We start from the raw sequence: 57671 nt of genomic DNA, 5'->3' as shown, positions 1-57671 counted from the left end.
AGCACGGCGGGAAGGGCGGCCGGAGCGGCGGCGGGGACCTCCGAGGGCTCCGAGGTGTCCGAGGCCTCCGGGGACTCCGGGGTCTCGTCGGTCCCGGCGGCCGGGTCCGGGGCCTCCTCCAGGATGACGTGGGCGTTCGTCCCGCTCACCCCGAACGCGGAGACACCGGCCCGCCTCGGCCGGTCCTCGGCGCGCTCCCACTCCCGGGTCTCGGTCAGCAGCCGGACCCGGCCCGCCGACCAGTCGACATGGCTCGACGGCTCGTCCACGTGCAGGGTCTTGGGCAGCACGCCGTGGCGCAGCGCCTCGACCATCTTGATGACGGAACCGACACCGGCGGCGGCCTGGGCGTGGCCCATGTTGGACTTGATGGAGCCCAGCCACAGCGGCCGGTCCTCCTCGCGCCCCTGGCCGTAGGTGGCCAGCAGCGCCTGGGCCTCGATGGGGTCGCCGAGCGTGGTGCCGGTGCCGTGGCCCTCGACGACGTCGACATGGGTGGCGGAGAGCCCGGCGTTGGCGAGGGCCTGGCGGATGACGCGCTGCTGGGCGCGGCCGTTGGGGGCGGTCAGTCCGTTGCTGGCCCCGTCCTGGTTGACGGCGGAGCCCCTGACGACGGCGAGGACGGGGTGGCCGTTGCGGCGGGCGTCGGAGAGCCGTTCGAGGACGAGCATGCCGGCGCCCTCGGACCAGCCGGTGCCGTCCGCGGCCTCGGCGAAGGCCTTGCAGCGGCCGTCGGGGGCCAGTCCGCGCTGCCGGCTGAAGGCGATGAACGGGGACGGGGTCGACATCACCATGACGCCGCCGGCCAGGGCCAGCGAGCATTCGCGCTGCCGCAGCGCCTGGGCGGCGAGGTGCAGGGAGACGAGCGAGGACGAGCAGGCGGTGTCGACGGTGACGGCGGGGCCCTCCAGGCCCAGGGTGTAGGAGATCCGGCCGGAGATGACGGCGGCGGCGTTGCCCGTCGTCATATAGGCCTCGGCGACCTCGCCCGCCGCGCCGACGATGTACTCGTAGTCCTGGATGCCGGAGCCCGCGAACACGCCGACGGGCTTGCCGCGCAGCGACGCCGGGTCGATCCCGGCCCGCTCGATGGCCTCCCAGGACACTTCGAGCAGCAGCCGCTGCTGCGGGTCCATGGTCAGGGCCTCGTTGGGGCTGATCCCGAAGAATCCGGCGTCGAAGTCCGCGACGTCCCGGACGAAGCCGCCCTCGTCGACGTAGCTGCCGCCCGAGGCGGTGCCGTCGTCCTCGCCGCGCAGCGCGTCCAGGTCCCAGCCCCGGTCGGTGGGGAAGGTGGAGACGGCGTCCCGGCCCTCGGCGACGAGCCGCCACAGTTCCTCGGGGGTGGTGACGCCCCCGGGGTAGCGGCAGCTCATCGCCACGACGGCGATGGGCTCGTGGTTCTGGCCCTCGGCCTCCTGGAGCCTGCGCCGCGTCTGGTGCAGATCCGCCGTGACCCGCTTGAGGTAGTCGAGAAGCCGTGCGTCGTCATTGGACATGTTGGGTCCCACCGAGTCCTTGTTCATGCCGGTTCATGCCGTGAGGTCGAGTCGGGTGCGGATGCGGGCGGAGGCCGGTGCCGGGTCCGGCACCGGCCGCGCGCGGTCGGGTCAGGTGAGGCCGAGTTCGTTGTCGATGAAGGCGAAGATGTCGTCGGCCGACGCGGATTCGAGCTGGTCGCCGACGCCCCGGCCGGTGTCGCCGGACCGGGCGTCGAGCGTGCCGGTCAGCGTGGCCAGCAGGGCCTGGAGCCGGGCCGTGATCCTGGTCGCCTCGATGTCCTCGGCGGCGAGCCCGGACGCCGCCTCCTCCAGGCGGTCGAGCTGGGCCAGCACCGGGAACTCGCCGACGCCGTCGTCCTCGCACAGCTCGGACCGGAGGTGGGCGGCGAGCGCCCCGGGGCTGGGGTGGTCGTAGATCATGCTGGTGGGCAGCGGGCGCCCGGTCGCCGCGACGAGCTTGGTGCGCAGGTCGACGGCAGCCACGGAGTCGAAGCCGAGGTCGGTGAAGCCGCGTTCGGGCGCGACCTCGGACGGTCCCTCGTAGCCGAGCAGGGCGGCCACATGGGTGCGGACCAGATCGAGCAGTACGGCCCCCTGCTCGGACGGGGACAGCGTGGCCAGCCGGTCCGCGAGTGCCGTGTCGCCTCCGGTGGACTCCGGGGCGCCGTCGGCACCGAGCGCGGCCCGCACCTCGGGCAGCGCGTCCAGGAGCGGGCGCGGCCGGGCCAGGACGTAGGTGGGGGCGAACCGCTCCCAGTCGAAGTCGGCGACGACCGCGTGCGATCCGCGCCCGGCGAGGATCCGGCGCAGCGCGGCGACGGCGAGGGCGGGGTCCATCGCGGGGGCGCCCATCCGGCGCATGACGGCGGCGAGTCCGGCGTCCACCATGCCGCCGTCCCAGGAACCCCAGGCCACCGACGTGGCGGCGAGGCCGCGGGCGCGCCGGCGGTGGGCGAGTCCGTCGAGGTAGGCGTTGGCGCTGCCGTACGCGGCCTGCCCGGCGCTGCCCCAGACGGCGGCGCCGGAGGAGAACAGGACGAACGCGTCGAGCGGGGTGTCGCCGAGGAGGGAGTCGAGGTGGCGGGCGCCGAGCACCTTGGCGGCGGCGACCTCCGCCAGATCGTCCGCGGTCAGTTCGGTGAGCGGGGCGATGCGCTGCGGGAGCCCGGCCGCGTGGAAGACGGCGGTGAGCCCGGTCAGCCCGTCGAGCAGGGTGCGGACGGCGTCCCGGTCCGCCATGTCGCAGGCGGCGACGGAGACCCGGGCACCGCTCGCGCCCAGCTCCTCGACGAGTCCGGCGACTCCGGGGGCGTCGGCGCCGCGGCGGCCGGCGAGGACGATGTGCTCGGCCCCGTCGGCGGCGAGCATCCGCGCCACATGGGCGCCGATCCCGCCGGTGCCGCCGGTGACCAGGACGGTGCCCCGGGCCTGCCAGGGGCCGGCCGGGTCGGGCCGGTCCGGGCGGACCAGCCGGCGGGCGAAGACCCCTTGGCGGCGGACCGCGATCTGGTCCTCGCCGGTGGCCCCGGCGAGGGTGTCGCAGAGCCGCAGGAGCGCCGCCGGGTCCGGGACCGCGTCCCCGGCCGGGAGGTCGGCGAGGCCGCCCCAGGTGTCGGGGGCCTCCAGGGCGAGGGCCGCGCCGAGCCCCCAGACGGCGGTCTGCGCGGGGTCCACGGGATGGGCCGCCGCGTCCCCGTCGTCGGTGGCGACGGCGCCCCGGGTCAGGCACCACACGGGCGCCGCCCACCCCCGTGCGGCGGTCTGCCGCAGCAGTTCCGCGGTGTCCGCGAGCCCCTGGGACAGGGCGGGGCGGCCGGGGTGACCGGTGGTGTCGAGCGCGAGCAGGCTGACGATCCCGGACGGGTCGGCCGCCGCCTCGGGGAGCCCGCCCCCGGTGATCAGGACCGGGGTGGCGCCCCGGGCGGTCAGGGCCTCGGCGAGGGCGTCCGCGAGGGGGCGCTCCGCCTCGGGGTGGACGACCAGCCAGTCTCCGGTGAGCGGGGCGGCCGGGACGGGGTCGGCGACCGGTGCCCAGGAGACCCGGTAGCGCAGCGCGTCCACGGCCGCGGCCTCGCGCCGGCCGGCGCGCCAGGTGGTGAGCGCGGGCAGCACGGGGGCGAGGTCGGCCGGGTCGATGCCGAGCCGTTCGGCCAGTCCGTTCGCGTCCTCGCGCTCCACGGCCTCCCAGAACCGGGCCTCGCCCGGGTCCGCCGCCGGGTCCGTCCCCGGGGTGCCGGGCTCCGCCGGGGCGGCCCAGTAGGTGCGGTGCCGGAAGGCGTACGTGGGCAGGTCCACCCGGTGCGGGCGGTGTCCGGCCGCGGTGAAACAGGCGTTCCAGTCGACGGGGACGCCGCGGGTGTGGGCGAGCGCGACGGCCTCGGTCAGGGACCGGACCTCGTCGCGGCCCCGCCGCAGCGCGGCCGTGAACACCGGCTGCTCGGCGCCCTCCACCACCTCGGCCGCACCGGCCAGGCAGTCCGGGCCGAGCGGGGTGAGCGCGGCGTCCGGGCCCAGCTCCAGGAAGGTGTGGACGCCCTTGGCCGCGAGCGTGCGGACCGCGTCGCCGAAGCGGACGCTCGCCCGGACGTGGCGGACCCAGTAGTCGGCGCAGCCCAGTTCGTCGTCCCCGGCCGGTTCGCCGGTGACGGTGGAGACGACCGGGATGCGGGCGGTGCCGTAGACGACGGACTCGGCCTCGGCGCGGAACGCGTCGAGCATCGGCTCCATCAGCGGCGAGTGGAAGGCGTGCGACACGGCGAGCCGCTTGGTGCGGCGGCCCAGGGCGGTGAAGTGCGCGGCGACGGCCAGCGCGTCGCTCTCCTCCCCGGACACGATCACCGCGCGCGGCCCGTTGAGCGCGGCGATCCCGGTGTCCTGGGTGAGCAGCGGCGTCACCTCGTCCTCGGACGCCTCGACGGCGATCATCGCGCCGCCCGCCGGCAGGGCCCGCATCAGCCGGCCGCGCGCGGCGACCAGCCGGGCCGCGTCCGCCAGGGTCAGCACCCCGGCGACATGGGCGACGGCGAATTCGCCGACGGAGTGCCCGGCCAGGAAGTCCGGGCGCATCCCCCACGACTCGACGAGCCGGTACAGGGCCACCTCGCAGGCGAACAGCGCGGGCTGCGCCAGCCCCGTACCGTCGAGCAGGTCCCGGTCCTCGCCCCACATCGCCGCGCGCAGCGAGGTGTCCAGGTGGGCGTCCAGCGCGTCGACCGCCTCGTCGAAGGCGCGCGCGAACACCGGGTACGCGGCGTGCAGTTCACGGCCCATGCCCAGGCGCTGTGCGCCCTGCCCGGTGAACAGGACCGCGCTCAGGGCGTCGGGCCGGGCGTCCCCGACGACCGCGCCCGCGGTCTCGGGGGAACCGTCGGCGAGGGCCCGCAGCGCCCGGACCAGCTCACCGGTCCCGGCCTCCGTGTCCGCGACGAGCACGGCCCGGTGTTCCAGGGCGGCGCGGGTGGTGGCCAGCGACCAGGCGGTGTCGGCGACCCCGTCGTCGGGGCGGGCCTCCAGGTGTCCGGCGAGCCGGGCGGCCTGTGCGGCCAGTGCCTCGGGGCGCCGGGCGGACAGCGGCACGGGCACGAACCGGGGGGCTCCGGCGGCGGCCCCTTCGGGCTCCGGGGCCTCCTTTGGGGCGGCGGGGGGCTCCTCCACGATGACGTGGACGTTGGTGCCGCTGAGCCCGAAGGACGACACCCCGGCGCGCTTGGCGCGGCCGAGGTCCGGCCAGGCGACCGGCTCGGTGAGCAGCCGTACGCTGCCGGCGCTCCAGTCCACGTTGTGGCTGGGCTCGTCCACGTGCAGGGTGCGGGGCAGCACCCCGGCCTTCATGGCCTGCACCATCTTGATGATGCCGCCGACACCGGCGGCGGCCTGGGAGTGCCCGATGTTCGACTTGAACGACCCCAGCCACAGGGGCTGTTCGGGCGAGCGCTCGCGGCCGTAGGCGGCGATGAGGGCCTGGGCCTCGATGGGGTCGCCGAGGGTGGTGCCGGTGCCGTGCGCCTCGACGGCGTCGACATCGGCGGGGGCGAGCCCGCCGGAGGCCAGGGCCTGCTGGATGACGCGCTGCTGGGAGGGGCCGTTGGGCGCGGTGAGTCCGTTGGACGCGCCGTCGGAGTTCATGGCGGAGCCGCGGATGACGGCGAGGACGGGGTGGCCGTTGCGGCGGGCGTCGGAGAGCCGTTCGACGAGGAGCATGCCCGCGCCCTCGGACCAGGTCGTGCCGTCGGCGGCGTTCGCGAAGGACTTGCACCGGCCGTCGGGCGCCAGGCCCCGGTCCTGGCTGAAGCCCACGAAGGAGTCCGGGCTCGCCATGACGGTGACCCCGCCCGCGAGCGCGAGACCGCACTCACCGCTGCGCACGGACTGGACGGCGAGGTGGAGGGCGACGAGCGAGGAGGAGCAGGCGGTGTCGACGGTGACGGCGGGGCCCTCCAGGCCCAGGGTGTACGCCACCCGCCCGGAGGCGACGCTCGCCAGGCCGCCGGTGCCGCCGCCGCCCGGGTAGTCGTGGTAGACGACCCCGGCGAACACCCCGGTCCTGCTGCCCTTCAGCGAGGTGGGGTCGATCCCGGCCCGCTCGACGGTCTCCCAGGACACCTCCAGGAGCAGCCGCTGCTGCGGGTCGGTGTCCCGGGCCTCGCGCGGGCTGATCCGGAAGAAGTCCGCGTCGAACTCCCCCGCGTCGTGGAGGAATCCGCCCTCCCGGCAGTACGTCCTGCCGGGCGTGGACGGCTCGGGGTCGTACAGGGCGTCCATGTCCCAGCCGCGGCCGTCCGGGAAGAGCGAGACGGCGTCCCGGCCGGAGTCCACCAGCTGCCACAGCTCCTCGGGCGAGGTGATGCCGCCGGGGAACCGGCAGCCCATCGCCACGATCGCGACCGGCTCGCTGCTCCGCGCCTCGGCCTCCGACAACTGACGGCGGGTGCGCTGGAGTTCGGCGGTGGCACGCTTCAGATAGTCCCGGAGCTTGTCGTCGTTGCTCATCGAACCTCAACCAATCTGCAGCTGATCGCTGGCTAGGAGATGCCGAATTCGCTGTCGAGCACGTCGAACAGCTCCTCGTCGGTGACCGTTTCGAAGTCGGGTCCGTCCCCGGCCGCGGCCGGGTCGCCCTGGGCGTCGCGCCAGCGCCGCACGATGCCCTCCAGCCGGGCGGTGATCGCGTCCGCGCGGGCGCTGACCGTCTCGGCGTCCCCGCCGGCGGCGGGGAACCCGCCGAGCACGTCCTCGATCCGGTCCAGTTCGGCCAGCAGCTCGGCGGCGCGGTCGCCGCCTCCGGCCTCGGACTCCAGCCGCTCCGCGAGGAACGCGGCGACGGCGCGCGGGGTCGGGTAGTCGAAGATCAGCGTGGCGGGCAGATCGCAGCCGGCGGCCGCGGTGAGCCGCTTGCGCAGTTCCACGGCGGCCAGCGAGTCGAAGCCCATGTCCCGGAACGCGAGGTCGGTCTCCACGACGGCGACGGAGTCATGGCCGAGGACGGCCGCCACATGCGTCCGCACCAGCCCCAGCAGCACCCGGCCCTGTTCGGCCGCCCCGAGCCCGTCGAGCCGGGCCCGCAGCCCGGCCGCGGCCCGCTGCGCCTCCTCGGCGGTCGGCTCGTCGTGGACGGGTACGGGGACGGGGGCGGCGGCCCCGGCGGCTCCGCCGCCCGCCACCCAGAAGCGGCTGCGCCGGAAGGCGTACGTGGGCAGCTCGACCCGGCGCGCGCCCGAACCGGCGAAGTACGCCGCCCAGTCGACGCGCACCCCGTGCGCGTACAGCCGGCCGGCTCCGCCGACCAGGGACTCCGCCTCGTTCCGGTTCCTGCGCTGGAGGGGCACGAGGGCGGTGTCCTCGTCGGTGACGGAAGCGGCGGCGAGCGCGGCGAGGACGGCGTCGGGGCCGATCTCCACGAAGGTGCGGGCGCCCAGCTCCTCGGCGGCCCGTACGGCGTCCGCGAACCGCACGGCTTCGCGGACCTGGCCCACCCAGTACTCCGGCGACCGCCAGTCCGACGCCGGCCCGCCGGTCACGGTCGACACGGCCGGGACGCGCGGCTCGGCGTACGTCAGCTCCTCCGCGACGCTCCTGAACGCGTCGAGCATCGGCTCCATCAGCGAGGAGTGGAAGGCGTGCGAGACGGAGAGGCGGCTCGTCCTGCGCCCGGCGGCGGCGAAGTGCTCGCCCACCGCCACGGCCTCCGTCTCCCCTCCGGAGACGACGACGGCCTCGGGTCCGTTGACGGCGGCGATCGACACCCCGTCGGTCAGCAGCGGCCGGACCTCGTCCTCGCCCGCCTGCACGGCGACCATCGCGCCCCCGGCGGGCAGCGCCTGCATCAGCCGGCCCCGGGCCACGACCAGCCGGGCCGCGTCGGCCAGGGACAGCACCCCGGAGACATGCGCGGCGGCCAGCTCACCGATCGAGTGCCCCACCACGACGTCCGGGGTCACGCCCCAGGCCTCCACCAGCCGGAACAGCGCGACCTCGAAGGCGAACAGCGCGGGCTGGGCGATCCCGGTCGCGTTCAGCGCGTCCGCGTCGTCCCCCCACACCACGTCCCGCAACGACGACCCGAGCTGCGCGTCGATCTCCGCGCAGACCGCGTCCCACGCGCGCGCGAACACCGGGAAGCCGTCGTACAGTTCACGGCCCATGCCGAGCCGCTGCGCGCCCTGTCCGGTGAAGAGGAAGGCGGTGCGGCCGACGCGTCCCGTGCGGCCGGTGACGACGGCCGGGTGCTCCTCGCCCGCCGCGAGCGCGGCGAGCGCGTCGGCCCGGTGGCCGAGGACGACCGCGCGGTGGGTGAAGGCGGTGCGTGTGGTGGCCAGGGAGAGCCCGATGTCCGCCGCATCGGCACCGGACTCCCCCAGGACCTGTTCCCGCAGGCGGGCGGCCTGGGCACTGAGGGAATGCCCCGACTTCGCCGACACCACCCAAGGAACCACGGGGAGCGCGGCCCGCACGGCCGTCTCCCCCGTCTCTTCCGGCGCCTCCTCGACGATCACGTGCGCGTTCGTCCCGCTGATCCCGAAGGAGGACACCCCGGCCCGCCGCACGGCGCCGCCCCGCGCCCAGGGCCGGGACTCCGCCAGCAGCTCGACCGCGCCGTCCGCCCAGTCGACCTTGTCCGACGGCAGGTCCGCGTACAGCGACTTCGGCAGGGTGCCGTGGCGCAGCGCCATGACCATCTTGATGATCCCGGCGACACCGGCGGCGGCCTGGCTGTGCCCCATGTTGGACTTGATGGAGCCCAGCCACAGCGGCCGGTCCGCGGAGCGCTCCTGGCCGTACGTCTCCAGGAGCGCCTGGGCCTCGATCGGGTCTCCGAGGGTCGTGCCGGTGCCGTGGGCCTCGACCGCGTCGACCTCGGCCGCCGTGAGGCCCGCGTCCTCCAGGGCGCGGCGGATGACGCGCTGCTGGGCGGGGCCGTTGGGGGCGGTGAGTCCGTTGCTGGCGCCGTCCTGGTTGAGGGCGGAGCCGCGGAGGACGGCGAGGACGGGGTGGCCGTTGCGGCGGGCGTCGGAGAGCCGCTCCAGGAGCAGCACCCCCGCCCCCTCCGAGAGGGCCACCCCGTCGGCGGAGGCGGAGAAGGACTTGGAGCGCCCGTCGGAGGCCAGCCCCTGCTGGGTGCTGAAGTACACGAACATGTCGGGGGTCGACATGACCGTCACCCCGCCCGCCAGGGCCAGCGAGCACTCGCCGTTGCGCAGCGACCGGGCCGCCAGGTGCAGGGCCACCAGGGAGGACGAGCACGCGGTGTCGACGCTGACCGCCGGGCCCTCCAGGCCCAGGGTGTACGCGACGCGGCCGGAGACCACGCTGCCGGCGGTGGTGCTGCCGGGCTCCGCGCCGAGCGCGTAGTCGTGGTACATCACCCCGGCGAACACCCCGGTGTCGGAGCCCTTGAGCGTCGTCGGGTCGATCCCGGCACGCTCGATGGCCTCCCAGGAGACTTCGAGGAGGAGCCGCTGCTGAGGGTCGGTGACCAGGGCCTCGTTGGGGCTGATCCCGAAGAGGACCGGGTCGAAGTCGGGGGCGTCGTAGAGGAATCCGCCCTCGCGGGCGTAGGTGCGTCCGGGGGTGCCGGGCTCGGGGTCGTACACCTCGGGGTCCCAGCCGCGGTCGTCCGGGAACGCTCCGATGGCGTCGGTCCCCTCGGCGACGAGCGTCCACAGCTCCTCGGGCGTGGTCACCCCGCCCGGATAGCGGCAGCCCATGCCGACGACGACCACCGGATCGTCGTGGTGCGCGGCGCGTCCGGACGGGCCGGCCGCCTCCAGGCGGCGCTCGGCGTCCGCCAGTTGGCGGCGCACCTCCCGCAGGTCGGTCGTGGCCCGCTTCAGGTATTCGAGAAGTCGCTCCTCGTTGCTCACCGAGACCTACTCCCTCTGGTCGACGATCCGTGGCGACTCACTCACGCGGCGTCCAACGCTGATCGGATGTGAACGCTACTGAGCGCTCCGAGGGGCGGCCTACCCTTAGCCCACCCCTGCCGGGGACCCCGGTCGGGCAGGGGAAAAGCAGGGGAAAGACAGCGGGAAACGCGGGCGCGCAGGGGCTTTCGAGCACCTCTCCGCACACGCGGAAGGCCGGGGTGCGCGGCGGCTGTGGTCCAGCTGCCGCGCGCCCCGGCCGGAGGCCGTGGATACGGGGCCTGTCAGGGGGTGGCGGAGGTGCCGAGCTCGTTGTCGAGGATGTCGAACAGCTCGTCCGCGGTGACCTCGCCGAGGTCCTGGCCGGGCTCCGGGATCTCCGGACCGGCATACCCCTCTTCCGCGCCGAAGAGTGGTGCGTCGAGCCGGCCGGCCAGCTCCCGGAGGCGCTGGACGAACCGGACACGCTCGGGCCCCTGCGGCGGGGCGTCGGTCGTCAGCAGGGCCTCCAGCCTTTCGAGGTCCGCCACCGCCCGGGACACGGTCACGGCGGGTGCCAGCCGCGCCACGATGTAGGCGGCGACCTCCGCCGCGCTCGGGTAGTCGAAGATCAGCGTGGCCGGGAGCCGCACCCCGCTGACCGCCGTGAGCTGGTTGCGCAGCTCCACCGCGCCCAGCGAGTCGAAGCCCAGCTCGCCGAAGGCCCGGTCGGGTTCGATCGCCTCGCCCGAGGCGTGGCCGAGGACGGCCGCCGCCTGGTTCCGTACGGCCTCCAGGACGAGCGCGGTCCGCTCCTCCTCGTCGCACCCGGCGATCCGGGCGGCCAGCCAGGCCCCCTTCGAGCCGCCCGCCGCACCGCGCTTACGGGCGGGCGGGGCGAAGGCCCGGAGCAGGGCGGGGAGTTCGTCGGTCCGGGCGCGCAGGGCGTTCGCGTCCACGCGCAGCGGCACGGTGGCCGCCAGGCCGGAGGCGAGCGCCGCGTCGAACAGCGCCAGCCCCTCCGCCTCGGAGAGCGCGGGCATACCGGACCTGCGCATCCGGTCCAGGTCGGCCTCGCCGAGGTGGGAGGCCATGCCGGTGTCGACGTTCCAGAGCCCGAAGGCCATCGCGGAGGCCACCAGCCCTTCGGACCGGCGCCGGGCGGCGAGGGCGTCCAGGAAGACGTTGGCGGCGGCGTAGTTGCCCTGCCCGGCGGCCAGGACGAGCCCACCGGCCGAGGAGAACATCACGAACGCCGACAGATCCAGGTCCCGGGTCAGCTCGTGGAGGTACCAGGCCGCGTCCGCCTTGGGCCGCAGCACCGCGTCGACCCGCTCGGGCGTCAGCGCCCCGGCCATGCCGTTGTCGGCGACCCCGGCGACATGGACGACACCGGTCAGCGGGTGCTCCGGAGCGACACCGCCGATCACGGCGGCCAGCGCCGCCCGGTCGCCGGCGTCGCAGGCGGCCACCTCGACGGCCGCGCCGAGCCCGGTCAGCTCCGCGACCAGCTCGGCCACGCCCGGGGCGGAGGCGCCCCGCCGCCCGAGGAGCAGCAGATTCCGCACACCGCGCTCGACGACGAGATGCCGGGCGACCCGGGCGCCGAGCCCCCCGGTGCCCCCGGTGATCAACACGGTTCCGTCGGCGTCCCACACCGGTTCGGCCTCCGCGTCCGGGGCCCCCGCCGGAACGAGCCGGGGGACGCGCACCTCCCCGTCCCGGACCAGCACCTCCGGCTCGCCCAGGGCGGCCAGCCGCTCCCAGGGCACCGACCCGTCCGAGTCGATCAGGACGAACCTGCCCGGGTTCTCGGCCTGCGCGGCACGCACCAGACCCCAGACGGGGGCCTGCCGCACCTCCACCGGCCCCCCGTCGTCCGCCACCGCGACGGCGTCGCGGGTGACGACGGCCAGCACCGCGCCCTCGGGACGCTCCTCGGACAGCCACTCCTGTACGGCGGCCAGGGCGTCCCCGACCGTGCCGCGCACCGCGTCCGGCACCTCCAGGCCCGGGTCCCGGACCTCGCTGACGAACACGGCGGACTCCGCGGCACCGGCCGCCGCCTCACCCAGCGGCACGGGCTGCCACTCCACCCGGAACAGCGCGTCCGACGCGGACGGCTGGTCCCACACGGGCCGGGAGAGCAGCGATTCGACCGACAGCACGGGGCGGCCGTACGCGTCGGCGACGGTCAGCGAGAGACCGTCCCGCTGGGCGACGGGCGTGATCCGCACCCGGAGCGCGGAGGCACCGGCGGAGTGCAGGGCGACCCCGTTCCACGCGAAGGGGAGCAGCGTCTGCCCGCCGTCCTCGCGGTCCGGTATCGCGAGCAGCCCGACGTGCATGGCCGCGTCCAGCAGCGCCGGGTGCAGCCCGAACCGGGCCGCGTCCTCGTGCGCCGACTCCGGAAGCCGGACCTCCGCGTACAGCTCCTCGCCGCGCTTCCACGCCGCCGTCAGCCCCTGGAACACCGGCCCGTAGTGATAACCGGCGGCGGCCAGCCCCTCGTAGGCCCCGTCGACCGTCAGCTCCTCGGCCCCGGCCGGCGGCCACTCCATGAGCCCGTCGGCCGGTTCCCGGTCCGCCACGGGCGCCAGCACGCCTTCCGCGTGCCGGGTCCACGGCAGGCCCGGGTGGTCGTCGGCCCGCGAGTGGACGGAGACCGTACGCCGCCCGGTCTCGTCCGCCGCCCCCACGGCCACCTGGACGGCGATCCCGCCGAGGGGCTGGAGGATCAGGGGGGCCTGAAGGGTCAGTTCCTCCAGCAGCCCGCAGTCGAGCAGTTCGCCCGCGCGGATGGCCAGTTCGACGAAGCCGGTCCCCGGGAGCAGCACGCTGCCGAGCACGTTGTGGTCGACGATCCAGCCGTGCGTCCCGGCGGACAGCCGCCCGGTCAGCACCGCCCCGCCGTCGTCCGGCAGCACGACCGCCGCCCGCAGCACCGGATGGTCGAGCGCCACCTGCCCGGACGCGGCGACCCCGCCACCGCCGGACACGGGCGCCTCCATCCAGTACCGCGACCGCTGGAACGCGTACGTCGGCAACTCGACCCGCCGCGCCCCCGCGCGGGCGTAGAACGCCTCCCAGTCCGTCCGGCCACCGTCCACGAACACCCGCCCCACGCCCCCGGCAAGGGAGGACGCCTCGGGACGGTTCCGGCGCAGCAGCGGCACGAAGACGCTGTTCTCGTCCTCGGCCGAGCCGGCTCCGAGGGCGGTGAGGACGGCGTCCGGGCCGATCTCGACGAAGGTGCGGGCGCCGAAGGACTCGGCAGCGCGTACGGCGTCCGCGAAACGGACGGCTTCGCGGACCTGGCCGACCCAGTACTCCGGGGACTGCCAGTCGGACGTCAGCTCGCCGGTGACCGTCGAAACGGCCGGGATACGCGGCTCGGCGTACGTCAACGAGGCGGCCACGGACCGGAACTCGGCCAGCATCGGCTCCATCAGCGAGGAGTGGAAGGCATGCGAGACGGAGAGTCGGCTCGTCTTACGGCCTGCGGTGGCGAAGTGCTCGCCCACCGCCAGAGCCTCCGCCTCCACACCGGAAACGACCACGGACCGGGGCCCGTTGACCGCCGCGATCGAAACACCGTCCGTCAGAACGGGAAGGACTTCGTCCTCGGTCGCCTGGACGGCCACCATCGCGCCCCCGGCAGGCAGCGCCTGCATCAGACGCCCGCGCGCGACCACGAGCCGCGCCGCGTCAGCGAGGGACAGCACCCCGGACACGTGCGCGGCAGCCAGCTCACCGATCGAGTGACCCACCACCACATCAGGCGTCATCCCCCACGACTCCACGAGCCGGAACAACGCCACCTCGAACGCGAACAACGCAGGCTGAGTAACCCCGGTCGCGTTCAGCGCATCCGCATCCTCACCCCACACCACATCCCGCAACGACGACCCAAGATGCGCGTCGACCTCCGCACAGACCAGGTCAAACGACTCCGCGAACACCGGGAAGGCGCCGTACAGTTCACGCCCCATCCCCAGCCGCTGCGCCCCTTGCCCCGTGAACAGGAACGCCGTCCTGCCCTTGGCCACGGCACCGCGTACGAGTTCCGGGTGATCCTCGCCGGAGGCCAGGGCGGCCAGTGCCTGAGCGGGGTCGGCGAGGACGACGGCCCGGTGCTCGAAGAGGGAGCGGGTCGTGGCGAGGGAGTGGCCGATGTCGGCGGGGTGGTGGCCGTCGGGGAGGGCGAGGAGGCGCCGGGCCTGCTCGGCCAGGGCGTCGGGGCTCTTCGCGGTCAGCACCCAGGGGGTGACCGGGAGTTCGGCGGCACGCTCCGGTGTCTCGGCGGGGGCGGCGGGGGCCTCCTCCACGATCACGTGGGCGTTGGTGCCGCTCAGGCCGAAGGACGAGATGCCGGCGCGGCGCGGGTGGCCGGACTGCTGCCATTCCCGGGCCTCGGTGAGGAGGGAGACATCACCGGCCGACCAGTCGATCTGGTCCGAACGCTCCTCCGCGTGCAGGGTCGGGGGCAGGACGCCGTGGCGCATGGCCATGACCATCTTGATGATGCCCGCGACACCGGCCGCCGCCTGTGTGTGGCCCATGTTGGACTTGATCGAGCCCAGCCACAGCGGACGGTCCTCCTCGCGCCCCTGGCCGTACGTGGCCAGCAGCGCCTGCGCCTCGATCGGGTCACCGAGACGCGTCCCGGTGCCGTGGGCCTCGACTGCGTCGACCTCGGCCGCCGACAGGCCCGCGTCGGACAGGGCCTGGCGGATGACGCGCTGCTGGGCGGGGCCGTTCGGAGCGGTGAGGCCATTGCTCGCCCCGTCCTGGTTGAGGGCCGAGCCCTTGACCACGGCCAGGACCGGATGGCCGTTGCGGCGGGCGTCCGACAGCCGCTCCAGGAGCAGGACACCGGCGCCCTCGCCCCAGCCCGTGCCGTCGGCCCCGGCGCCGAAGGACTTGCAGCGGCCGTCCGGCGAGAGGCCGCGCTGCTCGCTGAAGTAGACGAGCATGTCGGGGGTCGCCATGACCGTGACACCGGCCGCGAGGGCCAGGGAGCATTCGCCGGAGCGCAGGGCCTGGGCGGCCGAGTGCAGGGCGACGAGCGAGGACGAGCAGGCGGTGTCGACGGTGACGGCCGGGCCTTCGAGGCCCAGCGTGTACGCGACGCGGCCGGAGACGAGGCTGCCCGCCGTACCGCCCGCGTAGTCGTGGTACATCACCCCGGCGTAGACCCCGGTCCGGCTGCCCTTCAGCGTCACCGGGTCGACCCCGGCCCGCTCGATCGCCTCCCAGGACACCTCCAGGAGCAGCCGCTGCTGCGGGTCCATCGTCAGGGCCTCGCGCGGGCTGATCCCGAAGAACGCGGGGTCGAACTCGGCCGCGTCGTACAGGAATCCGCCGTCCCGGGCGTACGACTTGCCCGGCGTGCCCGGCTCGGGGTCGTAGACGTCCGGGTCCCAGCCCCGGTCGTCGGGGAGCGGGGCGATGGCGTCCACCCCGTCCGCGACGAGCGTCCACAGCTCCTCGGGCGTGGTCACCCCGCCCGGGTAGCGGCAGGCCATGCCCACGATGACGACCGGGTCGTCGTCGGCCCGGACGGGGGCGGCCGGCTGCTCCCGGTCCGCGTCCGGCACCCCGTCGAGCAGGGTCAGGACGAACGCGGCGACGGCCTCGGCCGTCGGGTGGTCGAAGATCAGCGTGGCCGGGAGCCGGAGCCCGGTCTCCGCGTCGAGCCGGTTGCGGAGTTCGACGGCGGTCAGCGAGTCGAAGCCCAGCTCGTCGAAGGCGCGGCCCGGTTCGATGGCGTCGCCGGAGGCGTGGCCGAGGACGGCGGCGATCTTCGTCCGGACCAGGTCCAGGACGGCGGCCGCCCGTTCGTCGCCGGTCAGGCCCGCGAGGCGGGTGCGCAGCACCGGGGAGCCGCCGCGTGCGGTCCGGCGGCCGGGACCGCGTACGAGACCGCGCAGCAGCGCCGGGGCCTCGTCGGCGTGGGCGCGGAGCACCCCGAGGTCGAGGCGGACGGGCACCGTGGCGGGGACGCCGGAGCGCAGCGCCGCGTCGAAGAGGGCGAGCCCCCGGCCGGCGGTGATGGCCGGGGTTCCGGCCTCGCGCATGCGGTCCAGTTCGGCGGGGCCGAGCTGCGTGCCCATGCCGCCGGGGGTGTCCCAGAGCCCGAAGGCGAGGGACGAGGCGGCGAGGCCGTCGGCGCGGCGGTGGGCGGCGAGCACGTCCAGGAAGGCGTTCGCGGCGGCGTAGTTGGCCTGGCCCGTGGAGCCGAGGGTGCCGGCGACGGAGGAGAACAGGACGAACGCGGTGAGGTCCAGGCCCCGGCTCAGCTCGTGCAGATGCCAGGCGGCGTCCGCCTTCGGGGCGAGGACTCCGTGGAGGCGTTCGGGGGTGAGCGAGGTGACCATGGCGTCGTCGAGGACACCGGCCGCGTGGACGACCGCGCGCAGCGGGTGGTCCGGGTCCACCCCGGCGAGCAGCGCGGCCACGGCGTCCCGGTCGGCGACGTCGCAGGCGGCGAACGCGACCCGGGCCCCCGACTCCGCCAGCTCCGCGCCGAGTCCGGCGGCTCCGGGGGCGTCGGCCCCCCGCCGCCCGACGAGCAGCAGATGCCGTACGCCGTGCTCGGCGACGAGGTGGCGGGCGACGAGCGCGCCGAGACCGCCGGTCCCGCCGGTGATGAGCACGGTCCCGTCGGCGTCCCACACCGGTGCGGGTCCGGCGGGCACGGTGACCCGGGCCAGCCGGGGTATCAGGGTCCGGCCGCCGCGGACCGCCGACTCCGGTTCGCCGTCGGGGGCGGCGGCCCCGGGAGCATCCGTGTCGAGCAGGGCGAACCGGCCCGGGTTCTCCGCCTGCGCGGCCCGCACCAGCCCCCACACCGGGGCCTGCCGTACGTCGACGGGGTCGCCGTCGGCCACGGCCACCGCGCCGCGTGTGACGACGAGGAGGGTGGCGGCGTCGAACCGCCGGCCGGCCAGCCACCGCTGGACCACGTCCAGGACGTGCGCGGTCACCGCGTGGGCGGCGGCCGTCACGTCGTCGGACGCCTCCGCGAGGGCGGCGCAGTCCAGCACGACGGTGCCGGTCACCGCACCCTCGGCGGGTACGTCCTCCCACCGCGTGACCTCGCCCGGAGCGGGCGGCCGCGCGGAACCGGCCGGCTGCCACACGACCCGGTACAGCGGGTCGGCGGCCGTGCCGCTCCCGGCGGGTGCCGCGTCCATGGCCCGGCCGACGACCCCGCCGACCGACGCGACCGGCGCACCGGAGGCGTCCGCGATCTCCAGGGCCAGGCTCTCCGGGGTGGGCCGGGTGAGGCGGACCCTGGCCGCGCCCGTACCGTCCGCGAACAGCCGGACGTCCTTCCACACGAACGGCAGCACCGTGCCGCCGTCCCCGCCCCCGGCACCGTCCACCAGCGCGGCGTGCATCGCGGCGTCCAGCAGGGCCGGGTGCAGCCCGTAGTCCTCGGCCGTGATGTCGTCACCGAGGACGACCTCGGCGTAGAGGGCGCCGTCGTGCCGCCAGGCGGCCGTCAGCCCCTGGAACGCCGGCCCGTAGGCCAGACCCTGATCGCGCAGCGTCTCGTACGCCCCGTCCAGGGCGAGGGGTTCGGCCCCCGCCGGCGGCCAGGCCGCCAGGTCGAAGGCGGGGGCCTCCGCGTCCTCGGCCAGGACGCCTTCGGCGTGCAGCACCCAGTCCGCGTCCGGCAGGCTCTCGTCCCGCGCGTACACCCCGACCGAACGCCGGGCCGTCCCGTCGGCGGCACCCACCACGACCTGCACGGCGACGGCACCGTCGGCGGGCAGCACGAGAGGCGCGTGCAGGGCCAGTTCCTCCAGCGCCGGGCAGCCCACGTGGTCGCCCGCGCGCACGGCCAGCTCGACAAAGCCCGCACCCGGGAACAGCACGGTGTCCCGCACCACATGGTCGCCGAGCCACGGCTGCGCTCCCACCGCCAGCCGCCCGGTCAGCACCGCGCCACCGGAGTCGGCCAGCGTCACCACCGATCCGAGCAGCGGATGGACGGGCCCCGCACCCCCCGGCCGCACCGCGTCCAGCCAGAAGCGGCTTCGCTGGAACGGGTACGTCGGCAGCTCCACCCGCCGCGCCCCCGCCCCGTCCCAGAACGCCTCCCAGCCGACCCGCACCCCGTCCGCGTACAGCCGCCCCACACCCGCGACCAGCGACTCCGGCTCCTCACGGCCCCGGCGCACCAACGGCACGAACGCACTGCTCACGTCCTCGGCCGAGCCGGCTCCGAGGGCGGTGAGGACGGCATCCGGGCCGATCTCCACGAACGTACGGGCCCCGAAGGACTCGGCCGCGCGTACGGCATCCGCGAAGCGCACGGCCTCGCGTACCTGACCGACCCAGTACTCCGGGGACTGCCAGTCGGACGTCAGCTCACCCGTCACCGTCGAGACCGCCGGGATACGCGGTTCGCTGTACGTCAACGAGGCAGCCACCGAACGGAACTCGTCCAGCATCGGCTCCATCAACGACGAGTGGAACGCGTGCGAGACCGACAGGCGGCTCGTCTTACGGCCTGCGGCGGCGAAGTGCTCGCCCACCGCCACGGCCTCCGCCTCCACACCGGAGACGACGACGGACTGCGGCCCGTTGACGGCCGCGATGCCGACGCCATCGGTGAGAACGGGAAGCACCTCGGCCTCGGTGGCCTGGACGGCGACCATCGCGCCCCCGGCAGGCAGAGCCTGCATCAACCGGCCCCGGGCGACCACGAGCCGGGCCGCGTCGCCCAGCGACAGCACACCCGACACATGCGCGGCAGCCAGTTCACCGATCGAATGGCCCACCACCACATCAGGCGTCATCCCCCACGACTCCACGAGCCGGTACAACGCCACCTCGAACGCGAACAACGCAGGCTGAGTCACCCCGGTCGCGTTCAGCGCATCCGCATCCTCACCCCACACCACATCCCGCAACGACGACCCGAGATGCGTGTCGACCTCCGCGCAGACCTGGTCGAAGGCCTCCGCGAACACCGGGAAGGACGCGTGCAGTTCGCGGCCCATGCCGAGCCGCTGCGCGCCCTGCCCCGTGAACAGGAATGCCGACTTCCCGAGGGTGCGCGTGGTGCCCCGGATCAGGCCGGGGTGGTCCTCGCCTGCGGCGAGGGCGGTGAGGGCGGCGGTGCGGTCGGGGCCGAGGACCACCGCGCGGTGGGTGAAGGCGGTGCGGGCGGTGGCGAGGGTGTGGGCCAGGTCCTCGGGGCGGTGGTCGTCGGCGACGGCCAGCAGGCGTTCCGCCTGGGCGGCCAGGGCGTCGGGGGTCTTGGCGGAGACCGGCCAGGGGGCGGCCGGGAACGCGGCGGCCGGGGCCTCCTCCGTCGCCGGGGCCTCGGGGGCCTCCTCGACGATGACATGGGCGTTCGTCCCGCTCAGCCCGAAGGAGGAGACGCCCGCGCGCCTCGGACGGCCCGGGGACTGCCAGGGGCGGGCCTCGGTGAGGAGTTCCACGCGGCCGGCCGACCAGTCGACCTGGTCCGACGGGGCGTCCACGTGGAGGGACTTGGGGAGGATGCCGTGGCGCAGGGCCATGACCATCTTGATGATGCCCGCGACACCGGCCGCCGCCTGTGTGTGACCGAAGTTGGACTTCACCGAGCCGAGCCAGAGGGGCCGGTCCTCGGGGCGTCCCCGGCCGTAGGTGGCGAGGAGGGCCTGTGCCTCGATGGGGTCGCCGAGACGGGTTCCGGTGCCGTGGGCCTCGACGGCGTCGACCTCGGCGGCGGTGAGGCCCGCGTCCGCGAGGGCGTGCCGGATGACGCGCTGCTGGGCGGGGCCGTTGGGGACGGTCATGGCGCTGGACGCGCCGTCCTGGTTGATGGCCGAACCGCTGACGAGGGCGAGGACGGGGTGGCCGTTGCGGCGGGCGTCGGACAGCCGCTCCAGGAGCAGGACGCCCGCGCCCTCGCCCCAGCCCGTGCCGTCCGCCCCGGCCGCGAAGGGCTTGCAGCGGCCGTCGGGGGCGAGGCCCCGCTGCCCGCTGAAGTACACCAGCATGTCCGGCGTCGACATGACGGTCACCCCGCCCGCGAGGGCGAGCGAGCACTCGCCGGAGCGCAGCGCCTGGGCCGCCGTGTGCAGGGCGACCAGGGACGAGGAGCAGGCGGTGTCGATGGTGACCGCCGGGCCCTCCAGGCCCAGCGTGTAGGCGACCCGGCCGGAGACGAAACTGCCCGCGGCCCCGTCCGCGTAGTCGTGGTACATCACCCCGGCGTAGACCCCGGTCCGGCTGCCCTTGAGCGTCGTCGGGTCGACGCCGGCCCGCTCGATCGCCTCCCAGGACACCTCCAGGAGCAAGCGCTGCTGCGGGTCCATGGCCAGGGCCTCGCGCGGGCTGATCCCGAAGAAGTCCGGGTCGAACTCGGCGGCGTCGTACAGGAACGCACCGTCCCGGGCGTACGACTTGCCCGGGGCGCCCGGCTCGGGGTCGTAGACGTCCGGGTCCCAGCCCCGGTCGGCCGGGAAGCCGGACACCGTGTCGACGCCCCCGGCGACCAGCCGCCACAGGTCCTCCGGTGTGGTGGCACCGCCGGGGTAGCGGCAGGCCATGGCCACGATCGCGATCGGGTCGTTCCGCTCGGAGGTGAGCCGGGCGTTCTCCTCGCGCAGCCGCTCGTTGTCCGTGAGCGACTTACGGAGCGCCGCCACGACCTGTTCCATCGATGTGCTGGTCACGTCATCCTCATCATCCGGCGTCGGGGTCAGCTGAGTTCGCCGCCGGCCAGGGCGGCCCGTACGAGGTCGTCGACGGCCATCTCCTCGATGGCGGGACCCGAGGCGTCCGCGGCGGCGGGACCGGGGTCCCCGGCCGGTTCGGTGCGGGCGAGTCCGAGGAGCGTGTCGAGCAGTCCGGACGCGCGCAGCCGCGCGGCCGGGATCGACAGCAGGGCCCGGCGCACGGCCTCGTCGTCCAGGGCGTCCCCGGCCGCGGACTCGGCCGCCGGTTCGGGGCGCAGTTCCTCGCCCAGGAATCCGGCGAGGGAGGCGGAGTTGGGGTAGTCGAACATCAGGGTGGCGGGCAGGCGGAGGCCGGTGGCCTTCTGGAGCCGGTTGCGGAGTTCGATCGCGCCGAGCGAGTCCAGGCCCAGTTCGGTGAAGCCCCGGTCGGCGGGGACCCCGGACGGGTCGCCGTGGCCGAGGACGGCGGCGGCGTGGCCCCGGACCAGCTCCTCCAGATAGCGGTCCCGCTCCGGGCCGGTCCGCAGTCCGGCCAGCTTGGCGCGGACCAGGGAGCCGTCCGTGTCTCCCGCGCCCGCGGCCGGGACGGCGGCGGGCCTGGGGGCCGTGCGCACCCGCGGACCGGCCAGGTTCCGCAGCAGGGCCGGGATCTCGTCGGCGCGTTCGCGCAGCGCCGCCCGGTCGAGCCGGACCGGCGCGAGCAGGGCCGCGTCCTGGGCCATGGCCCGGTCGAACAGCGCGGTCCCGTCCGCGAAGGACAGCTCCAGCACCCCCGAGCGGCCCATGCGGCGCAGGTCCGCGTCGGTCAGCTCCGGCCCCTCCCCGACCGTGCCCTCCCACAGGCCCCAGGCCAGCGAGGTGGCGGCGAGCCCGGCGGCCCGGCGTTCGGCGGCCAGGGCGTCGAGGAAGACGTTGGCCGCCGCATACGTGGCCTGGCCCGCCGGGAGGATCTGCCCGCCGGCCGAGGAGTAGAGGACGAACGCGGCCAGACCGAGGTTCCGGGTCAGTTCGTGCAGGTGCCAGGCGGCGTCGACCTTGGGCCGCAGCACCGCGCCGACCTGCTCCGGGGTGACCGCGCCGACGAGCGCGTTGTCCATGACACCGGCCGCGTGCACGACACCGGTCAGCGGGTGCGCGTCCGGGATCTCGTCGAGCAGTGCGGCGAGCGCGTACCGGTCGGCCGCGTCCACGGCCACGATCCGGACCGACTCCGCTCCCGCCCCGGCCAGTTCGGCGCGCAGCTCGGCCGCGCCCGGGGCGTCCTCGCCCCGGCGGCTGGTGAGCACCAGATGGCGGACGCCCTGTGCGGTGACGAGGTGCCGGGCGAGCACCGCGCCCAGCAGTCCGGTGCCTCCGGTGATCAGGACGGTGCCGTCCGCCGCCCACTCCAGGGGGGTCCCGGGGGCGTCGGCGGGTGCGTAGCGGGGCACCAGGACGAGGCCCTCCCGCACGGCGATCTCGGTCTCGCCCGAGGCCAGGGCGGCGGGCAGGGCCGCGGCCGAGGCGGCGGCGGTGTCGAGGTCGACGACGGTGAAACGGCCCGGGTTCTCGGCCTGGGCCGCCCGCACCACACCCCACAACGGGGCCTGGACGCAGTCGACTCGGTCCGCTTCGTCGGCGACGACGGCGTTCCGGGTGACGAGCACCAGCCGGGAGTCCGCGAAGGCGGGCTCGGCCAGCCACTGGCCGAGGGTGTCGAGGAGCCGGCCCACGCAGGTGCGGACCCGCTCGGGGACCCCGCCCGTGGCGCCGAAGACGTCGGAGACGTCCGGCGCGGTCAGCAGCACCGTGTCCGGCACCCGGTCCCGGGCGGCGGCCTCGGCGAGCGTGGACAGCGAGCCGATGCCCGGCAGCGGCGACCCGACGACGAGCCAGCCGTCCGTGGAGGCGTCCGGTGCCTGCGGTGCGCCGGCCCCGGGCGCCGCCCAGTCGACGCGGTACAGCCCGGCACCGCTGCCGCCTCCGTCGGCGGCGAGCTGGGCCGGCGAGACCTCGCGCACCACCAGCGACTCGACCGTGGCGACGGGCTCACCGGTCGGCGCGGTGATCCGCAGCGCGACGGCGTCCGGGCCCGGCTTCGTCAGCCGCACCCGCAGGGCGGTGGCACCGGTCGCGTGCAGGGTGACCCCGTTCCAGGCGAACGGCAGGGCGGCCCGCACGGGCCCCTCGTGGTCCGCGTCGAAGATCCGCTCCGCGTGCAGGGCGGCATCGAGCAGGGCCGGGTGCAGGGCGAACGCGGCGGCCTCGGTCCGGGCGTGATCCGGAAGCCCGATCTCGGCGAACAGCTCGTCACCGCGCCGCCAGGCCGCCGTCAGCCCCTGGAAGACCGGCCCGTACCCGTACCCGAGCCCGGCCAGGTCCTCGTACATCCCGCTCACGTCCACCGCCCGCGCACCGGCCGGCGGCCAGGACTCCAGGTCCTGCACCACGGGCGCCGGCTCGGGGGCCAGCACACCGCGCGCGTTGCGGGTCCACGGAGCACCCTCGGGCAGGTCCTCGGCCCGCGAGTACACGACGACGTCCCGCCGCCCCGACGCGTCCGCCTCGCCCACCGTGACCTGCACGGCCACCCCGGCCTTCGCCGGGAGCAGCAGCGGCGCCTCCTGCGTCAGCTCCTCCAGCCGCGCGCATCCCGCCTCGTGACCGGCGCGCAGCGCCATCTCGATGTAGGCGGTGCCCGGGAGCAGCACGCTCCCGTGCACGGCGTGGTCCGCGAGCCACGGGTGCGTGGCCACGGAGAGCCGACCGGTCAGGACCGGAGCCCCGCTCTCCGGCGACACGACCACGGCACTGAGCAGCGGATGCCCGGCGGGCACCTGCCCCAGCCCGGCCGCGTCCCCGACGGCGGCCGGGGCGTCCAGCCAGTACCGGGTGCGCTGGAAGGCGTACATCGGCAGCGCGACCCGCCGCCCACCGTTCCCCTCCAGGAACGCGCCCCAGCCGACCTCGGCCCCGCGCGCCCACACCGCCCCGGCCCCGGCCATCGCCACCCGGACCTCGTCCCGGTCGCGCCGCACCAGCGGCACGAAGGCACTGCCCTCGTCCTCGGCCGAGCCGGCTCCGAGGGCGGTGAGGACGGCGTCCGGGCCGATCTCGACGAACGTACGGGCCCCGAAGCGCTCGGCCGCGCGTACGGCATCGGCGAAACGCACGGCTTCGCGCACCTGGCCGACCCAGTACTCCGGGGACTGCCAGTCGGACGTCAGCTCACCCGTCACGGTCGAGATTGCCGGGATGCGCGGCTCGGCGTACGACAGAGACGCAGCCACCGCCCGGAACTCGTCCAGCATCGGCTCCATCAGAGACGAGTGGAACGCGTGCGAAACGGAGAGGCGGCTCGTCTTACGGCCTGCGGCGGCGAAGTGCTCGCCCACCGCCAGAGCCTCCGCCTCCACACCGGAAACAACCACGGACCGGGGCCCGTTGACCGCCGCGACCGAGACACCGTCCGTCAGAACGGGAAGCACCTCGTCCTCGGTCGCCTGCACGGCCACCATCGCGCCCCCGGCAGGCAGAGCCTGCATCAGCCGACCCCGGGCCACGACCAGCCGAGCCGCATCGCTCAGGGAGAGCACACCCGACACATGCGCGGCAGCCAGCTCACCGATCGAGTGACCCACCACGACATCGGGGATCACACCCCACGACTCCACGAGCCGGTACAGCGCGACCTCGAACGCGAACAACGCAGGCTGAGTCACCCCGGTCGCGTTCAGCGCATCCGCATCCTCACCCCACACCACGTCCCGCAACGACGACCCGAGATGCGCGTCGACCTCCACGCACACCGCGTCCCAGGCTTCCTCGAACACCGGGAAGGAGTCGTACAGTTCACGGCCCATCGCCAGCCGCTGCGCCCCCTGCCCCGTGAACAGGAACGCGGTCTTCCCGCTGGTGACGGTTCCGCGTGTGCCCTCGCCCTCGGCGAAGGCGGCGAGTTCGCGCAGGGCGCTGTCGGTGTCCGTGGCGAGGACGAGGCCCCGGTGTTCCAGGGTGGCGCGGCCGGTGGCCAGGGTGTGGGCGATGTCGCGGAGGTCCGTGCCGGGTGCGGTGAGCAGGCGGTCGCGGAGGGCGGCGGCCTGGCGGGCGGGGGCCTCGGGGTCCGCGCCGGAGAGGAGCAGGGGCACCGGGCGGACGAGGTCCGGACGGTCCTGCGGTTCGCCGGCCGGGTGCACCGGCTGCGGGGCCTCCTCGACGATTAGATGGGCGTTGGTGCCGCTGAGGCCGAAGGAGGAGACGGTCGCACGGCGCGGCCGGTCCTCGCGGCGCGGCCAGGGGCGCGCCTCGGTGAGCAGGCGGACGTGTCCGGCCTCCCAGTCGACCTCGGGCGAGGGCTCGTCCACGTGCAGGGTCCTGGGCATCAGCCCGTTGCGCAGGGCCATGACGGACTTGATGACACCGCTGACACCGGCCGCCGCCTGGGCGTGGCCGATGTTGGACTTGATGGAGCCGAGCCAGACCGGATCGTCGGCGGTGCGGCCCTGTCCGTAGGTGGCGAGGAGGGCCTGCGCCTCGATGGGGTCGCCGAGGCGGGTGCCGGTGCCGTGGCCCTCGACGAGGTCCACGTCGGAGGTGGTCAGGCCGCTCGCGGCCAGGGCGCGCTGGATGACGCGCTGCTGGGAGGGGCCGTTGGGGGCGGTGAGCCCGTTGGAGGCGCCGTCCTGGTTGATGGCGGTGCCCCGGATGACGGCGAGGACGTCGTGGCCGAGGCGTTCGGCGTCGGAGAGCCGCTCGACGAGGAGCAGGCCGACGCCCTCCGCCCAGCCGGTGCCGTCGGCGCCGGCCGCGAAGGCCTTGCAGCGGCCGTCGGCGGAGAGGCCGCGCTGCTGGGCGAACTCCACGTAGATCTCGGGCGTCGACATGACCGTGACGCCACCGGCCAGCGCCATGCCGACCTCACCGCGCCGCAGGGCCTGGCAGGCCATGTGGAGGGCGACCAGGGAGGAGGAGCAGGCGGTGTCGACGCTGACCGCCGGGCCCTCCAGGCCCAGGGTGTAGGCGACGCGGCCGGTGAGGATGGAGGCGGCGGTGCCGTTGCCGAGGTAGCCGGCGACGTCGTCGGGGATGTGCTGGAGGCGCGAGGCGTAGTCGTGGTACATCACGCCCGCGTACACACCGGTCTGGCTGCCGCGCATGGCCGTCGGGTCGATGCCCGCGTCCTCGAAGGCCTCCCAGGCCGACTGGAGGAGCAGCCGCTGCTGCGGGTCCATGGCCACGGCCTCGCGCGGGCTGATCCCGAAGAACGCCGGGTCGAACTCGGCGGCGTCGTAGAGGAATCCGCCGTCCCTGGCGTACGTCTTGCCGTGCAGTCCGGGCTCCGGGTCGTAGATGCCCTCGGTGTCCCAGCCCCGGTCCTCGGGGAATCCGGCGACGGCGTCGCGGCCCTCGGCGACCAGGTCCCACAGGTCGTCGGCGGAGCGCACCCCGCCCGGGAAGCGGCAGCTGATGCCGACGATCGCGATGGGCTCGTCGTCCGAGAGGCCCGTCGCGGGTGCGGGGGCCTCGGCGGGCGCCTCGTCCTGCCCGCCGCCGAACTCGCCGTCCAGGTAGTCCGCGACGGCCCGGGTGTTCGGGTAGTCGAAGACGAGGGTGACGGGGAGCCGGAGCCCGGTCGCGGCGTTGAGCGCGTTGCGCAGTTCCACGGCGGCCAGGGAGTCGAAGCCCAGCTCCTTGAAGGCGCGGTCCACACCGACGGTGTCGGCCGATTCGTGGCCGAGGACGGCGGCGACCTGTCCGGCGACCAGCTCACGCAGGGTCCGGGTCCGTTCGGCCGCGGTGAGGGAGGCCAGCCGGCGGGCCAGGGTGTCGCCGCCCGGTGCGGCCGCCGCGGTCCGGCGCTGCGCCGGGCGGGCTGCGGCGGCGGTGGCGCGCAGCAGCGGCGGTACGTCGGCGCCACGGGCGTGCAGGGCGGCCGGGTCGACGAGGAGCGGGGCGACCAGGGCGTGCCGGGTGCGCAGCGCCTCGTCGAAGAGGGCGATGCCCCGGTCGGCGGGCAGGGCGGGCAGGCCGAGCCGGTTCATCTTCTCGACGTCGGCGTCGGTGAGTTCGCCGCCGAGCCCGGTGTTGACGGCCCACAGCCCGTACGCGAGTGCGGTGGCCGGCAGGCCGAGGGTGTGGCGGTGGGCGGCGAGGGCGTCCAGGAAGACGTTGGCGGCGGCGTAGTTGCCCTGTCCGGCGGGCAGCACGAGGCCGCCGGCCGAGGAGAACATCACGAACGCCGACAGGTCCAGGTCCCGGGTCAGCTCGTGCAGGTGCCAGGCGGCGTCCGCCTTGGGCCGCAGCACGGTGTCGAGCCGTTCGGCGGTCAGCGCGCCGATCAGACCGGGGTCGACGACTCCGGCCGCGTGCACGACACCGCCCAGCGGGTGCGCCTGCGGCAGCGAGCCGAGGAGCGCGGCCAGGGCGTCCCGGTCGGCGGCGTCGCAGGCCGCGATCCGCACCTCGTCGGCACCGGCCGCGAGGAGCCGGTCCCGCAGTCCGGCCGCGCCGGGGGCGTCGGGGCCCCGGCGGCTGGTGAGCACCAGGTGGCGCACTCCGTGCCGCTCGACGAGGTGGTGGGCGACCCGGGCGCCGAGGCCGCCGGTGCCTCCGGTGACGAGGACGGTCCGCTCGCCGTCCCAGGGCGCGTCCGCCTCGGGCACGGCGGTCCGCACGAGCCGGGGGATCAGGAACCGGCCGTCGCGCAGCGCCAGTTCGGGTTCGCCCTGGGCCAGCGCGGCACCGACGGCGTCCGGGAGCCCCGCGGTGTCGATCCCGGTGGCGGGATCGGCGTCCAGCAGGACGATCCGGCCCGGGTTCTCGGCCTGCGCCGCCCGGACGACGCCCCAGACGGGCGCCTGGGTCAGATCGGGGGCCGAGGCTTCGTCGGTGGTGACGGCGCCCCGGGTGACGACGACGAGGGTGGTGGCGTCGAAGCGTTCGTCGGTCAGCCAGGTCTGTATCTGGTCGAGGACGTACGCGGTGGTCGTACGGACCGCCTCGGGCACCGGCCAGCCGCCCGGGGTGGGGCAGCAGGCCAGGACGACGGCCGACGGGTCGGAGAGGATCGCCAGACCGTACTCGTCCAGCACCGCCGGGGAGGACGGCAGCGGCGCGGCCGGCTGCCGCAGCGGCGTCCACTCGATGTGGTGCAGGGCGTCGGAGACGGGCCCCTCGGCCACCGCGAGCTGGTCGGGCGAGACGGGGCGGCAGATCAGCGAGGACACCGTCATCACCGGGCTGCCGGTCTCGTCGGCGACGACCATCGCCGACTCCTCCGCACCCCGGATGCGCCGGACGTACACGCGCAGCGCGGACGCGCCCGCGGCGTGCAGCGCGACCCCGCTCCAGGCGAACGGCAGCAGCGCCTCGGTGCCGCCCTCGCCCTGGTCGACCACCACGTCCACGTGCATGGCGATGTCCAGCAGCGCCGGGTGCAGCCCGTAGTCGGCGGCCTCCCCGCGCACCGTCTCCGGCAGGGCGACCTCGGCGAACAGTTCGTCGCCGCGCCGCCAGGCCGCCGTCAGGCCCTGGAACGCCGGGCCGTAGCCGTAACCGCGTTCGCGCAGCCGCTCGTACGCCCCCTCGACCACCACGGGGGTGGCGCCGCGCGGCGGCCATGTGGTCAGGTCCGCCCCGGGGACCTCCGCCGGGGCGCCGGTGGCGAGGAAGCCGGTGGCGTGCCGGGTCCAGGTGTCCTCGGGCGCCCCGTCCAGCCGGGAGTGGATGTGCAGCGGCCGGCGGCCGGAGGCGTCCGGGGCCCCGGCGGCGACGCGCAGGGACGCGCCGCCGTGCTCGGGCAGGACCAGGGGCGCCTCCAGGGTCAGTTCCTCCAGGAGGTCGCAGCCGACCTGGTCCCCGAGGCGCACGGCCAGTTCGACGAACCCGGTGCCGGGGAGCAGGACCGCCCCGTGCACCCCGTGGTCCGCGACCCAGGGCTGCCCGGCGGCCGACAGCCGGCCGGTGAGCACCACGGACCCGGACTCCGGCGCCACGACGGCCGCGCTGAGCACCGGGTGCTCGACCGCGTCCAGCCCCGCCGAGCCCACATCGCCCGCCTTCGCGGTGACGTCGAGCCAGTAGCGCTTGCGCTGGAAGGCGTACGTCGGCAGGTCCACCAGCGGCCCACCGGTCCCGAGCACGGCGGCCCAGTCCACGTCCGCCCCGCGCGCCCAGGCCGCCCCGGCCCCGGCCACCACCTCACGGACCTCGTCCCGGTCGCGCCGCACCAGCGGCACGAAGGCACTGCCCTCGTCCTCGGCCGAACCGGCTCCGAGCGCGGTGAGAACGGCATCCGGGCCGATCTCCACGAAGGTGCGAGCACCGAAGGACTCGGCAGCGCGTACGGCGTCGGCGAAACGGACGGCTTGACGGACCTGGCCGACCCAGTACTCGGGGGACTGCCAGTCGGACGTCAGCTCACCCGTCACGGTCGAGATTGCCGGGATACGCGGCTCGCTGTACGTCAACGAGGCAGCCACCACCCGGAACTCGTCGAGCATCGGCTCCATGAGCGAGGAGTGGAACGCGTGCGACACCGACAGGCGGCTCGTCTTACGGCCAGCGGCAGCGAAGTGCTCGCCCACCGCCACGGCCTCCGCCTCCACACCGGAAACCACCACGGACTGCGGGCCGTTGACCGCCGCGATCGAAACACCGCCGGTCAGAACAGGCAGGACTTCGTCCTCGGTCGCCTGCACGGCGACCATCGCACCGCCGGTCGGCAACGCCTGCATCAACCGGCCCCGCGCGACCACGAGCCGCGCCGCGTCGGCCAGGGACAGCACCCCGGACACATGCGCGGCGGCCAGCTCACCGATCGAGTGACCCACCACGACATCGGGGATCACACCCCACGACTCCACGAGCCGGAACAGCGCCACCTCGAACGCGAACAACGCAGGCTGGGTGATCCCGGTCGCGTTCAGCGCATCCGCATCCTCACCCCACACCACATCCCGCAGCGACGACCCGAGATGCGTGTCAATCTCCGCGCAGACCAGGTCAAACGACTCCGCGAACACCGGGAAGGAGTCGTACAGTTCACGACCCATCCCCAGCCGCTGCGCCCCCTGCCCCGTGAACAGGAACGCCGACTTGGCTTCCTGGACCGCGTCGGCGCCGGTGAGCAGGGAGAGGGCGGTGGTGAGGTCGTCGCGGTCGGTGCCGAGGGCGAGGGCGCGGTGTTCGAGGGCGGCGCGGCCGGTGGCGAGAGTGCGGGCGGCGGCGGTGAGTTCGGTGTCGGTGAGGTGGGGGAGCCGGTCGCGGAGGCGGCCGGCCTGGGCGTGCAGGGCCTCGGCGGTGGCGCCGGAGACGGGCCAGGCGAGGAGGGCGGGGAGCGCGGGGGCCGGGGCGGACGCCGTCGGGGCGGACTCCTCGGCCTGCTCGATGATGACGTGGGCGTTGGTGCCGCTGATGCCGAAGGAAGAGACGGCCGCGCGGCGCGGGTGGCCCGTCTGCTCCCATTCCCGGGCCTCGGTGAGCAGGGAGACATCACCGGCCGACCAGTCGACCTGGTCCGAAGGGGTCTCTGCGTACAGGGACTTGGGCAGGACGCCGTGGCGCATGGCCATGACCATCTTGATGATGCCCGCGACACCGGCGGCGGCCTGGGTGTGCCCCATGTTGGACTTGATGGAGCCCAGCCACAGGGGCCGGCCCTCGGGCCGCTCCTGGCCGTAGGTCTCCAGGAGGGCCTGTGCCTCGATCGGGTCGCCGAGGCGGGTTCCGGTGCCGTGGGCCTCGACGACGTCGACCTCGGCGGCCGACAGGCCCGCGTTGGCGAGGGCGCCGCGGATGACGCGCTGCTGGGCGGGGCCGTTGGGGGCGGTCAGGCCATTGCTGGCACCGTCCTGGTTGAGGGCCGAGCCCTTGACCACGGCGAGGACGCGGTGGCCGTTGCGGCGGGCGTCGGACAACCGCTCCAGGAGCAGGACGCCGGCGCCCTCGCCCCAGCCCGTGCCGTCCGCCCCGGCGCCGAAGGACTTGCAGCGGCCGTCGGAGGACAGACCGCGCTGGCGGGCCATGTCGAGGAAGGTGTCCGGGGTGGACATGATCGTGACACCGCCGGCCAGGGCGAGGGAGCACTCGCCCGCCCGCAGCGCGCGGGCCGCCATGTGCAGCGCCACCAGCGACGAGGAGCACGCCGTGTCGACGCTGACCGCCGGGCCCTCCAGGCCCAGGGTGTAGGCGACGCGGCCCGAGACGACGCTCGCGAGGCTGCCGTTGCCGTGGTAGCCCGCCACGTCGTCGGGGAGGGGGCCCAGGCGCAGCCCCCAGTCGTGGTACATCACCCCGGCGAAGACCCCGGTGTCCGTGCCCTTGACCGAGCGGGGGTCGATGCCCGCGCGCTCGAAGGTCTCCCAGGCGACCTCCAGGAGGAGCCGCTGCTGCGGGTCCATGGCCTGGGCCTCGCGCGGGCTGATCCCGAAGAACGCGGGGTCGAAGTGGGCGGCGTCGTAGAGGAAGGCGCCCTCGGTGGAGTAGGTGCGGCCGGGCTTGCCGATCTCCGAGTCGTACAGGTCGGTGTCCCAGCCCCGGTCCGTGGGGAAGGGGCCGATGGCGTCGGAGCCGTCGGCGACGAGCTGCCACAGCTCCTCGGGCGAGGTCACCCCGCCCGGGTAGCGGCAGGCCATGGAGACGATGACGACCGGGTCGTCGTCGGTGGCTCCGGCACGGGCGGCGGGGGCCTGCGGACCGGCCGCCGCGGACGCTCCGACGAGCTTGGTCACCAGGTATTCGGCGAGGACCGTGGCCGTGGGGTAGTCGAAGGTCAGGGTGGCGCTGAGCCGGAGACCGGTCGCGGTGGCGAGGCGGTTGCGCAGCTCCACGGCGGCCAGCGAGTCGAAGCCCGTCTCCATGAAGGCGCGGGTGGCGCTGACCTCGTCGGCGCTGTGGTGGCCGAGGACGGCGGCGGTCTCGGTGCGGACCAGGCGCAGGACGTGCGCGAGCCGGTCGGCGGCGTTCATCTCCGCGAGGAGCGCGGCGAGCGGGGCGGTGCCGGTCGCGGCGGCCGGGCCGGCCGCCGCACGGGCGGCGGGGGCCGTGCGGGGCCGGACGAGGGCGCGCAGCAGGGTGGGGGTGCCGTCCGTACGGGCGCGTACGGCGCGGGTGTTGACGCGTACGGGGACGACGGCCGGTTCGTCCGTGCGCAGCGCCTTGTCGAGCTGGGCCAGGTTCTCGGCGAAGGACAGCGAGTCCAGGCCGAGGCGTTCGATGCGGGTCAGGGCGGCGGCGTCCAGCGAGGCGCCCATGCCCCCTCCGCCGGCCCACAGGCCCCAGGCGAGCGAGGTGACGACCTGGCCGGCCGCGGCCCGGCGGGCGGCCAGGGCGTCCAGGAACAGGTTGGCGGCGGCGTAGTTGCCCTGGCCCGCGCCGTCGAGGACGGTGGAGGCGGAGGAGAACAGGACGAACGCGGCGAGCCCGAGGTCCGCCGTCAGCTCGTGGAGGTGCCAGGAGGCGTCCACCTTGGGGCGCAGCACGGTGTCGAGCCGGGCCGGGGTGAGCCGGCCGGTCAGTCCGTCGTCGATGACGCCCGCCGCGTGCACCACGGCGCGCAGCGGGTGCGCGTCCGGGACGGCGGCGAGCAGAGCGGCCAGGGCGTCCCGGTCCGCGACATCGGTGGCGGAGACGGTGACGTCGGCGCCGTGCTCCGCGAGTTCCGCGACGAGTTCGCGGGCTCCGGGCGCGTCGGTGCCGCGCCGGCTGGTGAGGACCAGATGGCGGACGCCGTGCTCGCGGACCAGGTGGCGGGCGAGTTCGGCGCCGACGCCGCCGGTGCCGCCGGTGAGCAGGACGGTGCCGGTCGCGTCCCAGGGCGCCGGGCGCTCCTCCTCGGGGACGGGCACGGCGGTGAGCCGGGGGACGTACATACGGTCGCCGCGCAGGGCGAGTTCGGGTTCGGCCGTGGCGGCCAGCGCCCGGCCGAGCCGGGCTTCACCGGCCTCGTCGGTGTCGACGAGGACGAACCGGCCGGGGTTCTCCGCCTCGGCGGAGCGCACCAGGCCCCAGACGGGTGCCTGGCCGAGGTCGACGTCGGTGCCGGGGACGGCGGCGCCGCCCCGGGTGACGACGGCGAGCCGCGACCCGGCGTTGCGGTCGTCGGCCAGCCAGGCCTGGACGGCGGCCAGCGCGTCGGCGGCGACGGCGCGGACGGCGGCGGGCACGTCCCCGTCCGGGGTGGCCGGGGCCCGGTACACGACGACGGCCGGGACGTCCTCCCCCGTCAGGGCGCCGAACTCGCCGAACTCCGCGACAGCGGCCGGAAGTTCCGCGTCGTGCCAGCGGACGGCGAGCAGCGGGTCGGATCGGTCGGCGGCGAGCTGGGCGGCGGTGACGGCGCGCAGTTGCAGCGATTCGACGCGGGCGACGGGGGCGCCGGTGGCGTCCGCGACGGTCACGTCCAGTTCGTCGGAGCCGTTGGCGGTGATGCGGACGCGGACGGCGGGCGCGCCCGCCGCGTAGAGGGTGGCCCGGTTCCAGGAGAACGGGACCCAGGTGCCCTCCGGCCGCTCGCCGGCGGAGGCGAGGGCGTGGTCGGCGGGGTGCAGGGCGGCGTCCAGGAGCGCCGGGTGCAGCCCGTAACCGGCCGCGTCGGCGCGTATGTGCTCCGGGAGTTCGACGTCGGCGTAGACGGCGCCGTCCAGGAGCCAGGCGGCCCGCACCCCGTGGAAGGCGGGGCCGTAGCCGTAGCCCTCGCCGGCCATGTCGGTGTACAGGGTGCTGACGTCGAGGGGGACGGCTCCGGCCGGGGGCCAGGCCCCGGCCAGGGCGGCGGTGTCCGGCTCCGGGGCCGCGGGGGCGAGGACGCCCGTGGCGTGGCGGGTCCAGGGGTCCTCGGCGTCCTCGGCGCCGTCCGGGCGGGAGAAGCACTCGACGGTGCGGCGGCCGGAGGCGTCGGCGGGGGCCACGACGACCTGGAGGTCGACGCCGCCGGTCGCGGGCAGCACCAGCGGGGCCTGGAGCGTCAGCTCCTCGACCGTGCCGCAGCCGGTCTCCGTCGCGGCCCGCAGGGCCAGTTCGACGAAGGCCGTGCCGGGCAGCAGGGTGACGCCCGCGATGGTGTGGTCGGCGGTCCAGCGGTGGGTGCGCGGCGCGACCCGCCCGGTGAGAACGGTGGTGCCGGTGCCCGCGAGGTCGCCCGCCGAGCTGAGGACGGGGTGCTGGGAGGCGAGCCGGCCGAGTCCGGTGGGGGCGGACGGTGCGGGGGCCAGCCAGTAGCGGCGGGTGCGGAAGGCGTACGTGGGCAGCTCGACGGGCCGGGTGCGGTGGCCGGCGTACAGGGCGTCCCAGTCGATGAGCGCCCCGCGCACCTGGGCGAGGGCCACGGCCCCCAGCACCTCGCGGACCTCGTCCTTGCCGGCGCGCAGCAGTGGGGCGAAGACGGTGTCGGCCTCGCGCTCCTCGGGCAGGCAGTTCTGGCCGAGGGCGCTGAGGACGCCGTCGGGGCCGAGTTCCAGGAAGGTGCGGGCGCCGCCGTCGGTGAGGAGCCAGTCCATGGCGTCGGTGAAGCGCACGGCGTTGCGGACGTGGTCGGTCCAGTAGTCCGGGGAGCACAGTTCGGCGGCGGTCGCGAGCCGCCCGGTGACCGTGGAGACGACCGGGATCACGGGCGCGGCATAGCTGAGAACCCCGGCGACGCGGCGGAACTCCTCCAGCATCGGTTCCATCAGCGGCGAGTGGAAGGCGTGGCTGACCTGGAGCCGCTTGGTCTTGCGCCCCTGAGCCGCGAAACGGGCGGCGAGCGCGACGGTGGCGTCCTCCTCGCCGGAGAGCACCACGGAGTCCGGCCCGTTGAGCGCGGCCACGGCGACCCGCTCGGTGAGCAGCGGGAGGACTTCCTCCTCGGTGGCCTGTACGGCGATCATGGCGCCGCCGGCGGGGAGTTCCTGCATCAGCCGGCCGCGCGCGGCGACGAGGATCGCCGCGTCCTCCAGGGTCAGGACCCCGGCGACGTGGGCGGCCGCGATCTCACCGATGGAGTGCCCGGCCAGGAAGTCGGGCCGCACCCCCCACGACTCGACCAGGCGGAACAGCGCCACCTCGACGGCGAACAGCGCGGTCTGCGCGTACCGCGTCTCGTCGAGCAGCGCCGCCTCCGGCGTCCCCTCCTCGGCGAACAGCACGTCCCACAGCGACAGGTCGAGCTGGAGGTCGAGCCAGCCGATCGCGTCCGCGAGGGCGTCCGCGAAGACCGGGTGGGCGTCGTAGAGGCGGCGGCCCATGGCGAGGCGCTGGCTGCCCTGGCCGGTGAAGAGGAACGCGAGTCGGCCGGCGGGCAGGGTGCCCGTCCGGGTGTCCGCGGTGTCCGTCCCCTCCGCCAGGGCGCGCAGCCCGGCGAGGAGTCCTGCGCGGTCGGCGGCGACGACCGCGCCCCGGTGCTCCAGCGCGGCCCGGCCGGTGCCCAGCGCGTGCCCGAGGTCGGCCGGGGTGAGGCCGGGGCGCTCGTCCAGGAAGCCGGCGAGGCGGGCGGCCTGGGCGCGCAGCCCGTCGTCGGAGCGGGCCCCGACGGGGACCAGCACGGGAGCGGAACCGGAACCAGCGTCGGCATCGGCGACAGGACCGGAAGCGGAACCTGCCTCGGAGCCGGCGTGGGCACCGGGGGTGCCGGGGGTGCCGTAGAAGGGCTCGCCCGCGTCCTCGGCGGGCGGTTCCTCCACGATCACATGGGCGTTGGTGCCGCTGATGCCGAATCCGGAGACACCGGCCCGGCGCGGCCGGTCCTCGGTCACGGGCCACGGGACGGGCTCGGTGAGCAGCCGTACGGTCCCCGCGGACCAGTCGACGTTGCCGGTGGGGGCGTCCACGTTCAGGGTGCGGGGCAGCACCCCGTTCCGCATCGCCATGATCATCTTCATGAGTCCGGCGACCCCGGCGGCGGCCTGGGTGTGCCCGAGATTGGACTTCACCGAGCCGAGCCACAGCGGCCGGCCGGCGGGCCGGTCCTTGCCGTAGGTGGCGATCAGCGCGCGGGCCTCGATCGGGTCGCCGAGGGTGGTGCCGGTGCCGTGCGCCTCGACCGCGTCGACGTCGCCGCCCGTGAGCCCGGCGTCGGCGAGGGCCTGGGTGATGACGCGCTGCTGGGCGGTGCCGCTGGGGGCGGTGAGCCCGTTGCTGGCCCCGTCCTGGTTGACGGCCGAACCGCGGATGACGGCGAGGACCCGGTGGCCGTTGCGGCGGGCGTCGGAGAGCCGTTCCACGACGAGCAGACCGACGCCCTCGGCGAAGGAGGTGCCGTCGGCGCCCGCCGCGAACGCCTTGATGCGGCCGTCCGGGGCGAGCCCCCGCTGCCGGCTGAACTCCGTGAACAGCCCCGGGGTGCTCAGCACGGTCACCCCGCCGGCCAGCGCCATCGCGCACTCGCCCCGGCGCAGCGACTGGACGGCCAGGTGCAGGGAGACCAGCGAACCGGAGCAGGCCGTGTCGACGGTCAGCGCGGGCCCCTCCAGGCCGAGCGCGTACGCGACCCGCCCCGAGGTGACGCTGAGCGCGCCCCCGGTGACGAGGTACCCGGTCAGGTTCTCCGGGGCGTCCTGGACGCGCGGCCCGTACTCGGAGGGGCCGGCGCCGATGAACACGCCCGTACGGCTGCCGCGCAGCGAGGTCGGGTCGATGCCCGTCCGCTCCAGCGCCTCCCAGGCGGTCTCCAGGAGGAGCCGCTGCTGCGGGTCCATCGCCAGCGCCTCGCGCGGCCCGATCCCGAAGAACTCGGCGTCGAACTCCGGGGCGTCGTGCAGGAATCCGCCGGTACGGGTGGAGCAGGTGCCGGGCACGGACGGGTCGTCGCCGAACAGCGCGTCGAGGTCCCAGCCGCGGTTCTCGGGGAACGGCCCCACCGCGCTCGCCCCGCCGTCGACCAGGTCCCACAGCTCCTCCGCCGAGCGGATGCCACCGGGGAACCGGCCGCTGATGCCGACGACCGCGATGGGCTCGCCGTCGAAGGCCGGGGCCTGCTCGGCGGCCGGCTCCACCCGGGCGGCGGGGGCGCCGAGCAGTTCCGTACGGACACAGTCGGCGAGCAGTTCGGGGCTCGGGTGGTCGAAGGCCGCGGTCACCGGCAGGGCGAGCCCGGTCGCCGCGTTCAGGCGCGCGTGCAGGTCGACCAGGGCGATGGAGTCCAGCCCCAGCTCCCGGAACGAGGTACGGGCGACGACCACCGGCTCCGTGTCGGGGCGGACCTTGCGCAGGCACGCCGCGGTCTGCTCGCAGACCAGATCGGTGAGGAGCCTGGTCTGCTCGCTCGACGGCAGCCCGGCCAGCACGCCGGCCAACGCGGCGGCGCCGGCGGCCTGTTCCGGACTGGTCTGCCCCTCCGTACCCCCCGGAGCGGCAGCCCCGGAAGTCTCCTCCGCACCACCCGGAGCGGCAGGGCCGGCGGCCTGTTCCGGGCCGGGAGTCCCCTCCGTACCCCCCGGACCCGACGGCCGGCCGGCCTCCGAGCGTCCCCCCGGGCGGACCTCCGCGCCGGACATGTCATCAGCGACAGGATCGAAGCCCGCGGACATCTGCACGCTCCCAGCTCGTATCGAATGCCCCGCGTCATTCCAGCCACGGGGTGTCCGCACGCTAGGTCGGCCCCGAAGGGCGGCGACACCCCTATCCCCCCAGGTGTTGACCCTGCTCGCGGCCGGTCCGCACGGACCGGAACCGGCCGGTCACGGCCGCTTCGTACGGTGAGATGCCTGCTGGGCCCGGGTGGCGGCGGATCCGGGTGCGGTCAGGGGGGTGGTCGGTGTTCTCCGCGCGCGCCCCCGGCCCCTTCAATGGCACGCACTGCCCAGGGCGCCGCCAACGGCGGGCCCGATGGCCGAGAGACGGGTGGAGCATGACCGTTGCCGATGTCAGTGTCCGAGTGGCCGAACGAGGAGCGATCAAGGAGGCCGTGGAGCTGGGCCCTTCGCCGAGCGCCACCGAGGCGCAGCGCGCGCGGGGCAAGCTGACCGTACGCGAACGGCTGGAGCTGCTGTTCGACCCCGGGACCTTCCGGGAGATCGAACAGCTGCGCCGCCACCGCGCCTCGGGGTTCGGACTGGAGGACCGCCGACCCCACACCGACGGCGTCGTGACCGGCTGGGGCCAGGTCGAGGGCCGGAAGGTGTTCGTGTACGCGCACGACTTCCGGATCTTCGGCGGCTCGCTGGGCGAGGCCCACGCGCAGAAGATCCACAAGGTGATGGACCTCGCCCTGGCGGCGGGCGCACCCCTGGTGTCGCTCAGCGACGGCGCGGGCGCCCGCATCCAGGAGGGCGTCACCGCGCTCGCCGGCTACGGCGGCATCTTCCGCCGCAATGTGGCGGCCTCCGGGGTGATCCCGCAGATCAGCGTGATGCTCGGCCCGTGCGCGGGCGGCGCCACGTACTCGCCGGCGCTCACCGACTACGTCTTCATGGTCCGCGACATCGCGCAGATGTACATCACCGGACCGGACGTCGTGCAGGCCGTCACCGGCGAGAAGATCAGCCACAACGACCTGGGCGGGGCCCAGGTGCACTCGACGGTCTCGGGTGCGAGCGCCTTCCTCTACGACACCGAGGAGGAGTGCCTGGAGGAAGTGCGCCACCTCCTCACGCTGCTCCCCTCCAACAACCGCGAACTGCCCCCGGTCCAGCCGTGCGACGACCCGGTCGACCGCCCCGGCGACGCCCTGTGCCGCCTGGTCCCGGCCGATCCGAACCTCGCGTACGACATGCGGGCGGTCATCGAGGAGATCGTCGACGACGGCGACCTCTTCGAGGTCCACGCCCACTGGGCGACCAACATCATCTGCGGTCTGGCCCGCCTGGACGGCCATGTCGTCGGCATCGTCGCCAACCAGCCGGCCTCCCTCGCCGGCGTCCTCGACATCCACGCCTCCGAGAAGGCCGCGCGCTTCGTCCAGACCTGCGACGCGTTCAGCGTCCCCCTGGTCACGCTGGTCGACGTCCCCGGTTTCCTCCCCGGCAGCGACCAGGAGCACAACGGCGTCATCCGCCACGGCGCGAAACTCCTGTACGCGTACTGCAACGCCACCGTCCCCCGCGTCCAGGTCATCCTCCGCAAGGCCTACGGCGGCGCCTACATCGTCATGGACTCCCGCTCCATCGGCGCCGACCTCTCCTTCGCCTGGCCCACCAACGAGATCGCCGTCATGGGCGCGGAGGGCGCCGCCAACGTCGTCTTCCGCCGCGAGATCGCCGCCGCCGACGACCCGGAGGCGGCCCGCGCCCAGCGCGTGAAGCAGTACCGCCAGGAGCTGATGCACCCCTACTACGCCGCCGAACGCGGCCTGGTCGACGACGTCATCGACCCGGCGGCCACCCGGCAGGTCCTGGCCGACGCCCTCGACGTCCTGCGCGCCAAACACGTCCCCCTGCCCGAACGCAAGCACGGCAACCCGCCGTTCTGACATGACCACCGACCCGTACGTACGCGCGGAGACCGGCTCCGCACCCCGCCTCCGCATCGAGCGCGGCACCCCGGACGCCGACGAACTGGCCGCCGTCCTCCTCGTCCTCCTGAGCGCGACCCGCACCACGGGGACCACCGAGGACACGTCGCCACCCCACCCCCGCTCCCCCTGGGGCCCGCCCCGGGGCTGGCGCCCACCAGGTACGTGGGCGGCACCGTGAGCAACACCAGGCCCGCCGGACGCGCGGACCGTGCACCGTGACCCGACGCCGCGCCACGCACCCGTACTCCGCACCCCGGACTCCGTAAGGACACATTCCCGCCCATGACCACAACAACAACGACAACAACAACGACGGCACCCCCCACCACCCCCTGGCTGCGCCGCTTCCACCCGGCCGAACGCGCCCCGGTACGCCTGTTCTGCCTCCCGCACGCGGGCGGCGCCGCCAGCTACTACTTCCCCGTCTCGCGCGCCCTGTCGCCCGCCGCCGACGTGGTGGCCGTCCAGTACCCGGGCCGCCAGGACCGCCGCACCGAACCCTGCGTGGACGACGTGCGCCGGCTCGCCGACCTCGTCACGGCCGAGATGCTTCCCTGGTGCGACCGCCCGGTGGCCCTCTTCGGCCACAGCCTCGGCGCCACGCTCGGCTTCGAGGTGGCCCTGCGCCTGGAGGCCGCCGGCACGGTCCCCGTGACCCTGTTCGCCTCCGGCCGCCGCGCCCCGTCCCGCCCGCGCGAGAACGAGCGCGTCCACCAGGCCCCCGACGCCCAGCTCCTCCAGACCATCCGCCGCATGAGCGGCACCGACCCGGCGGTCCTGGCCGACGAGGAACTCCTGCGCTCGATCCTCCCGGCGATCCGCGCCGACTACCGCGCCGCCGAAACGTACCGCTACCGCCCCGGCCCGCCCCTGACCTGCCCGATCGACGTACTCAACGGCACCGAGGACCCCGAGGTCACCGAGGACGAGGCGGCGGCCTGGACGACCCACACCACGGCGGCCACGACCTTCCACTCCTACGAGGGAGGCCACTTCTACCTGAACGACCACGCCCCGGCGGTCATCGCCCACATCCGCGCGCGCCTGGCGGAACAGGCGTAACGAGGGGTGTGAGGAGGGGGCGGGGCCGAGGCCCCGCCCCCTCCTCACACCCCTGTCAGTCCAACCCGTCCCATCCCCCCATTCCGGACCACTGCTCGTCGCCCCCATCGCGCTCCGCGCCCCACCCGGAGTCCTCCTGACCGGCGTCACGCACCACGCCGATCCGCAGACATCCGTCGACGCCGAACATGTCGATCAGCTGGGAGAGATGCGCACGGGCCGCACTGCGTCCGACCTCCTCGCTCCCCCTCACCGCCGAGCCTCCAGGGCCGCCCACACGACCTTGCCCCACCGTCGCTCGCACACACCCCAGTCCACGGTCAGGGCGGCGACAACCCGTAACCCTCGTCCGCCGGCTTCGTCCGTATCCGCCCGGCGGAGCACCGGCCGGAGCCGTGACCGGTCGGAGACGGCAAGGCGTACGGTGCGCTCGGCGGTGCGCTCGACCACGACACGGATCGAGCCGCGCCGGGCATGCCGGACCGCGTTGGTGACCAGCTCGGTGACGATCAGCGCACCGTCCCCAGCCAGTTCCTCCAGATCCCAGCAGGCAAGGGCGGTGCGCGTGAGGCGCCGCGCGGCGGCGGGACTCTCCGGGAGGCGCGGCAGGGTCTCGCTGTAGCCGGGATGCCCGGTGGGGCGGACCCTGGTGGCGGATGGTGGCATGGCTGTCCGTTCTCCCGGATCGGGTGGCCCCCAGACACCGGTCGAACGGCAGCCGCGGGCGTTGTGCCCTCATGCAAGCGCCAGACCCAGCACGCCGACAGGGGTGCAACGTCCCACTTTCACCACGTTAGGGAGTGACCCCCAGGAACTCGGCCAACGGGCGCAGTCCCGGCGGATGGTTGGGGAGCGCCCAGAGGTCGCGGACGATCGCCACGGCAAGGGTGTGGTGCCGCATCCACGTCGGGGCCACGCGACGCAGGGACTCCAGGGTCTTCACCGCGCCGGCCGCGTCCCCGATGTCCGTATGGGCCCGTGCCACGTCGAGCAGCAGCCAGGTGCGCCACGACGGGGGTGTGTCCTTGCTCAGCCGCATCCCCTTGGCCAGGGCGAGGGCGTCCCGGGGACGCCCGTACTGCACGGCCAGCCGCACGCGCTCGATACGCACCGACGAGGGGCTGAAGACGCTGGTCATGCGGGTGTCACCGCCTTCGGGCAGCTTCGCGACGCGGGCCGCCTCCTTCTCGGCCGTCTCCATCATCGAGGCCGCCCGTTCGTAGTCCCCGCTCCGCGCGGCGGACGTGGCGGCGCTCATGGTCAGCCCGCCCCACACCTTCAGGCCGTCGGCCGTGTCCGTGCGCCCCTCGCCGGCCATGCGCTCGGCGGCCCGGAGGGCGACGCGCAGTGCGTCCTCCAAACGCCCCTGACGCTGGTACGTCCACGCCATGGAGTTGGCGAGCATCGACACCAGCAGCGGGTCCGAGCACCGCCCGGCGGCCTCCACCGCCCGCTCCAGGGCGACGAGCGCGAGGTCCGTCTTCCCCATCCGCACGGCCACGTGTCCGGCGAGCTGAAGCACCTTGCCCAGGAGCACGGCTCCGTCCGCCCGGAGCCCGTCGTCGCCCGCCAGCGCCACCGCCCGCGCGTCCGCGATCAGATCCGGCAACGTCTCCATCACCGCGTCGAACTCGGCCCCGTGGTACCGCGACCAGCCCTCCGCGATCTCTTCCCGCAGTCCTTCCAAGGAGAACTCCGGCCCCGGCGGTCCGGGCTCCGGCCCCCACAACGCCGGCATGACCGCCCGCCGCACCGCCACGAATCGCGGCCCGTCGCTCTCCCCCGTGGACGCCACACCGGGCGGATCCCCCAGCAGGGTCGTCAGCTCCACTCCGAGCCCCTCGGCCAGCGCGTGCAGGGTGGGCAGCCGCGCCGACTGCTTCCGCCCCTGTTCCAACTGCCGGATCACATCCACGGACACCGCGGACCGCTCCGCCAACTCCTCCTGCGTCAGCGAAGCCAACCGCCGCAGCCGCCGCAGGGCCCGCCCCAGATCTTCAGTCGCCACCCGGCCCACGGTACGCGCGCGGGGAACCGCGCCAACCGGACTCCGAACGCGGTTCCCGCCTCCTCTCCCGTACGCCCCGTCGACAATTCCCGGTCGCGGCTGTCAACTGACCTCTGTCGTCAGGAGTTCTCACCGTGGAGGAACCATGCTGAAGGGCAGAACCGCCGTCGTCACCGGAGGATCCCGCGGCATCGGCCGGGCCATCGTCGAGCGCCTGTGCCGGGACGGCGCGGACGTGGTCTTCAACTACGCCGCCAACGAGGAGGCCGCGGCGGACGTCGTCCGCGCGGTCCGGGCCGACGGCGGCAGGGCCCGAGCCGTACGCACGGACCTCTCCGCACCGGACGGCGCGGAGGAGCTGATGCGGACCGCCGACGAACATCTGGGCGGCCTGGACATCCTCGTCAACAACGCGGCGATGCCGTTCACCCCCACCCCCCTCGCGGAGACCGACGTGGAGGTCTTCGACCGCGTCATGGCCGGCAACACCCGAGCAGCCTTCCTCACCCTGCGCTACGCGGCCCGCCACATGCGCGACGGCGGCCGGATCGTGAACATCTCCACGCTGAACACCCTCCGCGCCGCCCCCGGCATCACCCCCTACGCGGCCAGCAAGGGCGCCCTCGAACAGCTCACCGCCGTCGCCGCCCGCGAGCTGGGCCCCCGCGGCATCACCGTCAACACGGTCTCCCCCGGCGCGACGGACACCGACCTCCTGCGCGGCACCAACCCCCCGGAAGCCCTCCAGGCCGTGGTCGGCATGACACCCCTGGGCCGGCTCGGCGAGCCCGCGGACGTGGCCGACGCCGTCGCGTTCCTCGTGAGCCGGGACGGCCGCTGGATCACCGGCCAGAACCTGCGGGCGACCGGCGGGCTGACCTGAGCACGCCCGTACTCACCGGGCGATCTCCCACACATGGCCTGCCGGATCCACGAAGCTCGCCGTCCGTATCCCCCAGGGCCGGTCCATCGGACCGTTCAACAACGTCACCCCCCGCGCGGCCAGCACCTCGCACATCGCGTCCACATCCTCCACGGGCAACGTCAACTGCAACCGGGACCCGGCCTCCGGACCAGCCACCCGCGCCGGCCCGATCAGCTCGTGCGCCGCGTCGGACCGCAACAGGTTGATGATCGTGTTCCCGAAGTCGAACACCGCCGAATTCTCGTTCTCGTAGGTCACCGGCATACCGAACACCTCACGGTAGAACCGCTTCGTCGCGTCCAGGTCCTCCGCGAACAGGGTGATGGCACTGATCTTTCCGGGCCACGCGTTCTCGCTCGTCGTCTGAGTCACGCTCATCAACGATCTACGAGCGACCGCCCCCTGTACAGAGGCTGCCCGGCTGGCCTCCCGACGGTCAGCGCCCACCCCGCCGCCCCAACAGACGGGACTGCTCGCCCTTCAGGTGAGTGAACCCCTGGCGCGCGTACCCCGCGATCTCCTCACTGGGAAACGGAACCACCGACAGGTGCTGACCGAAGTCGCCCCGTTCCCAGCGACCAACCGTGATCTCGTACCCCGACACATGAGCACACAGGTCCAGCAGAATGGGCGGCATCACCGTCTCCCGCAACAGATCCGCATGCCCGATCACGAGATCACGCATGGCACGGATATTGGGCAGAAAGACCGCGGTCACCCACAGCCGCCACTCGGCCAACTCCTCCTCGGTGGGAGGTATCTCATGATCGAACGGCGATCTGCCGCCAGGACGGGCATGGCGCTCCGTGAACGCCCGGAAGCTGCGACTGTTCACCTCGGTGAGCGCGAACAGCGGCCCATAGAAGTCGCTGAGCTGACGATTCACCCGCGCAAGACGCTCCTGCCGCTGCGACAGGCGAACGCTGTTCAGGTAGGTGGCGATGTAGCCCGCAAGGGCAAGCCCGATGGTGACAACCAGAGCGATCATGCAGCGCGATGCTAACCAGGAGGCGCCGCCGTGTCAGCGAGACAACTGATCACTCGGGCTGCTCCGATCTTGTGTGCCTCTCACCTTCCCGATACAACCGTGCGGAGGGGGCGATTTCTGGTGCTGGGCTTGCTGGGGGATCTGTTGGGCGGGCTGGTCGGCGGGCTGCTGGGAAGACGGGGAGGGGATCGCATACTCCAGAGACGGGCCGAGCGGCTGGCCCAGGACGGGCAGGTCGACTGTGGCCTCCGCGTCCTGCAAGGCCGTCATCCCCGGGTGCCACCCGGGATGTGGATGCACAGCACCGCTCGGCTGTCACCGGGACTCATCATCATGGGTGGAATCGTCGTCCGCATCACGGAGCTCGACGCCACGGTGCCAAGACGGCCCAAGGGCAGGGAAACCTGGTCGCTGAGTCCCCACACAGCCATCGTGTGCGTGGCCGCCTCGACCGGAGCAGTCCTTGAATGGGCCGTGCCGGCCGACCAATTGCCGTGGGCCCTGGAGCAGGTGCACGCGGCCGCCTGAGCGCAGACGAAGCGCCACTCAACACCTGCAGATCGAACGACCAGGCCGCTGAGTGTTGTCAAGCGCTGTCTCCCCCGATCGTGACAGGATATTCAGCATGCCTGCTCGTGCACTGAGCTTCGGCGCAACCGCAGAAGCCTACGAAAGGTTCCGGCCGGGGTATCCCAAGGAGCTCTTCGACCTGGTGATGACATACGCGGGCCGGCCCCTCCGGACGGCCCTGGAGATCGGTGCGGGGACAGGCAAAGCAACCCGGCTGTTCGCCGCGCGTGGGGTCACAGTCACGGCGACAGAGCCCGACGCTGCCATGCTCGCCGAGCTGAACAAGACCGCGCCCACGAACGTAACGACCATGCAAGCCGCATTCGAGGACCTGCGGCCACGTGAAACCTATGCGTTGGTCTATGCGGCGGCAGCCTTGCACTGGACACGCCCGGAGGGCCGGTGGCCAAAGGTGTCCGCACTCCTGGAACCAGAGGGCGTGTTCGGCTCATTCGGTGGCCAGGTTCAGCTGGCTGACCCAGCTGTTGCGGAGTCCGTGCGTGCGGCGAGGGCGCCTTTCCTGGAAAGCGACGAGGTTCCGTCTCCCGACGGGACTGCTCCTGATGAGGAAATGCAGTGGCCGGGCACGGAGCTGCAGCGGTCCCCGTTGTTCCTCGACGTTCGGCAGGCGGTCGTGAGAAGGCGCTTGACGATGAGCGCTCCTGAATACGTCGGCTACCTGTCGACTGTTTCGGCGTATCTCCAACTGCCGCAATCGAAGCGACAGCAGGCGCTTGATGCGATCACGTGTGTCCTGCCCGAAACAGTCGAGATCGCCGCCGACGTCATGGTTCATCTCGCGCGTCGGCGACCCGAGTAGACGACCACGTACGCCGTCTTCTCACGCCCCGCATCCATCCTGGTCGCCCGAGAATGAGGCTCTTGTCCGAGCACCACCGCTCAAGATCCGGGCCGGCGACCCGGTCCGGTCAAGCCGCTGATCTGGCGGGGCGGCACCTCCCGGAGTCGGGCCTCGAACGCCACCGCGACCGGTTCCCGCCGGAAGGGCTCCAGCTGCTCGTACTCCCGCAGATGGCCGGCGACTCGTTGTGAACTGAAGGCGACCGCCGGAGCGGGGGCGTCCATAGTCGTGCGGCGTACCTCGTCGAGTCCGGGGCGCCGCAGCTGGGTGCGGGCGACCCAGAAGGCGTCTCCCCCCGGCTTCACCCACACCACGTCGGCCTAGCCGCCGCACACGCAAGCGACCCCTACAACGCAAGAGGCCCGGACTCTCGTCCGGGCCTCTCATCTATGTGCACTCGGCAGGATTCGAACCTGCAACCTTCTGATCCGTAGTCAGATGCTCTATCCGTTAAGCTACGAGTGCTCGTGCTTCTTGGGCTTTTCTGCCCCGTCGGCGTTGCGAGAACAACATTACATGACCTGCGCCGGGACGCGAAATCCATTACCCACACCCCGCCTGAGCTGGGCAGACACCGGGTGCACCCACCCGGGCGCACCGGGGTGGCCAGGGAATGGCCGAAGCCCCGGGCCGGGTGGGCTCGGGGCTTCGGTGGTGGGGCGGAGGCGGAGGGATTTGAACCCTCGATGGGCTTTAAGACCCAAACCGCATTAGCAGTGCGGCGCCATAGACCGGACTAGGCGACGCCTCCAGCACACCCACGCGAGCGCGGGTGGTGCGTGCAGATGATGACACAGCTGAGTGTTGCGTCACCAATCGACGCCTACGGTACTAGGCAGTCGGCCGCGAGGGCAAAGCGCCTGGGGTGCGCAACGCCGGGGCGGGCGGAGCGTTAGGAGGAGGGGGGCGTCCGCCCTCGCTGTTCCGTGCCGCCGGGGAGCCGGTGGCACGCTCGATCACAGGAGCCCGCAATGATGCGTCGTCTCGCTCTCACCGCCGTCGTGTCGCTGGCCGCGCTGTCGGCCGCCGCGCCCGGGGCGGTGGCTGCGGCAGGGCCGCTGCCGTTGCCGCTGGGGCTGCCCGTTCTGCAGGGGGACGACGGGGGCACGCGGTTGACGGTCGTCGTGTCGGGGTCGGGGGACCCGGCGGCCGACGGCAAGTACGAGCTGGAGTGCGAGCCGGCCGGGGGCAGCCATCCGGCGGCGCGGCAGGCGTGCGAGCGGCTGGGGCAGCTGGCGGAGGAGGGCGGGGACCCGTTCGCGCCGGTGCCGAGGGGGGCGATGTGCACGCAGCAGTACGGCGGATCCGCCACCGCGCGGGTCACCGGTACGTGGCGGGGGCGACGCGTCGACTCCGCGTTCGACCGGACGAACGGGTGCGAGATGGGGCGCTGGAACAACCTGAGGCCGGTGCTGCCGAACGTACGCTGACCTGCGACGGAACCCGTTCCGGGGCGGCCGGGAGGGGGCGGCGGGGGCCGGGTCGTACACCGTGCGCACAGAACCTTGGTGAGAGCTCCCCCTCATCCGCCGCCTCTTGCGCCTCCCCTGCCTTTAGACTCCTCCAGTGACAGTGTGCGGCCCGAGGGGCAAGATGGGGCCCGCTGTCCGCAAGGTGCAGTAATCAGGGAGGAAGCGTCGTCGTGAGCAGCAGGCCATCCCGAGGCGCTGCTCGCCTCGCAGCCATACTCGATGCTCTTCCGGACGGGCTCCTGCTCGTCAACTGCAACGGAACGGTCGTCAACGCCAACACCATCGCCCTGGAGATGTTCGAGACTCCGGGCACCGCCCTCGTCGGGCGCGGCCTGCTCGATCTGCTGCCGGAGTTCGACTCCAAGCTGATCCCCGGGTCGATGCGGCGGCCCGACGCGGCGGACGAGCGGGGCCGTACGAAGCCCACGCGGATGACGGCGCGGCGGACCGACGGCAACGAGTACCCGGTCGAGGTGACGAGCGCCAGCCTGGAGGACGGGCAGGCGGCGTACAACGACGTCCAGGGCGCCCAGGGCCCGTACGGCGGCAGCTACACCGGCGACGAGCTGCTGATGCTCGTCGTGCGCGACCTCTCCGGCACCGTCGACACCGAGGCCGAGCTGGCCCGCTCGCAGCGGCAGACCGAGATGATCCTGCGGGCCGCGGCCGAGGGCGTCGTCGGTACGGACACGGACGGCCGGGTCGTCCTGGTCAACCCCGCCGCCGCGCAGATCCTCGGCTTCCGCGCCAGCGACCTCGGCGGCCAGGAGCTGCACCCGCTGATCCTGCACTCGCGGGCGGAGGGCGAGCCGTTCCCGTACGAGGAGTCGCCGCTCGCCGACACGCTCCGGTCCGGGCGCAAGCACCGGGTGCGCGGGCAGGTCCTGTGGTCCAAGAGCGGCACGCAGGTGCCCGTCGACCTCACCACCGCGCCGGTGCGCGACGGTGACCAGCTGGTCGGCGCCGTCATGACGTTCACCGACCGGCGGCCCTACGAAGAACTTGACGCGCGTCACACGGCCGAGGTCGCCGAGCTGACCGCCGGCCACACCGCCGAGATCGCCGGGCTCACGGAGGCGCACACCGCCGAGGTGGCCTCCCTGACGGAGGCGCACGCCACCGAACTCGCCGACCGCACCGAGCGCCACTCCGCCGAGCGCGAGGAGCTGACCGAGCGGCTGACGGAGCTGTCCGCCCGCCACACCCAGCTCACCGCCGTGCTCGGCGAATCGCTGCGCGGCCCGCTGGAGGAGCTGCGCGGCGAGCTGTCCACGCTCGCCGCCGACCCGGCCGGCCAGCTGTGGCCCGAGGCCAACCAGATACTGCACCACCTCGCCGCCGGCTACGCCCGGATGACGACCCTCATCGACAACGTCCTCGGCTACCAGCGGCTGGACAGCGGCGCCGAGACCCTCGTCAAGACGAACGTGCTGCTCGACGGCATCGTGACCGCCGGTATCGACGCCGCCGTCGAGCTGATCGGGCCCGGCCGGGCCCAGTTCGCCGTGCACGCGCCGCCGATCGAGGCGGAGGTCGATCCGGCCCGGCTGGTGACCGCGCTCGCGCACCTGGTCGCGGATGTCGCCGGGGTCGACTCGACCGGCAAGACCCGGCTCGTCCCGGGCGGCGGATACGTGGACATGACCGTCGTCGTCGCGGCCGCGCAGCGCGGTGACGTCGTCCGCATCGAGGTGCGCGGCCCGTTCCCGGGCGGCGACCCCGTGCACGTCCCGATCGTGAGCGGGATCGTGCGGGCGCACGGCGGTGTGCTCCAGACGCACGAGATGCCGGGGATGAGCGGCAGCGCGTACGTCCTCGAAGTGCCGCTCGGCGCGGGTACGGGCACCGTCCCGCCGCCCGCTCCCGCCGAGCAGCCCGTGGTTCCGCAGGCTCCCGAGTCCGAGGCGCACTCCGGCGTGCCCGGGGACGCCCCGGCGCCCGAGCCGGGGCGGGGGCGCCGCCGCGCGCTCCGGTCCTCGACGGACGCGTTCCTGGAGAGCCCCATGGGCGGTTCCGACGGTACGGGCGAGCCGGGGGCGGCCGAACCCACCGGGCGCCGGCGCGCGCGCCGTGCGGCGGCCGCCGGGGACGAGAGCGGGGGCGTGCCGGCGACCGGCACCGGTGCGGCGGCCACCGTCGGTCCCGAGGGCGGTGTTCCCTCCGACACGGGGCCGCAGAACCTCCCGGCACCGCACGGACTCGTCCCGGCCCAGCAGGGCCAGGGCTCCGGGCGCCGGCGCGGGCGGCCCAGCCCGGCGGAGACCGGTGAGCAGAACGTGGCCGGGGCCCAGGGCCAGGCCCTCGCCCTGCCCGCCGCCCCGCCCTCTTCGTCCTCCGCCTCCGCCTCCTCCGAGGACACCGGGGCCGGCCCGGCCCCCCAGGCCGACGGCACCGGACGCCCGCAGCTCGGCCCCGCGGCCCCGCCGCACGGCGTGCCGGGGCAGAACGTGCCTCCGCACGGCCTGCCCGGTGAACACGCGCCCGCGCACGGCGTCCCCGGCCGGCCCACGCCCCCGCAGCCCATGCCCGGCCGGAACGTCCCGGCCCAGCACTCCCCGGCCCAGCACGCTCCGGCCCAGCTCTCCCCGTCCCAGAGCGGCGTCTCCCAGAGCGCCCCCTCCCAGGACGCCTCCGACCACGGCGTGCCCGACCTCGGTCAGGGCGTCCCGGCCCACGCGGTGCCCGAGCTGGGGCCGGTGGTGCCGCAGCAGGGCGCACCCGCCGAGGCTCCGGTGCCGGTCTCCGCCGGTATGCACCGGAATGCCGAGAGCCGGCTCGCGCTGCCCGCCGCCTCGCACGCGTCCACGGGACCGCAGCCCACGGGACCGCAGACCTCAGGACCTCAGCCCGTCGGGCCGCAGGCCACGGGACCTCAGCTCGTGGGACCGCAGGGCCTTGCCGGCCCCCAGGGGCCCACCGGCGCACCCGGCCGGCCGCCGCACGCTCCGGCGCCCTCCCAGGCGCCCCGGCAGGACGGGGCCGCCCCGGCTCACGCCCCGGCGCCCGCGGACGCCGCCGCTCCGGGGAACGCGGCGCACGCGCCCCACACACCGGCGTCCCCGTCCGGTTCCGCTCCCCAGCCGACCGGCCGGCGTGCCCGGCGGGCGCTCGCGGCGGCCCAGGACCGGGCCGCGCAGGCGGAGGCGGGGCCTCGGGTTCCGTTCGCGCTGCCGCCGGCCGACGCGGACCGGACGCCGGACGCGCCCGAGGCGGCCGATTCGCCGCCCGGCCGCCATGACGCGGTGACCGGTGCGCCGGACCTGGACCACACCCCGCCGCAGGCCCATCCGCTCCCGACCGGGCGCCGTCGTGCGCGTCCGGCCGACGCGCCCCACCAGGACGCCCCGTTCGCGCTGCCCGTGCCGGGCCGGCCGGACGACTCCTTCGACGCCTCCTCCGACGAATCGTTCGAGGACCCCTCCGACGCCTCGTTCGACGCTTCGTTCGACGAGGCCGCGCAGCCGCTCCCGGCCACCGGGTCCGGCGGCTGGGACGCGGACGAGCCCGGGGACGGGCCGGTGCCGCCCGTGGCCGGACCGACCACGCACACCACCGGGACGACACCCACGGGCGTCCCCGCCGAGACCGCGGAGACAGCCGAGACCGCAGAGGCCGCCGGTCCCGACGCCCCCCGGGTGCGCCGGCTCGCCCCCGGGCCGGACGCGCGGCGGCAGCCGCTGCCCGCCGAGGCCCCGATGCCCGGGTCCGACTCGACGCAGGGACGGGCGTTCAGCGTGCGCACCCTGGGCCAGGGCGTCCCGTTCGCCCAGCACCTCGCGCACCAGCAGAACCAGACGCTCGGTGGCGGCAGCGCCGGAGGTGCCGGCCGGCGCCGCAAGCTCGCCGCGCCGCCCGAGGACGACCGGGTCGCGCTGCCCCCGGCGGCCGCTCCCGCCCCGCCGTCCCCGCCCGCACCGTCCGCCCCGCAGCCGGCCGGCCCCGCAGCCGCCGGTGGCACGGTCCACGGACCCGGTTCGGGCCAGCTGATCGCCGCATCCTCGCCCGAGGGGCGCGCGTACGCGATCGGCGCGCCCGACGAGGACGCCGCCGAGGGCCCCGAGCCGCTGGACGGCCCCGGTGGCGCCGTCGAGGTCGCCAACCGGCCGCTGCCGCAGCCCGTGGACGACGAGCTGCCCCCGGAGCCGCTGGACAACCCGCGCCGGCTGCTCGTCTGGCCCGCGCCGGACGTCTCCACCCAGCAGGCGCTGAGCGACCGCGGCTACCGTCCGGTGATCGTCCACTCCCGCGAGGAGGTGGACGCGCAGATCGCCGCGTTCCCCGCCGCGCTCTTCGTCGACCCGCTGACCGGCCCCATCACCCGCAAGGCGCTCCAGTCGCTGCGCCAGGCCGCGGTGGCCGCCGAGGTGCCCGTCCTGGTGACGGCCGGTCTCGGACAGGCCTCGCGGGACGCGGCGTACGGCGCCGACCCCGCCGTCCTGCTCAAGGCCCTCGCCCCGCGCGACAGCGAGCAGCACCCGCCCCGGGTGCTGCTGATCGAGGAGCACGAGGACATCGCGTTCGCCCTGACGCAGACCCTGGAACGCCGGGGCATGCAGGTCGCCTGCGCGGCCACGGACAGCGAGGCCGTCTCGCTCGCCACCCGGATGCGGCCGAACCTGGTGGTGATGGACCTGATGCAGGTGCGCCGCCGCCGGGCCGGGATCGTCGACTGGCTGCGCGCCAACGGCCGGCTCAACCGCACCCCGCTGGTCGTCTACACCTCGGCCGACATGAACCACGCCGAACTGGCCGGGCTCGGCTCCGGCGAGTCCGTCCTCTTCCTCGCGGAGCGCTCCACGAGCGACGAGGTGCAGTCCCGCATCGTCGACCTGCTCGCGAAGATCGGCACGAACTGACGGGCACGAACTGACGGGCACGGGCGGCCCGGGGCCGAAGGCCCGCACGCACGCACGAGGGCGGTACGGGAACTCCCGTACCGCCCTCGTCGTCTGCGTATCCGACCGGATCAGAGCTGGGTGATGTCCAGCTCGCCCGCCGCGTACTGCTTGCGGATCACCTTCTTGTCGAACTTGCCGACGCTCGTCTTGGGGACGGACGGGATGACGGACCAGCGCTCGGGGAGCTGCCACTTCGCGATGCCGGACTCGGCGAGGAACGCCTTCAACGCCTCGTAGTCGGCACTCGCGCCGTCCTTGAGCACGACGGTGGCCAGCGGGCGCTCGCCCCACTTCTCGTCCGGGACGGCGACGACGGCGGCCTCGGCCACGTCCGGGTGGGCCATCAGGGCGTTCTCCAGTTCGACGCTGGAGATCCATTCGCCGCCGGACTTGATGACGTCCTTGGCCCGGTCGGTCAGGGTGAGGAAGCCGTCCTCGCTGATGACGCCGACGTCACCGGTCTTCAGCCAGCCGTCCTCGCTGAACTTGTCCTCGGGCCGCAGCGCCTCGCCGTCCGCCCCGCCGTAGTAGGCGCCGGCGATCCAGGGACCGCGCACCTCCAGCTCACCGGCCGACTCGTTGTCCCACGGCAGGTGCTCGCCGCCCGGACCGACCAGCCGCGCCTCGACACCGGCCGGGAAGCGGCCCTGCGTGATGCGGTACGGCCACTCCTCCTCCGCGCTCAGACCGGCCGGCGGGTTGGCCATCGTGCCCAGCGGGGACGTCTCCGTCATGCCCCAGGCGTGGCAGAGGCGGACGCCCAGCCGGTCGTACGCCTCCATGAGGGAGGGCGGGCAGGCGGCGCCGCCGATGGTGACGTTGGCCATCGAGGTGAGGTCGCGGGGGCGGGCGGTGACCTCGGCGAGCAGCCCCTGCCAGATCGTCGGGACGGCCGCGGCGTGGGTCGGGCGCTCGCGCTCGATCATGTCGGCGAGCGGGGCGGGCTGGAGGAAACGGTCCGGCATGAGCATGTTGACGCCGGACATGAACGTGGCGTGCGGCAGGCCCCAGGCGTTCACGTGGAACTGCGGGACGACGACCAGGGTCGTGTCCTTGTCCGTGAGGCCCATCGACTCGCTCATGTTGACCTGCATGGAGTGCAGGTAGACGGAGCGGTGGGAGTAGACGACGCCCTTGGGGTCCCCGGTGGTGCCGGAGGTGTAGCACATGGCCGCGGCCTGGCGCTCGTCCAGCTCGGGCCAGTCGAAGACGGCCGGCCGGCCGGCGATCAGCTCCTCGTACTCGTGCACCCGCACCGGGGCGCCCTCCAGCACGGAACGGTCGCCGGGGCCCGTCACGACCAGGTGCTCCAGCGAGGTCAGCTGGGGGAGCAGCGGCGCGACCAGCGGCAGCAGGGAGCCGTTGACGATGACGGCCTTGTCGTCGGCGTGGTTGACCACCCAGACGAGCTGCTCGGCCGGGAGCCGGAGGTTCAGGGTGTGGAGCACGGCGCCCATGGACGGGATGGCGAGGTACGCCTCCACGTGCTCCGCGTTGTTCCACATGAGGGTGGCGACCCGCTGGTCGCCGTCGATGCCCAGCTCGTCGCGCAGGGCGTGGGCGAGCTGCGTGGCGCGCCGGCCGATCTCGGCGAAGCTGCGGCGCTGCGGCTCGGACTCGCCGGTCCAGGTCGTGACCTGCGACTTCCCGTGAATCGTCATCCCGTGCGTCAGGATGCGGGTGACAGTCAGCGGTACGTCCTGCATGGTGCTGAGCACGGCGTCCTCCCGGTGGGCGCTACGCGGCAGTAGGGTTCCGCTGATTCTGCGCACATACCACGCGGTATGTCACTACTCCCGGGCCTACGAATCGGTCTCGGCCGACGAATTCACCACGCGCGGACACCTGGGCGACCCGGCTCCGGCACACACGGTGACCAGCGACGACGTGATCACCGACGCCGGACCCCCGGTCGTCCGCCCCCGTCCGGGAGCCCGCCCGCGCCCGCTCAGCCGATCAGGCCACGCGCACCCGCGGGCCGCCGGGCAGCACCTCTCAGCGGACCGGGGTCAGTTCCGGATCCTGCCGCAGCTTGCCCAGCGCCCGGGAGACCGCGCTCTTGACCGTGCCGATGGAGACCCCGAGCACCTCGGCGGTCTGCGCCTCGCTCAGATCCTCGTAGTACCGCAGGACGACCATGGCCCGCTGGCGGTCGGGCAGCTTCAGCACCGCCCGCCACATGGCGTCGTGGAGCGACTGCTGCTCGGCGGGGTCCGGGCCGGGCACGGACTCCTGCTCGGGCAGCTCGTCGCAGGCGAACTCGTCGACCTTCCGCTTGCGCCACTGCGAGGTCCGGGTGTTCAGCAGGGCCCGGCGGACGTAGCCGTCGAGCGCCCGGTGGTCCTCGATCCGCTCCCAGGCGACGTACGTCTTCGTCAGCGCGGTCTGCAGCAGGTCCTCGGCATCGCTGGGGTTGGCCGTCAGCGAGCGCGCGGCCCGCAGCAGCACCGGCCCGCGCGCCTTCACGAACGACGTGAACGACGGGTACGGCACGTACGAGGCATGGGAGGCCGCTGAGGTACGGGAGACGGCCGCGGACGTACGAGCGGCGGCCGGGGACGTACGGGAAGCGGCTGCGGACGTACGGGAAGCGGCCGGGGCACGGGAGGCCGCCGGGGTGCGCGGCACGGCGTACGACGCGCGGGACGCGCGTCCGGAGTGCGACGGCGCGCCCGGACCGGACGACGTGTCCGGGGCGGTGACGACGGCTCCCCTGGAGGCGCCCGTGCAGACTGGCGTGGTCATGGCTCCACGCTAGGAGCGGGCGCGGCCCGGGGGATCGGCCCCAGGTCCCGAAACCGCGTCCGCCTCAGGGTGTAGAGCCGGCTCCACGTCCACCTCCTGTAGGTGGAGGAGTCGTTCCCGGGTCCTCAGGGTCGGGCCCGGACCCCGCGCCGCCCGCCCGTTCACCCCGCGCGGCCCAGGACGAGACCCGAGGTCGGCACCCCCGTACCGGCTGTGACCAGGGACGTCGTGGCCCCGGCGATCTGGTTGACGGAGGTCCCGCGGATCTGCCGGACGGCCTCCGCGATGCCGTTCATCCCGTGCAGATACGCCTCTCCGAGCTGCCCCCCGTGCGTGTTCAGCGGCACCGCGCCTTCGACCACGAAGTCCGCCGCCTCCCCGGGCCCGCAGAAGCCGAACTCCTCCAGCTGCATGAGGACGAACGGGGTGAAATGGTCGTAAAGGATCGCCACGTCGACATCGGCGGGCGCCAGCCCCGAGGTCCGCCACAGTTGCCGGGCGACGACGCCCATCTCCGGCAGCCCGGTCAGACCGTCCCGGTAGAAGCTCGTCATCTGCTCCTGGGCCCGCCCCGCCCCCTGCGCCGCCGCGACGATTAGGGCGGGCGGCTGCCGCAGGTCCCGGGCCCGCTCGGCGCTGGTGACGACGATCGCCTGACCGCCGTCGGTCTCCTGGCAGCAGTCCAGCAGCCGCAGCGGCTCGACGATCCAGCGGGAGGCGGCGTGGTCGGCGAGGGTGATCGGCTTCCCGTGGAAGTACGCCGCCGGGTTGGTCGCCGCGTACCGCCGGTCGGTGACCGCGACATGGCCGAAGGCCTCCGGCGTCAGCCCGTACGTGTGCAGATAGCGCTGGGCCGCCATCGCCACCCAGGAGGCGGGCGTGAGCAGTCCGAAGGGCAGGTTCCAGCCGAGGGCCGTCCCCTCGGCCGTGGGCTCACGGTGCTGCACCCCGGAGCCGAAGCGGCGCCCGGAGCGCTCGTTGAACGCGCGGTAGCAGACCACCACGTCGGCCACCCCGCAGGCGACGGCGAGGGCCGCCTGCTGGACCGTGGCGCAGGCCGCGCCGCCGCCGTAGTGGACGCGCGAGAAGAACGACAGCTCACCGATGCCGGCCGCCTGCGCGACGGTGATCTCGGGGCTGGTGTCCATCGTGAAGGTGACCAGCCCGTCGACGTCGGCGGGGGCGAGTCCCGCGTCGTCGAGCGCCGCGTGCACCGCCTCGACGGCCAGTTTGAGTTCGCTGCGCCCGGAGTCCTTGGAGAACTCCGTCGCTCCGATCCCGACGACGGCCGCCCGGCCGCCCAGCGAGTCCGCCCTGCGCACGCTCATACGGATCCCTCCGGGGCGGCCACGCTCACCGTCACCGTTCCGGTGACGTGCCGGCCGAGCCCGTTGACGCCGACGACCGCCACCCGGGCGGTCGTCCCGGTGCCGTCCACCTCGGTCACGGTGCCGCTGAGCACCATGGTGTCGCCCGGGTAGTTGGGGGCGCCCAGCCGGATGGCAATCGTGCGGAGGACCGCCGAGGCGCCGAAGTGGCCGGTGACGTACCGGCCGACCAGTCCGTTCGTCGTCAGGATGTTCATGAAGATGTCCGGGGAGCCCTTCTCCCGGGCCAGTTCCGCGTCGTGGTGCACGTCCTGGTAGTCGCGGGAGGCGAGCGCGCCCGCCACGATCAGGGTGCGCGTCACCTCGATCTCCAGCGGGGCGAGTACGTCACCGGCCTTCACTCCGGTCCCTCCTTCACCAGCAGTTCGCCGAGTTCCTGAAGCACTTCGCTGCCGCAGCCCAGATGGGCGTCGAGCTGGCGTCCCCAGAGGAAGTGCCGGTGCACGGGGTGGTCGAGGTCGGCGCCCGTACCGCCGTGCAGATGCTGGCCCGCGTGGACGACCCGCTTCCCCGCCTCGGAGGCCCACCACGCGGCGGTCAGCGCCTGCGCCGCGTACGGCAGCCCCTCGTCGTGGCGCCAGGCCGCCTCGTACGCCGTGACGCGGATCGCCTCGGTGTCCATGTACGCGTCGGCCGCCCGGAGCAGGACCGCCTGCCGGTGGTCGAGGGGGCGCCCGAACTGCTGCCGGCCGGCGGTATGCGCGATCGCACGCGCCAGCGATCCGGCGCACACCCCCGCCTGAAGCCCCGCGAACGCCGTACGGGCGACGGCCAGGACGTCTTCGTACGCCCCCGGCCCTCCCGTCGGCCCGGCGCACGCCCCCGATCCGCCGGTCCCCTCCCCGCACGCCCCCGGCCCGCCGGTGCCTTCCTCGGACGCCCCCGGTCCGCCGGTCTCCTGCCCGGACACCCCCGGCCCGCCGGGTTTCTCCTTGTACGCCCCCGGTCCGCCCAGCCGTTCCGCGGGCGCTCCGGACAGCACGAGCCGGCCGGCCGACCAGGGCGCGGTGGTTTCGACGGGCTCGGTCAGCACGCCGGGATCCGCCGTCGTGACGTACCACAACGACCGATCCGCGTCGGCGACCAGGACGTGCGTGGCGTCCCGCAGCCAGGGCACCACGGCGACGGTGCCGCTCAGCCGGCCGCCCCGCTCCGCCCGGACGGTGCCCCGGCCGGGGAACGCGCCCGCCGCCACCGCCGTACCGTCGCGGAACGGCGGCAGCAGCCGGGCGCGCTGCTCGTCCGTACCGTGCCGGGCGACGGCGAGCAGCCCGTACACCGCGCTCGACGCCAGGGGCACCTGAGCGGTGGTCCGGCCCTGCTCCTCCAGCAGCAGCACCAGGCCGAGGAGCCCGGTCTCCTCGACGGCGGCGGGCAGTCCGGCCGCGCAGAGCTCCTTCCACAGCCCGGCGTCCGTGCCGGTGCCGGCCGCGACGAGCCGGTCGTGCGTCGACAGGTCGCCGAGGATCCGGGCCGCGAGCCCCTGCGCCTCGGCCTGTTCCTCGCTCGGTGTGAAGTCCATGTCAGCCCTCGCTCCCCCGGAAGACCGGCAGCACCAGCTCGGGGTCCGTACGCAGGAACTCCAGCCGTACCGCCATCCCCACCCGCACCTTGTCGAACGGCACCCCCACCACATTGCTCACGATCCGGACGCCCTCGGCCAGTTCGATCAGCGCCACGGCGTACGGTCCGCCCGCACCGTTCTCGCTGAACGCGGGAAAGGGCGGATGGTGCATGACGACATGGCTGAAGACGGTCCCCTCGCCCGAGGCCTCGACCGTGTCCCAGTCCGCCCCGCCGCAGGCGTTGCACCCCGGA

Annotated in this window: 23 protein-coding genes, 2 tRNA genes and 1 pseudogene (2 of these 26 cut by a window edge); 8 read left to right on the top strand and 18 right to left on the bottom strand. The window is 74.5% G+C overall.

Features of this window, described 5'->3' with window-relative positions; all coding sequences use genetic code 11:
* The 5 genes and pseudogenes from ACZ4FH_RS01900 to ACZ4FH_RS01880 form a co-directional block, all read right to left on the bottom strand.
* Positions 1-1499, bottom strand: the start of a protein-coding gene (locus ACZ4FH_RS01900) for an SDR family NAD(P)-dependent oxidoreductase (RefSeq protein WP_467301604.1). 14959 nt of this gene lie to the left of the window's left edge; only the first 1499 of its 16458 coding nucleotides appear in the window; it begins with the start codon at positions 1497-1499; its stop codon lies off the left edge, out of view.
* Positions 1500-1610: 111 nt separating this feature from the next.
* The gene (locus ACZ4FH_RS01895; protein WP_467301603.1) at positions 1611-6491 is read right to left on the bottom strand and encodes a type I polyketide synthase; all 4881 of its coding nucleotides are present in this window, start codon (positions 6489-6491) and stop codon (positions 1611-1613) included.
* Between the two features lie 32 nt (positions 6492-6523).
* A pseudogene (locus ACZ4FH_RS01890) lies at positions 6524-9823 on the bottom strand (type I polyketide synthase); the annotation flags it as partial.
* A gap of 323 nt (positions 9824-10146) precedes the next feature.
* Positions 10147-20526 (bottom strand): SDR family NAD(P)-dependent oxidoreductase, encoded by a 10380-nt coding sequence (locus ACZ4FH_RS01885; protein ID WP_467301602.1) that lies wholly within the window; start codon positions 20524-20526, stop codon positions 10147-10149.
* Positions 20527-20552: 26 nt separating this feature from the next.
* Entirely contained in the window at positions 20553-36767 is a 16215-nt protein-coding gene (locus tag ACZ4FH_RS01880; RefSeq protein ID WP_467301732.1) for an SDR family NAD(P)-dependent oxidoreductase, read from the bottom strand.
* Positions 36768-37330: 563 nt separating this feature from the next.
* Here ACZ4FH_RS01880 and ACZ4FH_RS01875 point away from each other — a divergent pair.
* From ACZ4FH_RS01875 to ACZ4FH_RS01865, 3 genes are all read left to right on the top strand, one after another.
* Positions 37331-38890 (top strand): acyl-CoA carboxylase subunit beta, encoded by a 1560-nt coding sequence (locus tag ACZ4FH_RS01875; protein ID WP_467301601.1) that lies wholly within the window; start codon positions 37331-37333, stop codon positions 38888-38890.
* 1 nt (position 38891) lies between these two features.
* Positions 38892-39113 carry an acyl-CoA carboxylase epsilon subunit gene (locus tag ACZ4FH_RS01870; protein WP_467301600.1) on the top strand — a complete coding sequence of 74 codons (222 nt, stop codon included), beginning with the start codon at positions 38892-38894 and terminating at the stop codon, positions 39111-39113.
* Between the two features lie 104 nt (positions 39114-39217).
* Positions 39218-39997: a thioesterase II family protein gene (locus ACZ4FH_RS01865; RefSeq protein ID WP_467301599.1), complete on the top strand. Its 780-nt coding sequence runs from the start codon at positions 39218-39220 to the stop codon at positions 39995-39997.
* A gap of 249 nt (positions 39998-40246) precedes the next feature.
* Here ACZ4FH_RS01865 and ACZ4FH_RS01860 read toward each other — a convergent pair whose 3' ends face one another.
* The gene (locus ACZ4FH_RS01860) at positions 40247-40663 is read right to left on the bottom strand and encodes an ATP-binding protein (RefSeq protein ID WP_467301598.1); all 417 of its coding nucleotides are present in this window, start codon (positions 40661-40663) and stop codon (positions 40247-40249) included.
* A 127-nt stretch (positions 40664-40790) separates the two neighbouring features.
* Positions 40791-42005, bottom strand: coding sequence for a helix-turn-helix domain-containing protein (locus tag ACZ4FH_RS01855; RefSeq protein ID WP_467301597.1), 1215 nt, complete (start codon positions 42003-42005; stop codon positions 40791-40793).
* A 145-nt stretch (positions 42006-42150) separates the two neighbouring features.
* Here ACZ4FH_RS01855 and ACZ4FH_RS01850 point away from each other — a divergent pair, with 145 nt between their 5' ends.
* On the top strand, positions 42151-42888 hold the full coding sequence (locus tag ACZ4FH_RS01850) for an SDR family NAD(P)-dependent oxidoreductase (protein WP_467301596.1): 738 nt from the start codon (positions 42151-42153) through the stop codon (positions 42886-42888).
* A 12-nt stretch (positions 42889-42900) separates the two neighbouring features.
* On the opposite strand, the gene ACZ4FH_RS01845 is transcribed toward ACZ4FH_RS01850, so the two are convergent.
* Positions 42901-43302 (bottom strand): VOC family protein, encoded by a 402-nt coding sequence (locus ACZ4FH_RS01845; RefSeq protein ID WP_467301595.1) that lies wholly within the window; start codon positions 43300-43302, stop codon positions 42901-42903.
* Positions 43303-43366: 64 nt separating this feature from the next.
* Positions 43367-43918 carry a hypothetical protein gene (locus ACZ4FH_RS01840; RefSeq protein WP_467301594.1) on the bottom strand — a complete coding sequence of 184 codons (552 nt, stop codon included), beginning with the start codon at positions 43916-43918 and terminating at the stop codon, positions 43367-43369.
* Between the two features lie 120 nt (positions 43919-44038).
* Here ACZ4FH_RS01840 and ACZ4FH_RS01835 point away from each other — a divergent pair, with 120 nt between their 5' ends.
* Both ACZ4FH_RS01835 and ACZ4FH_RS01830 read left to right on the top strand, forming a co-directional pair.
* Positions 44039-44446 carry a hypothetical protein gene (locus ACZ4FH_RS01835; protein ID WP_467301593.1) on the top strand — a complete coding sequence of 136 codons (408 nt, stop codon included), beginning with the start codon at positions 44039-44041 and terminating at the stop codon, positions 44444-44446.
* A gap of 97 nt (positions 44447-44543) precedes the next feature.
* Positions 44544-45308, top strand: coding sequence for a class I SAM-dependent methyltransferase (locus ACZ4FH_RS01830; RefSeq protein WP_467301592.1), 765 nt, complete (start codon positions 44544-44546; stop codon positions 45306-45308).
* An 80-nt stretch (positions 45309-45388) separates the two neighbouring features.
* On the opposite strand, the gene ACZ4FH_RS01825 is transcribed toward ACZ4FH_RS01830, so the two are convergent.
* The 3 genes from ACZ4FH_RS01825 to ACZ4FH_RS01815 all read right to left on the bottom strand — a co-directional run bounded on the left by ACZ4FH_RS01825 (position 45389) and on the right by ACZ4FH_RS01815 (position 46101).
* Complete coding sequence (locus tag ACZ4FH_RS01825) at positions 45389-45655, bottom strand: hypothetical protein (protein WP_467301591.1); 267 nt, start codon at positions 45653-45655, stop codon at positions 45389-45391.
* An 87-nt stretch (positions 45656-45742) separates the two neighbouring features.
* A tRNA-Arg gene (locus ACZ4FH_RS01820) sits at positions 45743-45815 on the bottom strand.
* Between the two features lie 195 nt (positions 45816-46010).
* Positions 46011-46101 (bottom strand) — tRNA-Ser (locus tag ACZ4FH_RS01815).
* Positions 46102-46321: 220 nt separating this feature from the next.
* Here ACZ4FH_RS01815 and ACZ4FH_RS01810 point away from each other — a divergent pair.
* Both ACZ4FH_RS01810 and ACZ4FH_RS01805 read left to right on the top strand, forming a co-directional pair.
* Complete coding sequence (locus tag ACZ4FH_RS01810) at positions 46322-46780, top strand: SSI family serine proteinase inhibitor (protein ID WP_467301590.1); 459 nt, start codon at positions 46322-46324, stop codon at positions 46778-46780.
* A gap of 212 nt (positions 46781-46992) precedes the next feature.
* On the top strand, positions 46993-51678 hold the full coding sequence (locus ACZ4FH_RS01805) for a PAS domain-containing protein (RefSeq protein ID WP_467301589.1): 4686 nt from the start codon (positions 46993-46995) through the stop codon (positions 51676-51678).
* Between the two features lie 110 nt (positions 51679-51788).
* On the opposite strand, the gene ACZ4FH_RS01800 is transcribed toward ACZ4FH_RS01805, so the two are convergent.
* From ACZ4FH_RS01800 to ACZ4FH_RS01775, 6 genes are all read right to left on the bottom strand, one after another.
* Positions 51789-53438: a long-chain fatty acid--CoA ligase gene (locus tag ACZ4FH_RS01800; protein WP_467301588.1), complete on the bottom strand. Its 1650-nt coding sequence runs from the start codon at positions 53436-53438 to the stop codon at positions 51789-51791.
* A 277-nt stretch (positions 53439-53715) separates the two neighbouring features.
* Complete coding sequence (locus ACZ4FH_RS01795) at positions 53716-54213, bottom strand: SigE family RNA polymerase sigma factor (RefSeq protein ID WP_467301731.1); 498 nt, start codon at positions 54211-54213, stop codon at positions 53716-53718.
* Positions 54214-54626: 413 nt separating this feature from the next.
* On the bottom strand, positions 54627-55793 hold the full coding sequence (locus ACZ4FH_RS01790; RefSeq protein ID WP_467301587.1) for a lipid-transfer protein: 1167 nt from the start codon (positions 55791-55793) through the stop codon (positions 54627-54629).
* Positions 55790-56194 (bottom strand): MaoC/PaaZ C-terminal domain-containing protein, encoded by a 405-nt coding sequence (locus ACZ4FH_RS01785; protein ID WP_467301586.1) that lies wholly within the window; start codon positions 56192-56194, stop codon positions 55790-55792. Before ACZ4FH_RS01785 ends, ACZ4FH_RS01790 begins: the two co-directional genes overlap by 4 nt.
* On the bottom strand, positions 56191-57375 hold the full coding sequence (locus ACZ4FH_RS01780; RefSeq protein ID WP_467301585.1) for an acyl-CoA dehydrogenase family protein: 1185 nt from the start codon (positions 57373-57375) through the stop codon (positions 56191-56193). Before ACZ4FH_RS01780 ends, ACZ4FH_RS01785 begins: the two co-directional genes overlap by 4 nt.
* Position 57376: 1 nt before the next feature.
* Positions 57377-57671 carry the final stretch of a bifunctional MaoC family dehydratase N-terminal/OB-fold nucleic acid binding domain-containing protein gene (locus ACZ4FH_RS01775; RefSeq protein ID WP_467301584.1) on the bottom strand. Its footprint extends 692 nt past the window's final position, so 295 of the gene's 987 nt are visible here — the last part of the coding sequence; its start codon lies off the right edge, out of view; the stop codon is at positions 57377-57379.

This window comes from Streptomyces sp. NPDC024555 (genome assembly GCF_055559335.1).
This window is presented reverse-complemented; position numbering and strand designations above follow the sequence as displayed.

Bases quoted from the DNA above. Each gene is read 5' to 3' on its own strand.
- ACZ4FH_RS01895 (WP_467301603.1), bottom strand. From the start codon at position 6,491: ATGAGCAACGACGACAAGCTCCGGGACTATCTGAAGCGTGCCACCGCC.
- ACZ4FH_RS01875 (WP_467301601.1), top strand. From the start codon at position 37,331: ATGACCGTTGCCGATGTCAGTGTCCGAGTGGCCGAACGAGGAGCGATC.
- ACZ4FH_RS01870 (WP_467301600.1), top strand. From the start codon at position 38,892: ATGACCACCGACCCGTACGTACGCGCGGAGACCGGCTCCGCACCCCGC.
- ACZ4FH_RS01865 (WP_467301599.1), top strand. From the start codon at position 39,218: ATGACCACAACAACAACGACAACAACAACGACGGCACCCCCCACCACC.
- ACZ4FH_RS01860 (WP_467301598.1), bottom strand. From the start codon at position 40,663: ATGCCACCATCCGCCACCAGGGTCCGCCCCACCGGGCATCCCGGCTAC.
- ACZ4FH_RS01850 (WP_467301596.1), top strand. From the start codon at position 42,151: ATGCTGAAGGGCAGAACCGCCGTCGTCACCGGAGGATCCCGCGGCATC.
- ACZ4FH_RS01840 (WP_467301594.1), bottom strand. From the start codon at position 43,918: ATGATCGCTCTGGTTGTCACCATCGGGCTTGCCCTTGCGGGCTACATC.
- ACZ4FH_RS01830 (WP_467301592.1), top strand. From the start codon at position 44,544: ATGCCTGCTCGTGCACTGAGCTTCGGCGCAACCGCAGAAGCCTACGAA.
- ACZ4FH_RS01810 (WP_467301590.1), top strand. From the start codon at position 46,322: ATGATGCGTCGTCTCGCTCTCACCGCCGTCGTGTCGCTGGCCGCGCTG.
- ACZ4FH_RS01790 (WP_467301587.1), bottom strand. From the start codon at position 55,793: ATGAGCGTGCGCAGGGCGGACTCGCTGGGCGGCCGGGCGGCCGTCGTC.
- ACZ4FH_RS01780 (WP_467301585.1), bottom strand. From the start codon at position 57,375: ATGGACTTCACACCGAGCGAGGAACAGGCCGAGGCGCAGGGGCTCGCG.